Annotated in this window: 59 protein-coding genes and 2 tRNA genes (2 of these 61 running past the window's edge); 27 read left to right on the forward strand and 34 right to left on the reverse strand. The window is 63.4% G+C overall.

What is annotated here, in order from left to right:
* Positions 1-333 carry the 5' portion of a helix-turn-helix domain-containing protein gene (locus G9Q80_RS08235; RefSeq protein ID WP_043138964.1) on the reverse strand. It extends 288 nt beyond the left edge of the window, so the window shows 333 of its 621 coding nt (coding positions 1-333); the start codon lies at positions 331-333; the stop codon falls past the left edge of the window.
* A gap of 82 nt (positions 334-415) precedes the next feature.
* Here G9Q80_RS08235 and G9Q80_RS08240 point away from each other — a divergent pair, with 82 nt between their 5' ends.
* From G9Q80_RS08240 to G9Q80_RS08270, 7 genes are all read left to right on the forward strand, one after another.
* Positions 416-1,939, forward strand: a complete 1,524-nt coding sequence (locus tag G9Q80_RS08240; RefSeq protein ID WP_088713784.1) for a class I adenylate-forming enzyme family protein — start codon at positions 416-418, stop codon at positions 1,937-1,939.
* 54 nt (positions 1,940-1,993) lie between these two features.
* Entirely contained in the window at positions 1,994-2,638 is a 645-nt protein-coding gene (locus tag G9Q80_RS08245; RefSeq protein ID WP_088713783.1) for a DsbA family oxidoreductase, read from the forward strand.
* The gene (locus G9Q80_RS08250; protein WP_043138972.1) at positions 2,635-3,003 is read left to right on the forward strand and encodes a potassium channel family protein; all 369 of its coding nucleotides are present in this window, start codon (positions 2,635-2,637) and stop codon (positions 3,001-3,003) included. Before G9Q80_RS08245 ends, G9Q80_RS08250 begins: the two co-directional genes overlap by 4 nt.
* Before the next feature lie 142 nt (positions 3,004-3,145).
* Positions 3,146-4,360, forward strand: a complete 1,215-nt coding sequence (locus tag G9Q80_RS08255) for a multidrug effflux MFS transporter (protein ID WP_088713782.1) — start codon at positions 3,146-3,148, stop codon at positions 4,358-4,360.
* Between the two features lie 162 nt (positions 4,361-4,522).
* Complete coding sequence (locus G9Q80_RS08260; protein WP_043138973.1) at positions 4,523-5,737, forward strand: NADP-dependent isocitrate dehydrogenase; 1,215 nt, start codon at positions 4,523-4,525, stop codon at positions 5,735-5,737.
* A gap of 89 nt (positions 5,738-5,826) precedes the next feature.
* Positions 5,827-6,447 carry a YitT family protein gene (locus G9Q80_RS08265; protein ID WP_088713781.1) on the forward strand — a complete coding sequence of 207 codons (621 nt, stop codon included), beginning with the start codon at positions 5,827-5,829 and terminating at the stop codon, positions 6,445-6,447.
* 227 nt (positions 6,448-6,674) lie between these two features.
* The gene (locus G9Q80_RS08270) at positions 6,675-8,201 is read left to right on the forward strand and encodes a peptidoglycan-binding protein (protein ID WP_232788114.1); all 1,527 of its coding nucleotides are present in this window, start codon (positions 6,675-6,677) and stop codon (positions 8,199-8,201) included.
* A 106-nt stretch (positions 8,202-8,307) separates the two neighbouring features.
* Here G9Q80_RS08270 and G9Q80_RS08275 read toward each other — a convergent pair whose 3' ends face one another.
* The 8 genes from G9Q80_RS08275 to pdxH all read right to left on the reverse strand — a co-directional run bounded on the left by G9Q80_RS08275 (position 8,308) and on the right by pdxH (position 17,940).
* Positions 8,308-8,562 (reverse strand): hypothetical protein, encoded by a 255-nt coding sequence (locus tag G9Q80_RS08275; protein WP_043138980.1) that lies wholly within the window; start codon positions 8,560-8,562, stop codon positions 8,308-8,310.
* 474 nt (positions 8,563-9,036) lie between these two features.
* On the reverse strand, positions 9,037-9,327 hold the full coding sequence (locus G9Q80_RS08280; RefSeq protein ID WP_074620548.1) for a hypothetical protein: 291 nt from the start codon (positions 9,325-9,327) through the stop codon (positions 9,037-9,039).
* Between the two features lie 11 nt (positions 9,328-9,338).
* A complete protein-coding gene (locus G9Q80_RS08285) occupies positions 9,339-12,998 on the reverse strand; it encodes a vitamin B12-dependent ribonucleotide reductase (protein ID WP_069208341.1) in 3,660 nt (1,219 codons plus the stop codon).
* Positions 12,999-13,586: 588 nt separating this feature from the next.
* Positions 13,587-15,539: a DUF4214 domain-containing protein gene (locus tag G9Q80_RS08290; protein WP_088713780.1), complete on the reverse strand. Its 1,953-nt coding sequence runs from the start codon at positions 15,537-15,539 to the stop codon at positions 13,587-13,589.
* Positions 15,540-15,712: 173 nt separating this feature from the next.
* Positions 15,713-15,789: transfer RNA gene (locus G9Q80_RS08295), tRNA-Pro, on the reverse strand.
* 54 nt (positions 15,790-15,843) lie between these two features.
* Positions 15,844-16,668 (reverse strand): DUF192 domain-containing protein, encoded by an 825-nt coding sequence (locus tag G9Q80_RS28570; RefSeq protein WP_332835985.1) that lies wholly within the window; start codon positions 16,666-16,668, stop codon positions 15,844-15,846.
* Positions 16,644-17,192, reverse strand: coding sequence for a cold-shock protein (locus tag G9Q80_RS08305; RefSeq protein ID WP_043138989.1), 549 nt, complete (start codon positions 17,190-17,192; stop codon positions 16,644-16,646). Before G9Q80_RS08305 ends, G9Q80_RS28570 begins: the two co-directional genes overlap by 25 nt.
* 142 nt (positions 17,193-17,334) lie before the next feature.
* Positions 17,335-17,940, reverse strand: a complete 606-nt coding sequence (gene pdxH, locus G9Q80_RS08310; protein WP_069208383.1) for a pyridoxamine 5'-phosphate oxidase — start codon at positions 17,938-17,940, stop codon at positions 17,335-17,337.
* 159 nt (positions 17,941-18,099) lie between these two features.
* Here pdxH and fabI point away from each other — a divergent pair, with 159 nt between their 5' ends.
* The 7 genes from fabI to trpE all read left to right on the forward strand — a co-directional run bounded on the left by fabI (position 18,100) and on the right by trpE (position 25,632).
* Positions 18,100-18,906 (forward strand): enoyl-ACP reductase FabI, encoded by an 807-nt coding sequence (gene fabI, locus G9Q80_RS08315; protein ID WP_043138992.1) that lies wholly within the window; start codon positions 18,100-18,102, stop codon positions 18,904-18,906.
* Positions 18,907-19,034: 128 nt separating this feature from the next.
* Positions 19,035-19,637 carry a LysE family translocator gene (locus G9Q80_RS08320; protein ID WP_043138994.1) on the forward strand — a complete coding sequence of 201 codons (603 nt, stop codon included), beginning with the start codon at positions 19,035-19,037 and terminating at the stop codon, positions 19,635-19,637.
* A 34-nt stretch (positions 19,638-19,671) separates the two neighbouring features.
* Complete coding sequence (locus G9Q80_RS08325; protein ID WP_133066347.1) at positions 19,672-20,307, forward strand: C39 family peptidase; 636 nt, start codon at positions 19,672-19,674, stop codon at positions 20,305-20,307.
* Positions 20,308-20,386: 79 nt separating this feature from the next.
* Positions 20,387-20,905, forward strand: coding sequence for a xanthine phosphoribosyltransferase (gene gpt, locus G9Q80_RS08330; protein WP_043138997.1), 519 nt, complete (start codon positions 20,387-20,389; stop codon positions 20,903-20,905).
* A gap of 135 nt (positions 20,906-21,040) precedes the next feature.
* Complete coding sequence (locus G9Q80_RS08335; RefSeq protein WP_088713778.1) at positions 21,041-22,237, forward strand: aminotransferase; 1,197 nt, start codon at positions 21,041-21,043, stop codon at positions 22,235-22,237.
* A 30-nt stretch (positions 22,238-22,267) separates the two neighbouring features.
* Positions 22,268-24,112: a peptidyl-prolyl cis-trans isomerase gene (locus G9Q80_RS08340; protein ID WP_043139003.1), complete on the forward strand. Its 1,845-nt coding sequence runs from the start codon at positions 22,268-22,270 to the stop codon at positions 24,110-24,112.
* Positions 24,113-24,117: 5 nt separating this feature from the next.
* Positions 24,118-25,632, forward strand: coding sequence for an anthranilate synthase component I (gene trpE / locus G9Q80_RS08345; RefSeq protein WP_088713777.1), 1,515 nt, complete (start codon positions 24,118-24,120; stop codon positions 25,630-25,632).
* Between the two features lie 277 nt (positions 25,633-25,909).
* Here trpE and G9Q80_RS08350 read toward each other — a convergent pair whose 3' ends face one another.
* Entirely contained in the window at positions 25,910-26,314 is a 405-nt protein-coding gene (locus G9Q80_RS08350; protein ID WP_043139007.1) for a SufE family protein, read from the reverse strand.
* A gap of 127 nt (positions 26,315-26,441) precedes the next feature.
* Between G9Q80_RS08350 and G9Q80_RS08355 the strand changes: the two genes are divergently transcribed.
* Complete coding sequence (locus tag G9Q80_RS08355) at positions 26,442-26,948, forward strand: hypothetical protein (protein WP_088713776.1); 507 nt, start codon at positions 26,442-26,444, stop codon at positions 26,946-26,948.
* Between the two features lie 28 nt (positions 26,949-26,976).
* Here the strand turns inward: G9Q80_RS08355 and rnd are convergent, their stop codons facing one another.
* Positions 26,977-28,134 (reverse strand): ribonuclease D, encoded by a 1,158-nt coding sequence (gene rnd, locus G9Q80_RS08360; RefSeq protein ID WP_088713775.1) that lies wholly within the window; start codon positions 28,132-28,134, stop codon positions 26,977-26,979.
* Positions 28,135-28,386: 252 nt separating this feature from the next.
* Between rnd and G9Q80_RS08365 the strand changes: the two genes are divergently transcribed.
* Positions 28,387-28,584, forward strand: coding sequence for a hypothetical protein (locus tag G9Q80_RS08365; RefSeq protein WP_088713774.1), 198 nt, complete (start codon positions 28,387-28,389; stop codon positions 28,582-28,584).
* Between the two features lie 6 nt (positions 28,585-28,590).
* Here the strand turns inward: G9Q80_RS08365 and purN are convergent, their stop codons facing one another.
* On the reverse strand, positions 28,591-29,181 hold the full coding sequence (gene purN / locus G9Q80_RS08370) for a phosphoribosylglycinamide formyltransferase (protein WP_088713773.1): 591 nt from the start codon (positions 29,179-29,181) through the stop codon (positions 28,591-28,593).
* Positions 29,178-30,224: a phosphoribosylformylglycinamidine cyclo-ligase gene (purM, locus tag G9Q80_RS08375; protein ID WP_043139020.1), complete on the reverse strand. Its 1,047-nt coding sequence runs from the start codon at positions 30,222-30,224 to the stop codon at positions 29,178-29,180. The genes purN and purM overlap by 4 nt, the downstream gene beginning before the upstream one ends.
* Before the next feature lie 115 nt (positions 30,225-30,339).
* On the opposite strand from purM, the gene G9Q80_RS08380 reads away from it, so the two are divergent.
* A tRNA-Ile gene (locus tag G9Q80_RS08380) sits at positions 30,340-30,416 on the forward strand.
* 250 nt (positions 30,417-30,666) lie between these two features.
* Here the strand turns inward: G9Q80_RS08380 and G9Q80_RS08385 are convergent.
* A complete protein-coding gene (locus G9Q80_RS08385) occupies positions 30,667-30,873 on the reverse strand; it encodes a hypothetical protein (protein WP_133066346.1) in 207 nt (68 codons plus the stop codon).
* Positions 30,874-31,371: 498 nt separating this feature from the next.
* On the opposite strand from G9Q80_RS08385, the gene G9Q80_RS08390 reads away from it, so the two are divergent.
* Together G9Q80_RS08390 and G9Q80_RS08395 are read left to right on the forward strand one after the other, a co-directional pair.
* Positions 31,372-31,557, forward strand: a complete 186-nt coding sequence (locus tag G9Q80_RS08390) for a hypothetical protein (RefSeq protein WP_133066345.1) — start codon at positions 31,372-31,374, stop codon at positions 31,555-31,557.
* An 80-nt stretch (positions 31,558-31,637) separates the two neighbouring features.
* Entirely contained in the window at positions 31,638-31,820 is a 183-nt protein-coding gene (locus G9Q80_RS08395) for a hypothetical protein (RefSeq protein ID WP_133066344.1), read from the forward strand.
* Between the two features lie 449 nt (positions 31,821-32,269).
* Here the strand turns inward: G9Q80_RS08395 and G9Q80_RS08400 are convergent, their stop codons facing one another.
* The 9 genes from G9Q80_RS08400 to G9Q80_RS08440 all read right to left on the reverse strand — a co-directional run bounded on the left by G9Q80_RS08400 (position 32,270) and on the right by G9Q80_RS08440 (position 37,133).
* Complete coding sequence (locus G9Q80_RS08400; RefSeq protein ID WP_133066343.1) at positions 32,270-33,382, reverse strand: Hint domain-containing protein; 1,113 nt, start codon at positions 33,380-33,382, stop codon at positions 32,270-32,272.
* A 292-nt stretch (positions 33,383-33,674) separates the two neighbouring features.
* On the reverse strand, positions 33,675-33,872 hold the full coding sequence (locus G9Q80_RS08405) for a hypothetical protein (RefSeq protein WP_133066342.1): 198 nt from the start codon (positions 33,870-33,872) through the stop codon (positions 33,675-33,677).
* Positions 33,873-34,008: 136 nt separating this feature from the next.
* Entirely contained in the window at positions 34,009-34,158 is a 150-nt protein-coding gene (locus tag G9Q80_RS08410; protein ID WP_157903758.1) for a hypothetical protein, read from the reverse strand.
* 429 nt (positions 34,159-34,587) lie between these two features.
* Positions 34,588-34,926 (reverse strand): hypothetical protein, encoded by a 339-nt coding sequence (locus G9Q80_RS08415; protein ID WP_088713770.1) that lies wholly within the window; start codon positions 34,924-34,926, stop codon positions 34,588-34,590.
* Entirely contained in the window at positions 34,914-35,399 is a 486-nt protein-coding gene (locus tag G9Q80_RS08420) for an N-acetylmuramoyl-L-alanine amidase (RefSeq protein ID WP_088713769.1), read from the reverse strand. Before G9Q80_RS08420 ends, G9Q80_RS08415 begins: the two co-directional genes overlap by 13 nt.
* Positions 35,400-35,515: 116 nt before the next feature.
* A complete protein-coding gene (locus G9Q80_RS08425) occupies positions 35,516-35,881 on the reverse strand; it encodes a hypothetical protein (RefSeq protein WP_088669158.1) in 366 nt (121 codons plus the stop codon).
* Between the two features lie 13 nt (positions 35,882-35,894).
* Positions 35,895-36,206: a hypothetical protein gene (locus G9Q80_RS08430; protein WP_168246441.1), complete on the reverse strand. Its 312-nt coding sequence runs from the start codon at positions 36,204-36,206 to the stop codon at positions 35,895-35,897.
* Positions 36,203-36,526: a hypothetical protein gene (locus G9Q80_RS08435; RefSeq protein WP_168246442.1), complete on the reverse strand. Its 324-nt coding sequence runs from the start codon at positions 36,524-36,526 to the stop codon at positions 36,203-36,205. Before G9Q80_RS08435 ends, G9Q80_RS08430 begins: the two co-directional genes overlap by 4 nt.
* Before the next feature lie 10 nt (positions 36,527-36,536).
* The gene (locus tag G9Q80_RS08440; protein WP_133066386.1) at positions 36,537-37,133 is read right to left on the reverse strand and encodes a pyocin knob domain-containing protein; all 597 of its coding nucleotides are present in this window, start codon (positions 37,131-37,133) and stop codon (positions 36,537-36,539) included.
* A 108-nt stretch (positions 37,134-37,241) separates the two neighbouring features.
* Here G9Q80_RS08440 and G9Q80_RS08445 point away from each other — a divergent pair, with 108 nt between their 5' ends.
* From G9Q80_RS08445 to G9Q80_RS08470, 6 genes are all read left to right on the forward strand, one after another.
* Positions 37,242-37,430 (forward strand): hypothetical protein, encoded by a 189-nt coding sequence (locus G9Q80_RS08445; protein ID WP_088714840.1) that lies wholly within the window; start codon positions 37,242-37,244, stop codon positions 37,428-37,430.
* Entirely contained in the window at positions 37,427-38,113 is a 687-nt protein-coding gene (locus G9Q80_RS08450; protein ID WP_088714841.1) for a hypothetical protein, read from the forward strand. The genes G9Q80_RS08445 and G9Q80_RS08450 overlap by 4 nt, the downstream gene beginning before the upstream one ends.
* Positions 38,110-38,307, forward strand: coding sequence for a helix-turn-helix domain-containing protein (locus tag G9Q80_RS08455; RefSeq protein WP_088714842.1), 198 nt, complete (start codon positions 38,110-38,112; stop codon positions 38,305-38,307). The genes G9Q80_RS08450 and G9Q80_RS08455 overlap by 4 nt, the downstream gene beginning before the upstream one ends.
* A gap of 1 nt (position 38,308) precedes the next feature.
* Positions 38,309-39,406, forward strand: a complete 1,098-nt coding sequence (locus tag G9Q80_RS08460; protein ID WP_157903809.1) for a site-specific integrase — start codon at positions 38,309-38,311, stop codon at positions 39,404-39,406.
* Between the two features lie 259 nt (positions 39,407-39,665).
* Positions 39,666-41,063 carry a calcium-binding protein gene (locus G9Q80_RS08465; protein ID WP_088714844.1) on the forward strand — a complete coding sequence of 466 codons (1,398 nt, stop codon included), beginning with the start codon at positions 39,666-39,668 and terminating at the stop codon, positions 41,061-41,063.
* Positions 41,064-41,192: 129 nt separating this feature from the next.
* Complete coding sequence (locus G9Q80_RS08470) at positions 41,193-42,656, forward strand: calcium-binding protein (RefSeq protein WP_088714845.1); 1,464 nt, start codon at positions 41,193-41,195, stop codon at positions 42,654-42,656.
* 6 nt (positions 42,657-42,662) lie between these two features.
* On the opposite strand, the gene G9Q80_RS08475 is transcribed toward G9Q80_RS08470, so the two are convergent.
* The gene (locus G9Q80_RS08475) at positions 42,663-44,198 is read right to left on the reverse strand and encodes a helicase HerA-like domain-containing protein (RefSeq protein ID WP_069208352.1); all 1,536 of its coding nucleotides are present in this window, start codon (positions 44,196-44,198) and stop codon (positions 42,663-42,665) included.
* A 461-nt stretch (positions 44,199-44,659) separates the two neighbouring features.
* Between G9Q80_RS08475 and G9Q80_RS08480 the strand changes: the two genes are divergently transcribed.
* On the forward strand, positions 44,660-45,244 hold the full coding sequence (locus G9Q80_RS08480; protein WP_074620535.1) for an invasion associated locus B family protein: 585 nt from the start codon (positions 44,660-44,662) through the stop codon (positions 45,242-45,244).
* 73 nt (positions 45,245-45,317) lie between these two features.
* On the opposite strand, the gene G9Q80_RS08485 is transcribed toward G9Q80_RS08480, so the two are convergent.
* On the reverse strand, positions 45,318-46,286 hold the full coding sequence (locus G9Q80_RS08485) for a DUF808 domain-containing protein (RefSeq protein ID WP_088714846.1): 969 nt from the start codon (positions 46,284-46,286) through the stop codon (positions 45,318-45,320).
* 40 nt (positions 46,287-46,326) lie between these two features.
* Entirely contained in the window at positions 46,327-46,704 is a 378-nt protein-coding gene (locus G9Q80_RS08490; protein ID WP_088714847.1) for a DoxX family protein, read from the reverse strand.
* A gap of 179 nt (positions 46,705-46,883) precedes the next feature.
* On the opposite strand from G9Q80_RS08490, the gene gap reads away from it, so the two are divergent.
* Positions 46,884-47,888 carry a type I glyceraldehyde-3-phosphate dehydrogenase gene (gene gap / locus G9Q80_RS08495; RefSeq protein WP_069208355.1) on the forward strand — a complete coding sequence of 335 codons (1,005 nt, stop codon included), beginning with the start codon at positions 46,884-46,886 and terminating at the stop codon, positions 47,886-47,888.
* A 105-nt stretch (positions 47,889-47,993) separates the two neighbouring features.
* Here gap and G9Q80_RS08500 read toward each other — a convergent pair whose 3' ends face one another.
* From G9Q80_RS08500 to G9Q80_RS08535, 8 genes are all read right to left on the reverse strand, one after another.
* Positions 47,994-48,944 (reverse strand): leishmanolysin-related zinc metalloendopeptidase, encoded by a 951-nt coding sequence (locus G9Q80_RS08500; protein ID WP_088714848.1) that lies wholly within the window; start codon positions 48,942-48,944, stop codon positions 47,994-47,996.
* Between the two features lie 149 nt (positions 48,945-49,093).
* Entirely contained in the window at positions 49,094-49,675 is a 582-nt protein-coding gene (locus G9Q80_RS08505) for a YdeI/OmpD-associated family protein (RefSeq protein ID WP_069208356.1), read from the reverse strand.
* 8 nt (positions 49,676-49,683) lie between these two features.
* Positions 49,684-51,018, reverse strand: coding sequence for a sigma-54-dependent transcriptional regulator (locus tag G9Q80_RS08510; protein ID WP_043139039.1), 1,335 nt, complete (start codon positions 51,016-51,018; stop codon positions 49,684-49,686).
* Between the two features lie 7 nt (positions 51,019-51,025).
* Complete coding sequence (locus tag G9Q80_RS08515; RefSeq protein ID WP_168246444.1) at positions 51,026-52,786, reverse strand: sensor histidine kinase; 1,761 nt, start codon at positions 52,784-52,786, stop codon at positions 51,026-51,028.
* 37 nt (positions 52,787-52,823) lie between these two features.
* The gene (purQ, locus tag G9Q80_RS08520) at positions 52,824-53,489 is read right to left on the reverse strand and encodes a phosphoribosylformylglycinamidine synthase subunit PurQ (RefSeq protein ID WP_043139042.1); all 666 of its coding nucleotides are present in this window, start codon (positions 53,487-53,489) and stop codon (positions 52,824-52,826) included.
* A 28-nt stretch (positions 53,490-53,517) separates the two neighbouring features.
* On the reverse strand, positions 53,518-54,555 hold the full coding sequence (locus G9Q80_RS08525; protein WP_088714849.1) for a zinc-binding dehydrogenase: 1,038 nt from the start codon (positions 54,553-54,555) through the stop codon (positions 53,518-53,520).
* Positions 54,555-54,785: a phosphoribosylformylglycinamidine synthase subunit PurS gene (purS, locus tag G9Q80_RS08530; protein WP_043139176.1), complete on the reverse strand. Its 231-nt coding sequence runs from the start codon at positions 54,783-54,785 to the stop codon at positions 54,555-54,557. The genes G9Q80_RS08525 and purS overlap by 1 nt, the downstream gene beginning before the upstream one ends.
* A gap of 114 nt (positions 54,786-54,899) precedes the next feature.
* On the reverse strand, positions 54,900-55,034 hold the end of the coding sequence (locus tag G9Q80_RS08535; RefSeq protein WP_167646217.1) for a right-handed parallel beta-helix repeat-containing protein. The gene runs 3,135 nt beyond the window's last position; 135 of the gene's 3,270 nt are visible here — the last part of the coding sequence; its start codon lies off the right edge, out of view; the stop codon is at positions 54,900-54,902.

A 55,034-nucleotide genomic window follows, 5' to 3' on the forward strand; every position in this document is an offset into this window, starting at 1 on the left:
GGCTGTCGCGTGGCTCTGCCCCTCGCCCGAACGCGTCACGACCATGCGGCCATTGACCTTGTCCTGCTGCGGCGGCGTGAACAGCTGCGGCACGGTGATTTCCAGCCCCACGGCCAGCTTCTTGAGCGCGTCGTAGGTGGGCGACATCTGCCCGTTCTCGATCTTGGACAGGGTGGACCGTGCCAGTCCGGCCTGCCGCGCTGCTTGCTCCAGCGTCCAGTTCCGCTCCTTGCGCAATTCGCGCACGCGCTGGCCAAGGTCGAGCGGCTCGGCCTGGGGTGTCTCGCCACTGTCACGGGCGATGCTGATGAGGGATTTCGGATCTCGCGACATGGGGTCCTGCTATAGGCCCCGCCCCCTCCATGTGCAAGCGCCCCTCTTGCAGGTCCTCGCGCCGCGGTCTAGGCGATGAAGCATGACCCTGGATGCCTCGCTTTTCGACGAGGGGCGCTATGCCCCCTGCCCCGCACCGTTTAACCTGGCCGCGCATGTGCTGACGGCGGGAGAGACCACGCCAGACAAGATCGCCTTGTCGGTGGTCAAACCCTCGGGCGCACAGCGCTGGTCCTATGGGCGCCTGATCGCTGCCGTGCGCGGCACCGCAACCGGCCTGTTGCAGGCCGGGCTGGAACCGGGGGACATCCTGCTGATGCGGTTGGGAAACACGGTGGATTTCCCGATCGCCTACCTGGGTGCGATCGCAGCCGGCGTGGTGCCGGTGCCGACATCGTCGCAGCTGACCGCGCCGGAAGTGACCAAGATCATCGATCAACTTGCACCAAAGGCCATTCTTCGCGCCGAAAACGTCCCATGCCCGGAGACCGATCTGCCGGTTCTCGGGCCGGAGACCTACGAGGCCTGGCACGATCTGCCGCCTGCGGACTACCAGATGGGGGATCCGGACCGGTTGGCCTATATCATCTACACCTCTGGGACGTCCGGCACGCCCCGTGCCGTGGGCCATGCCCACCGCGCGATCTGGGCGCGGCAGATGATGATGGACGGCTGGTATGGCCTCCGCACCGAGGACCGGCTGCTGCACGCGGGGGCCTTCAACTGGACCTACACGCTGGGCACCGGGTTGATGGACCCCTGGACAAAGGGCGCCACGGCGCTGATCCCGGCGGCGGGCACCGATCCGGCGCAACTGGCGTTGCTGATGAAACGCTTCGAGGCGACGATTTTTGCTGCCGCGCCGGGTGTCTTTCGACAGGTCCTGAAATTTCCGGTGCCCGAGATGCCCGCCCTGCGTCACACGCTGGCCGCTGGTGAGAAACTGTCCGAGGCGCTGCGGGACCGCTGGCGCGAGGCCACGGGAACCGAGATCTACGAGGCCTACGGCATGTCGGAATGTTCCACCTTCATCTCGTCGGCACCCGGACGACCCGCCCTGCCCGGCACGCTGGGCCGGCCCCAGGTGGGCCGCCGCGTCGCGATCCTGGGCGATGACGGAGCACCGGTCCCCCTGGACAGCGAAGGCACCATCGCCATCGACCGCAACGATCCCGGCCTGATGCTGCGCTATGTCGGTGCCCCCGAGGCAACCGCCGAAAAATTCAGCGGTGACTGGTATCTGACCGGCGACCGGGGCGCGATGGACGGCGACGGGCATATCACCTACCTGGGCCGCGACGACGACATGATGAACGCGGGCGGCTATCGCGTGTCTCCGCTGGAGGTCGAGGCGGCGCTGGCCGGCCTGCCGGGGGTGATTGAACTGGCTGTCACGGATATCGCGGTCAAGGAAGACGTGCGCATCGTCGCCGCCTTCTACACCGCCGAAGCAGAGCTGGACGAAGAGGTACTGAAATCCGCAGCCTCCGAACGGCTGGCGCGCTACAAGTGCCCGCGCACCTTTGTCCGCATCGACGCGCTGCCGCGCAATCCGAACGGTAAACTGCAACGCAAGGCGCTCAAGGATCACGTTCTGAACGGCTAAGGGCAATCGCCCCCGCCGGACAACCCGTGTATGCAGGAGCCCAGGGAGGCTATCATGATCCAGCTCGACATCTTCTCCGACCCGATCTGCCCCTGGTGCTATATCGGCAAGGCCTACCTTGACCGTGCACTGGAGGCGAACCCGGACCATCCGTTCCAGGTCCGCTGGCTGCCTTTCATGCTGAACCCGGAGATGCCCGCCGCCGGCATGGACCGGCGCGCCTACCTCGAAGGCAAGTTCGGCGGACAGAAGGGCGCCGTGCAGGCCTATCTGCCGGTCGAGGAACACGCGGCCAAAGCCGGCGTGACCATGCACCTGGACCGGATCGAAAAGACGCCGAACACGATTGATGCCCATCGGCTGATCCACTGGGCGGGGATCGAGGGGCGGCAGACGCCCATCGTGGCCGGCCTGTTCCGGGCCTATTTCGTCGAGGGCCGCGACATCGGCGATGCAGAGGTGCTGGCCGACGTTGCCGACAGCCACGGCATGGACGCAAGCCTGGTCCTGCGCCTGCTGGCCTCGGAGGAGGACCGGCGCGAGATCGTGGAACGTGACGCGGCAGCGCGCGGCATGGGCATCAACTCGGTCCCGACCTTCATCGTTGCAGGCCAGCATGCGGTCCCCGGCGCGCAGCCGCCCGAGTTGTGGTCCCGGGTGATCGAGGAACTGCGCACCGGCGCCACCCCCGAAACATGACCCGGCTGCGCTTTCTGACGCTTGCGCTGACGTTGGCGGGGATCATCGCGGCCGGGACGGTATTCTTCCGCCTGGTCGAGGGTTGGTCCTGGCTCGATTCCTATTTCTTCTCGGTCGTGACGCTATCGACGGTGGGCTATGGCGAACTGGTGCCGCAGACCCCCGCGGGCAAGATCGGAACCACTGTCTTCATCCTGCTGGGACTGGGGGTCTTTGCCGTGGCCATCCAGCAGTTCGGCGTCTTTGCCATGCGCAAACGCGAGGAACACACCGAATGGCTGATCGCGCGGCTGGGCAGCGACGCGGACCCGGCCAACCGGGATGACTCGCCTGACAGCGACGAAGAGGTGTCGAGGAACCCGTAGTTTCCCGCTCCGGGTGCATGAACGGCCTCCAGTCTGTGCGTCAGCTCACCGAACTTGGTCTTTCAATCAGTGACCGTTCGGATATAGCTGGATGTCCGAGAAAGGGCGTTTTGGCCCCTTTTTCCCGTGTCCCGAGGTTTCCATGTCAAGTCTTCCCAGTAGAGGCGAGTTCATCGCCATCGTTGCGATGCTCTTTGCCAGCATTGCCTTTTCCATCGACGCCATGCTGCCCGCCTTTCCCGAGCTGACGGCCCAGTTCTCGCCCGACGATCCGAACCGGGTGCCGCTTATCGTCACGATCTTCATGCTGGGCATGGGATTGGGCACTTTCTTTACCGGGCCGCTCTCGGATGCTTTCGGGCGCAAGACCGTGGTCCTTGGGACTGCTGCGCTCTACATCCTGTCGGCCCTCGGAGCCCTGTTGGCACATAGCCTGGAAATGCTGCTGGTCGCGCGCTTCATGCAGGGCCTGGGCGCTGCCGGGCCGCGCGTTGTGGCGCTGGCCATTGTGCGTGATCTCTACTCCGGGCGGGCGATGGCGCGGATCATGTCCTTTGTCATGGTCATCTTCACCATCGTTCCGGCGCTTGCCCCGACGCTGGGGGCCGGCCTGATCTGGGTCGGCGGCTGGCACGCGGTGTTCTGGGCCTTTGCGATCTTTGCCACGCTGTCCAGCGGCTGGCTGGCACTGCGCCTGCCCGAAACGCTGGCTCCCGAGGATCGGCGCCCCTTCCGCTTTGGCGCCCTCAGCGAGGCCCTTCGTGAGATGGTGTCCCATCAGGTCGTCCGGCAGTCCATGATCGCCCAGATGCTGTGCTTTGGGGCTCTAGTGGTGATGATCTCGAACATCCAGCCGATCTACGACGCCTTCTTTGACCGGGCCGGCAGCTTTCCCCTGTGGTTCGGCGGCATCGCCATCATTTCAGCCTCGGCCAGCCTGTTGAACGCGGCGCTCGTGATGAAGGTCGGCATGCGCAAGATGGTGACGATCGTCCTGACGGTCGAGGTCATTCTGAGCGCGGCGATGACGCTGGTCCTGCTTGGCGGCGTCGAAGGGACCGCGCTCTTTGCCTGCTTCGTTCTCTGGCAGACCTCGATCTTTTTCATGGTCGGGTTGACGATGGGCAATCTCAACGCCCTGGGGATGGAACCGATGGGCCATATCGCCGGGCTGGCCGCCTCTGTCATGGGAGCCCTCGGCACGGTCGGGGCTGTCATCCTTGCGGTACCGGTCGGGCTTGCTTTTGACGGCACTCCCCTGCCGGTCGTCGCCGGCATCCTGGTCTTTCTGATCGGTGCACTCTGGATCATGTCCCGCATGGCCAGCCGTGAAGAGATGCAACAGCCGGCTGAATGAGCCCCACCACCACCTCATCGCCGCCCGATTGGGCGGCGATCCTGTTTCGTCCCAAGCTCACCTGACGAAATCCCCTATCCGTCTCCTCGGGGCATTGGTCCCCCGGGTGGTGATCGGCTAGAGAGGCAGGGAACTGCCGCCAGCCAGCATGGGAATCGTAGGATGACGAAGATCAAGGTCGACAATCCGATCGTCGAGATGGACGGGGACGAGATGACCCGCATCATGTGGGATTTCATCAAGCAGAAGCTGATCCTGCCCTACCTGGACCTCGACCTGCTGTACTACGATCTGGGGATCGAGGAACGCGACCGGACCGAGGACCAGATCACCATCGACGCCGCCGAAAAGACCAAGGAGGTCGGCGTGGCCGTCAAATGCGCCACGATCACCCCGGACGAGGCGCGCGTCGAGGAATTCGGCCTGAAAAAGATGTGGAAATCGCCCAACGGGACGATCCGAAACATCCTGGGCGGCGTGGTGTTCCGGCAGCCGATCATCTGCCGCAACGTGCCGCGCCTCGTGCCCGGCTGGACCTCTCCCATCGTGGTCGGTCGCCATGCCTTCGGCGACCAGTACAAGGCCACGGATTTCCATTTCCCCGGCGCCGGCAAGCTGACCATGAAATGGGAAGGCGCCGACGGCGAGGTGATCGAGCGCGAGGTCTACGACGCGCCGGACGCGGGCGTCTACATGGGCATGTACAACCAGGACGCCTCGATCCGCGATTTCGCCCGTGCCTCGCTGAACTACGGCCTGAACCTGGGCTGGCCGGTCTACCTGTCCACCAAGAACACCATCCTCAAGGCCTATGACGGCCGGTTCAAGGATCTCTTCCAGGAGGTCTACGAGGCCGAGTTCGAGGAAAAGTTCAAGGAAAAGGGCATCTGGTACGAACACCGCCTGATCGACGACATGGTGGCCTGTGCCTTGAAATGGAACGGGAAATTCGTCTGGGCCTGCAAGAACTACGACGGCGACGTGCAGTCGGACACCGTGGCCCAGGGCTTTGGCAGCCTTGGCATGATGACCAGCCAGCTGATGACGCCCGATGGCAAGATCGTCGAGGCAGAGGCGGCGCATGGCACCGTCACCCGCCACTACCGCCAGCACCAGGCCGGGCAGTCGACCTCGACCAACTCGATCGCCTCGATCTACGCCTGGACCGGCGGTTTGAAGCACCGCGCCAAGCTGGACCAGAACGTCGCCCTGCGTGCCTTTGCCGAAACCTTGGAGCGCGTGATCGTCGAGACCGTCGAGGCCGGACACATGACCAAGGACCTGGCGCTGCTGGTCGGTCCCGACCAGGGCTGGCTGACCACAATGGGTTTCCTCGAAAAAATCGATGAGAACCTCAACAAGGCATTGGCGGGCTGATGCCCGATTGATCAGCAAGTGCTGCGGGCGCGGGGGGATCTGCGCCCGTCAAACTTGCCAAAGGCGATGCCGGCGGGCATCGGACATGCATGACCCTTCTGTCCCAGCCCCCAGCCGACCGTCACAGCCTTTGGGAAGATGCCCTGGGGTTGGTCGTGGGCACCTGCATGATGGCGCTGGCGGTCATGTTCCTGACATCCAGCGCTCTGATCACCGGACAGATCGCGGGCCTGTCGCTGATCGTCAGCTACGCGGCAGGCTGGTCCTTTGGTGCCGTCTTCTTCGTGCTGAACCTGCCGTTCTACATTCTGGCCGTCCGGCAGATGGGGTGGCGCTTTACCCTGCGCACCTTTGCGGCCGTCGGCCTGTTGTCGCTGCAAACAGAATTTCTGCCCACTGTCCTGCGGCTGGAACCGATCCATCCGTTGGTCAGCGCCGTGCTCTTTGGCCTTCTGGCGGGACTGGGGCTGATCGTGCTGTTCCGGCACGGAGCGACGCTGGGCGGCGTGGGAATCGTGGCGCTGTGGCTGCAGGATACGCGCGGCATTCCTGCGGGAAACGTCCAACTGGGGTTTGATCTCTGTGTATTTGTCCTGGCGCTGGCGATCTTTGACTGGCTGACGGTGGCTGTGTCACTGACAGGTGCAGTGATCCTGAACCTCATGGTGACGATCAATCACCGACGCGACCGATACGTGGCCCGATCCTGACCCACGGCATCGCCGGATTCCTCGAAAATGAATTTATTTCAATCGGTTGCCTCCCGAACCTCACCCGGCACCCCCACCCGAAACCGGCCACCGGGCCACGACCGGGTGGCAAAAGGGTTGCACCGCTGCTGCACCAATCCCCGGCAAACCCATAGTCGGCTTGGAAAAAACCGCCCCGAGGGGCTATGTCTTGGTGTGCTGCCACGCGACAGGTTCCGGAGACCCTTATGAAATCTGCTCTTCTTTCCCGTTCCCTCCTGCCCGCGCTTCTTGCCTGCGCTGCCCTTGGGCCCAACGCCGGACAGGCGGGCGAAATCACCTCGCAGACCGGCACCCATTTCAATTGCGCCGCCACGCTCTCGGGTGAGATCCTGCCAGGCGACCTCGACAAGATCCGCGCGATGGACCTGCGCAGCTTCGGCAACGGAGAGCGTCCGCTCTGCCTCGACAGTTCCGGCGGGTCCTTCGGGGAAAGCCTGAAGATCGCCGATTTCCTGCATGAACGTGGCATTCCCACCGCCGTTGATGACGGGGCGGAATGTCTGAACGCCTGCGCGCTGGTCTTGCTGGGGGGCAGCCGCCTGACGCGCGACGCGGGGCCGGTGCCGAACAAGCGGATGCATCTGAACGCCACGCTGGCCTTTGGCAGCCCGGCACATGCGCTGGCGGAACAGGACTATGCGGCGCAGGACATGTCTGCGGTCTACGGCTCTGCCCTTCGCGCGGCCAGCGAACTGACCGCGCGCCTCGATCAGCTGAACATGCCCGCCGATTTCGCCGCACAGGTGCTGGCGCTGACAGACAGCGACATGCTGGTGGTCGACCGGGTCGACCAGGCCCGCGCCCTGGGCCTGCAACTCGAAGGGTTCGAAGCCCCAAGCAGCCTGAGCGACACGATGGTCACGCGCTCCTGCATTCAGACCAATCCGGATTTCGACCCCGATCGGACCAGCCCGGGGCGATCCGTCTACGACCACCGCGTGCTGCGCGAGCAGGGCGCGACGGCACATCGCAAGGCCACATACGTCGTCGAGGCAATCATTGACGGCGTGCCGTCCTGGCTGGGCTGCCAGGTCGAGCTGAACACGGCCCCGCCCGCCGAAGGGCAAACCGCCGCCGCCCTGCGCCTGCGCGCCAGCCCCGACTGGACTTCGGGCGGCAATCCGACGCTGTTCCAGGTGCACAAGGCGCTGCTGCCACAGGACTGGACTGGCGTACCCTTCCGCGATTTCTGGAAACTGATCCCCGAGAACCAGACCCTCGCCGACGCGCGCAAGATGACGGCCCCCGACGCCAGTTCCTCGATCATCGTGTCACCCGTGCGCAACCTGCCGGCAACCACGCTGGGCACCGAAGCCGCGCTTGGCCTGCTGTTCGACGACCGGCAAGAAGTTCAGAACCGCCTGACGCTGCTGGGGTTCGACACCCGTGGCGCGGACGGTATCTTTGGCCCCGGCACCCGGGACGCGTTGCGCGAATGGCAGCGCAACAACGGGCTGGAGCCGACCGGTTTCCTCGATGGTGCGCAGCTGGACATGCTGAACCGCCAGAGCGACTCGCTCTATGCTGTCTTCGCCGAAGAACAGCGCCGCGAGGAAGAAGAGCAGGAGCGCCTGCGCAACGCCCCTGCCCCGGTCTTCAACCCGCCGGCCTCGGCTGCGGCGCCCGCACCGGAACCACAGGGCCAGCGCGTGCGGGTCTGCCAGCGGACGGTCTTTGGCGAACTGGTGAACTGCCGGATCGAATTCCGCTGACCCACTGACCCACTGACCCACTGACCTGCAACGAAAAACGCGCGGCGACCAGGGGCCGCCGCGCGCCGATGTCATGCCCCGGGGACAGGGGCATGTGTCACACCGATCAGGCGTCGTCCGCCGGGATCAGCCCGTCGGCGCGGGCCGTGTCCAGCTCTTCGGCGCTCAGCAGACCATCGCCATCGGCATCCGCCTGGGTATAGTCGTCCTGCGAGACGTCCGGGTACATGACCTGCACCTCTTCCAGAGACACCATGCCGTCACCGTCGGTGTCGAGCGCCATGTCGCCCTCCATGTCCTGCGCAAAGGCGGGAAGGGTGAACAGGGCCAGGACGGCGCCGGTCAGGATCTGCGTTTTCATTGTCTTTCCTCCATGAGTGGTTGGTTGGAAGTGAGCCAAACATGGGGTGCATTTTTCGCCGCTGCGAGGGCTTGCGGTCGGGGCGCCGAAAACGCGCGGCGGACTGCCGGAAACGCTGCTTCGCACAGGCGGACCTCGGCCTGTGCGAAAGCACGGGCGGGACCCCGCAAACCGAGCCTGCCCATTCTGGCGTGACACCGCCGAGGGACACGTTTCGGGGCCATTGGCGGGAACCTGCCGCGCCGATTTCAGGGAAAAGAAAGGGGGCGTCCCTTTGGGGAAGGGACGCCCCGAGTTTCGCGTACAAGGCTCATCTGATTCACCGCCCGTGTCTTTTCTGCCTGCGGCCTTGTCAGCGTCTGGGGCCAGCGCACCGGCCCCTGGAACGGATGGCGGGACGGGACTCCCTGACCACCCTAACCACGCGGGGTCACTGGCAACGTGTCCCCGCATCACCCCCCCAGGGGTGTCTCGTCAGGCGCTCCGCCGGTCCTCGACCGGCAGGGCGCCAAGCGTCCGGAAATAGGCGATGCCCGTGGTCATGTCGAAGCGGTGGACCGTCAGGTCGAACCCGCTGCCGTCATGCGCGATGGCCCTCACGGGCGCCTCGCTGCGCATTGCCGTCCCGATGAACCGCGTCGGCATCGCAAAGGACCCGGCGCCGCGGTGATCCGGTCCGTCCGGGATCACGTTGACCGTGAGGGTCATGGGATCGCTGAGAATGCCATCCCATTCGAGCACGCAGTCCATCCGGAAGGACGCCATCGTTCTGCTCCTCAGCTACAGCCGCTCGTCGCGCCGCAGGTGTTGCACTTCATGCAGGTGCCGTTGCGCACCAGCGTGTAGTTGCCGCATTCGCCGCAGGCTTCGCCTTCGTAGCCCTGCATCTTGGCCTTGGTGACCGCCGTCATGGCCATCGCCGAGGAGGCAGAGCCGCCGGACTTCGGCCCTGCCGCCGTGGCGGGCACAAGGCTGCGCAGCACCTGGTCGGGGTCTGTGCCCGCTTCCAGCGCCACAGTCGCCTGACCGCCTTGCAGGACAATCAGTTCCTGCGGCAGACGCTTGCGCAGGTAGCCGGTCGAGCTGATCTGCTTCAGCACTTCCAGGCTGCGGCTGGCGGCGGTTTCCGACAGTTCCTTGACGTTGGACACGCCCTCTTCCTCGCCCCGGCCAAGGTCGTCAAAGCTGGCGCCCTCGGGTTTGACATGGGCCAGGTCGGTGCGGTCCAGGTAGGACACGGCCAGTTCGCGGAAGATGTAATCGAGGATCGAGGTCGCGTTCTTGATCGAGTCGTTGCCCTGCACCATGCCCGCCGGTTCGAACTTGGTGAAGGTGAAGGCGTCGACGAACTCCTCCAGCGGCACGCCGTATTGCAGGCCCACCGACACCGCGATGGCAAAGTTGTTCATCATCGCACGGAAGCCGGCGCCTTCCTTGTGCATGTCGATGAAGATCTCGCCAAGGTTGCCGTCCTCGTATTCACCGGTGCGCAGGTAGACCTTGTGCCCGCCGACGATGGCCTTTTGCGTATAGCCCTTGCGGCGTTCCGGCATCTTGGTGCGACCAGCGCGGGCCACTTCCTTGATCACGACCTTTTCGACGATCTTCTCGGCCAGGACCTGCGCCTTTTCGTGCTGCGATCCGCTTTCCAGGATCTCGGCAGCCTCGTCGTCATCCTCGACCAGCGCGGCCGCCAGCGGCTGCGACAGTTTCGAACCGTCACGGTAGAGCGCGTTGGCCTTCACCCCCAGCGACCAGCTGAGTTCATAGGCCTTCTGGCAGTCCTCGATGGTCGCATCGTTGGGCATGTTGATCGTCTTCGAGATCGCGCCCGAGATGAAGGACTGCGCCGCCGCCATCATGGTGATGTGGCTGTCGACCGAGAGGAAGCGCTTGCCCTTCTTGCCGCAGGGGTTGGCGCAGTCGAAGACCTTGAGGTGTTCCTCTTTCAGATGCGGCGCCCCTTCCAGGGTCATGGTCCCGCAAACGTGGTCGTTCGCCGCGTCGATGTCGGCCTTGGAGAAGCCCAGGTGCCGCAGCAGGTCAAAGCTGGGATCGACCAGTTTTTCCGCCGGGATGCCCAGCACGTCGCGGCAGAACTCCTCGCCCAGCGTCCACTGGTTGAAGACGAAGCGGATGTCGAAGGCCGAGGCCAGCGCACTTTCCACCTTCTCGATCTGTGCCGGGCCGAACCCGTGGCCGACCAGCGCGGTGTGGTTGATGCCGGGCGCATTTCCCAGCGTCTGGTGGCCCACAGCGTAAGAGATGATCTCTTCGATCTGGCTGGAGGTATAGCCGAGGTTGTCCAGCGCACCAGGCACCGAGCGGTTGATGATCTTGAAGTAGCCGCCACCCGCGAGCTTCTTGAACTTCACCAGGGCAAAGTCGGGTTCGATGCCGGTGGTGTCGCAGTCCATGACCAGGCCGATGGTGCCGGTCGGCGCGATGACCGAGACCTGCGCGTTCCGATAGCCGTGCTTCTCGCCAAGGCTAAAGGCCTCGTCCCAGGCCGACATGGCCAGGTGCACCAGCGCCTCGTCCGGGCAATTCACCAGGTCCAGCGGGACCGGCTTGACCGCCAGGTTGTCATAGCCTTCCGAGGCGCCGTAGGCGGCGTTGCGATGGTTCTTGATGACGCGCAGCATGTGATCGCGGTTGCGGGCATAGCCCGGGAAGGCCCCCAGCTCACCGGCGATTTCCGCCGAGGTTGCGTAGGACGTGCCGGTCATGATGGCGGTCAGCGCCCCGCAGAGCGCGCGGCCCTCGTCCGAGTCGTAGCCGTAACCCATGTTCATCAGCAGACCGCCGATGTTGGCATAGCCCAGGCCCAGCGTCCGGAAGTCATACGACAGCTGTGCGATTTCCTTGGACGGGAACTGCGCCATCAGGACGGAGATTTCCAGCGTCAGCGTCCAGAGGCGCGTCGCGTGGATATAGCTTTCGGCGTCGAAACGGCCGTCCTTGAGGAAGGTCAGCAGGTTCATCGAAGCCAGGTTGCAGGCCGTGTCGTCAAGGAACATGTACTCGGAACAGGGGTTCGAGCCACGGATCGCGCCGTCTTCGGGGCACGTGTGCCAGGCGTTGACGGTGTCGTGGAACTGGATGCCCGGATCGGCACAGGCCCAGGCCGCGTGGCCGACCTGTTCCCAGAGGTCGCGCGCCTTGACGGTCTTGGCGACCTTGCCGTCGGTGCGGCGGATCAGTTCCCAGTCGGTGTCATCCTTGACCGCCTTCAGGAAGGCATCGGTGACGCGGATCGAGTTGTTGGAATTCTGGCCCGAGACCGAGGCATAGGCTTCGGAGTCCCAATCCGTGTCATAGGTCGGGAACTCGATCGAGGCATAGCCCTGGCGTGCGTAGTCGAGCACGCGCTTGATATAGGTCTCGGGGATCATGGCGCCCTTGGCCGCACGGATGGCCGCCTTCAGGGTCTCGTTGCTCTTGGGATCATATGCGTCGGCCTCTGCCCCGTCCCACGCGCGGATCGCGTCGAAGATCCCGTTCAGCATCTTTTCGTGCATCTTCGAGCCGGCGACGATGCTCGCCACCTTCTGCTCTTCGCGCACTTTCCAGTTGATGAACTCTTCGATGTCGGGGTGATCGGCGTCGCAAATCACCATCTTCGCTGCTCGACGGGTCGTTCCGCCGGATTTGATCGAGCCCGCGGCGCGGTCACCGATCTTGAGGAACCCCATCAGGCCGGAGGACTTGCCTCCGCCTGACAGCGCCTCGCCCTCGGCACGCAGGGAGGAGAAGTTCGTGCCGGTGCCAGAACCGTACTTGAACAGGCGCGCCTCGCGCACCCACAGATCCATGATACCACCTTCGTTCACCAGGTCGTCCTGAACCGACTGGATAAAGCAGGCGTGCGGCTGCGGGTGCTCATAAGCCGATTTCGACTTCACCAGCTTGCCGGTTTTGTAATCGACGTAGAAATGGCCCTGGCTGGGACCGTCGATGCCATAGGCCCAGTGCAGGCCGGTGTTGAACCACTGCGGGCTGTTCGGCGCGGCCATCTGGGTGGCCAGCATGAAACGCATCTCGTCGAAATAGGCCTGGGCGTCTTCCTCGGTGGTAAAGTATCCACCCTTCCAGCCCCAGTAAGTCCAGGCACCGGCCAGGCGGTCAAAGACCTGGCGTGCGCTGGTTTCGCCGGTGCGGGGCGTGTCCTTGGACGCCGGGACCGAGCGCCACAGGAATTCGGGCACGCCCTCTTCGGCGACGCGCTTCAGCTCGGTCGGCACGCCGGCCTTGCGAAAGTACTTCTGGGCGATGACGTCGCTGGCCACCTGGCTCCACCCTGCGGGCACTTCCAGCTGGTCGAGCGCAAAGACGGTGGTGCCGTCAGGGTTACGGATTTCCGACTTGGTTGTGACAAAGTCGACTTCGGCGTAAGCGTCCTGACCGGCCTTGGTGAATTTGCGTTCGATTTTCATCCCAGCTGCCCTTAAAGAGTGTCCCGTTATTTTCGTGCCGGTCGGTAAGGCAAAGGACAAAAGCACCCTCCCGCGGTTGCCACGCGGGCCGAGGTCCATGCCTCGTGTGAGTGTATGTTGTGCTTGTCTGTCCCTTGCCGCCGCCCACTATATCTAGTGGCTGTCCCGACCGGCCTGCACAAAATGGCCCCGACGGACCGGAATCGTCAACGCGTTTTTTTACGATATCTACATATATTTTGTGTTGACCAAACGGCACCCCACTAGGGGCGGTATGAGGCTCCCGATTCATCCCGGATCTGTTAATAATTTCAGCTTTCGCGCAAACCTTGGAAATACAAAGAGAGACGGCGGTTTATGCACAGATGCTTGTGGATAACTTCAGGAATGGCGGCCCGAACGGTTAATCTTTGTTAACTTGCCGGAGGCTTGCCGATGTTGCTCCTCGAACACGCACAACCCTCCAATTCGGGGAAAAGCGCCCCTGCCCCACCACATCTAGTGTGGTGACCGATTCTTTGGCAGAGGGCATAAAAAAGCGCCCGGACCGCGAGCCCGGACGCTTGTGATCCTCGGATCGCGCGATGGTCAGACCATGATCATATCGCTCGAGACCTGACCCAGCTGCGTATCTTCCAGCGTGACGGTCACGTCCTGATCCATGAAGACGACGTCGTCGCCCTGCTGCATCATCTGCGCGATGGCCGCATCCGCATCGGCATAGCCGAAGGCCGTGAAGTCCAGCATGTCCCAGGATTCAAGGTCGGTCACGATATGGCTGCTGCCCGTGTCGGTGCCAAAGACGAAGGTGTCGGACAGGTAGCCACCCGACAGGGTGTTCGTGCCCCCGTTGCCGGCTATCACGTCGTTGGTGCCCTGGGCATCGATCCAGTCTTGCATGTCCGAGGCACTGCGCATCTGCATCTCGGGGCTTTCCGAGAAACCCAGCAGGACCTCGGCCCGGGACGCACCGGCATCCAGCTTGCCGACCCAATGCGCCAGGCCACCGGGATCGGCCCCGCGATCCAGCGTGTTCTGGTACATCGCGCGGACGAAATCCTCGTTCGTGCCGCCACCGAAGACGTCGTTGAACTCGGGCGAATTGGCGAAGCCGTTTGCCGCTGCACTCAGGTTGAACGATCCCGTACCGATCCCGGTCGCCCAGGATTCAAAGCCCGGACCGTCCGGGTCGCGATCGAACGCGGTGACATACAGGCGATAGATCTGGCCGGTGATCCCCTCGATGTCGCCGGTGAACATGCCATCGCCATAGATCATGTCATCGCCGCCACCGCCGCCGATGTTGTCCGCGCCCATGTTGCCGAACAACATGTCGTCGCCCCCGGCCCCACGCAGGATGTCGTCGCCGCCGTCACCATAGGCCACGTCGGCCATGATCCCGGTCTGGGCGTTGGGCAGTCCCTGGTCGCTATCCGACCAGGACCCGGTGTGGATCTCGTCGTTGCCCGCGCCACCGTGGATCGTGTCCATGCCGTCGGCCATCGCGTCAAAGGTCGAGCCGGTCGCCGCCGCGGTGCGGCTGTCATCGTCGCCGGTCAGGATCTCATCGCCGGCGCCGCCCATGATCATGTCGTTGCCGGCGCCACCCGCGATGCCGCCGTCATATTGGGCCAGTGTCAGGCCACCCGAGGCGCCTGCATCGGCGGCGTTCGGGGCGTTGACGTCCATCTGGCCCGAATCCAGCGTGTCGTTGCCGCCGTTGCCTTCGAGGATGTCGGCCCCCAGGCCACCCATCAGCGAGTCATTGTCCGCGCCGCCCGCGATCGTGTCGTCGCCCGCAAGCCCGTCGACCATGTCATCCCCGGGTCCCGCGTCGAACATGTCGGGATTCGGGGTCAGCACGACCGTGTCGCTTGCCGTCTCGCGGTGCTCTGCCAGGACGGCAAACGCCTCTTCGCGGGTGGCAACCTCGATACTTCCGGCCGCAGCGGGCAGGATGCCGATATAGCCGTTCTCACCACCTGCGACCTCACCGCCCGTGCCCGTGCCGATGCCATCGGGAATCTCGACCCCGTGCAGCACGATCTCGCGCAGTTCCAGCGGCATCAGGTCGGATGCAAAGTAGTCGGTCATCGTGACCGGGCTGAAGAAATTGCTGTTGTCGCCAAGGTCATAACTCTGGACGAACGAGATCCGCCCCGAGGCGTCGGCCATCGGCATCATGCCGTCCATCGACAGCGGCAGGATCACGTCGCCGTATTTGCTCACCCCCTCCAGAACCTCGACCATGCCGTCGCGGTCCAGGTCGTCGGCAATGGTCGGCGCCACGGAATCAATCGGCGTGCCGTTTTCGTCGAACAGACCGTGGATGTGCTGTGCGTGCGTCTGCGACGGTGTCAGCCCGGTGGCCGAGATCGCGACGTTCAGATAGGTCGAACCATCGTCGTCGGTGACCATCGCCAGCACTGCGGTGCCCTGCACACCGGAACTGTTCAGCGCGCCCAGATCAACGGTCCAGAAGGCATCTGCCTGGTCCAGAAACGTTTCGAATGAATCGTAATTAGAGGCCAAATGGGCCATGAAAACTTCCTCCTGTCGCTTGTCGCGTGCTCGTAGCCACGTCTCAGGAATCGGAAAGTTTCAAAGGGTCTCGAAAAATCAGGCCACTCCATGCCGCATGCGCTTCAGGGGCGGCGGTATGCGCTACGAAACACCTTCAAGAAGGTGTTTCTAAACAGTCTCTTGCAGGAAAATGGTCGGGGCGGCGAGATTCGAACTCACGACCTTCTGTACCCAAAACAGACGCGCTACCAGGCTGCGCTACGCCCCGACGGTCCGTGCGGTCTAGCCGCACGAGACGGGCTTGAAAAGCCCTTTTGACAGATCAGCAGGGCCAGGCGGCGCGGCGGATCGCCGGGTGGCGCATTTGCGCCCCTTCCTTGATCCCCAGCATCCGGGCATAGCCGCCGTTGATCTCGAGCACGAACTGAACCTGCTCGCCTCCGGGGATCGAGGTTTCGTCATGCGGCTTGGCATTCGCATGGACGTGGACCACCACGCCCTGGCTGTCGGCAAAGATGATGTCGAGCGGGATAAAAGTGTTCTTCATCCAGAACGCCACCGGCTGCGGCGCCGGGTAGATGAACAGCATGCCCTTGCTTGCCGGCATGGATTTGACGTTCATCAACCCCTGCGCCCGGCTGTCGGGCGTATCTGCCACGTCCACGTTGAAACGGGCCAGGGCATGACCGCCGCGCACATAAAGAGTGTCCTCGCGGCATTCTCCGACGCGGTTGTCGGGGTCGCTCACCTTGGTCGGTTCGGGCGCGGCATCGGCCAGCGGTTCGTCGCCGATCGGCAGGATCGGATTGATCAACGGCGGCTTTTCGTCAGACGGTTCCTGCGCCGGTTCGGGCTCGCGCGCCTCTTCGGCGGGGTCCGCGGGATCGGGCGTCACCCGCGCCACGGGTTCGCTTTCCTCCGGAGCATCCGGACCGGGATCCGGCACGGGGACCTCGGCCACCGGATCTGCCGGGGTCGGGCCGTCCTCGACCGGGGCGGCGTCCGGGGCCGCATCCACGGGTGCCTGGGCCGCCGGTGGCGGAGGCGCCGTTTCCTGTTCCAGAATGACAGAGCCTTCGTCCTGGCTCCAGACCGGCCACGCAACCAACGTGGCAACCAAACTCAACGCGACAAGGCGCTTTCCCATGCGTTCACTTCCATCGCCATGCGTCCGCGCTTGCCCTCGACCACGCGGATCGCAAGGGCTTCGCCCGGTTGCAGATCCGCGAGGCCCGACCGGCGCAGGACCTCGATATGAATGAACACATCTTCCGGTTTTCCGAAGACATTTGCAAACCCGAAACCCTTGGCCTTGTCGAACCACTTGACACGCGCCGGTTCCAGCGTTGCCTGGGCCATGACCTCGGGGTCGAGTTGTTCGAAGTCCGCAAGCGGCGCGCTTTCCGGGGCCTCCGGTGGTTCCACCTTCAGCACCTGCGTCGCCTGAACACCCCTGTCGGTGCGTTGGACCGTGATTTCTATGCGCGCACCATCGGCGACGGAACTCTGTCCGAAGTTCCGCAGGACATTCGCGTGCAACAAAATATCCGGACCACCCGAGTCCGAAATGACAAATCCGAAGCCTTTGACGGGATCAAACCATTTCACCCGTCCGGAGACCGCTTCGTTTTCCGTGTCCTCTCGTGTCAACGTCGTTCCCGATTGTACCATCTTATCCCCATCCGACCTCTTGAAACAAAGCCCGCGGACAGCGCAAGCCCGGGGAAATGACCTTTTTTGTGTCAGATAGGCTAACGGCGCCCCTTGAAAACCTAGTGTACAGGCCTGTTTTTCTACCTGTTTTCAGTATGCTTCACGGGTTGAGACGGTCAACAGTCCAAGGGGCGGACATATCCTTTCGCGCCCAACGAAACCTGTCGTGGAGGCGAAATGCGCCATCTGCCCAGAATTCGATCTCCACGGGCCGAATCCGGTAACCGCCCCAGAACGGCGGGCGCGGCGGGTTGGCGCCATGCCGGGCCGTGACACGGGCCACCTCGGCCATCAGCGCCGTGCGACTGTCCAGCGGGCGGCTCTGACGGCTGGCCCAGGCGCCAAGACGGCTCTTGATCGAGCGCGAGGCATAATACTCATCCGCCTGCGGCCCCTCTTCCTTTTCGACAAGGCCACGGACACGGACCTGGCGGCGCAGGGATTTCCAGTGCATGACGAAGGCCGCTTTGCCCGCCTGGTCGATCTCGCCGGCCTTGGCGCTTTCGTAGTTGGTATAGAAGACGAAGGCATCCGCCTCGATCTCCTTGAGCAGGACCATGCGCGCATTGGGCAGACCATCGGCATCGACAGTCGACAGCGCGATGGCGTTGGGATCGTTGATCTCCTTGGCCTCTGCCTCTGCCAGCCAGTTGCGCGCGATCTGAAAAGGGTCGTCGCCTGCGAAAATCCCGCTGCGGTCGCTCATCGTCATGGTCTCCTTCTGTCCGTTTCGAGCCGGACGCGCCGGGAATGTGACCTGTGTCGCGCCGGATGCAAGCCCCGTTTTGGACACACGGCAGGCTTGATGGTCCCGGACCGATCGCCTAAAGGTCGCTCCATCGACGATCTGGCGGAAAGGGCGCTCATGTCAAACCAGTTGATGGCGGGAAAACGCGGTCTGATCATGGGCCTGGCCAATGACAAATCCATTGCCTGGGGCATCGCCAAGGCCTGCGCCGACGCCGGCGCAGATCTGGCCTTTTCCTACCAGGGTGAGGCGCTGAAGAAGCGTGTCGATCCGCTGGCCGGGCAACTGGGCTCGGACATCGTTCTGCCCTGCGACGTCAGCGACGAAGCCTCGATCGACGGGCTGTTCGACGCGCTGAAAGAGCGCTGGGACGGTCTCGACTTCATCGTTCACGCGATCGGCTTTTCGGACAAGTCGGAACTGCGCGGTCGGTATGTCGACACTTCAAAAGACAACTTCACCATGACAATGGACATCTCGGTCTACAGTTTCACCAGCGTGATGCAACGGGCCGAGAAGATGATGACCAAGGGCGGCAGCGCCGTGACGCTGACCTATTACGGCGCCGAACGCATCATGCCGCATTACAATGTCATGGGCGTGGCCAAGGCCGCGCTGGAGGCGTCGGTGCGCTACCTGGCCGAGGACCTGGGCAAGGACGGCATCCGCGTCAACGCCATCAGCGCCGGGCCGATCAAGACCCTAGCCGCGAGCGGCATCGGAGATTTCCGCTACATCATGAAGTGGAACGAGTACAATTCGCCCCTGCGCCGAAACGTGACGATCCAGGACGTGGGCAATTCCGCGCTCTACCTGCTGTCCGACCTGGGCGCGGGCGTGACCGGAGAGACGCATCACGTCGACGCGGGCTATCATGTCGTCGGCATGAAGGCGGTCGACGCGCCGGACATCACCAAGGGCTGAGCGCCCTGCCCGTCTGACGGACAGGATCGCAACGAAATCCGGCCCCGGCCTTCGCACCGGGGCCTCTTCGTTTGACATCGGCACCGTGCTCTGACGTTCTGATCCCGTGCCGCGAAGGAGCCGCCACCATGACCTGGACACATCTGCTTGCCTTCAACCTGACCCTTCTGGCCGCGATGGCCGCGCCGGGGCCTGCGCTGCTTTATGCGTTGCGCCAGTCGATTGCGGGCGGGTTCCGCACAGGCTTTGCCACCGGCATTGGCCTTGGCCTGATGGCCGCTTGCTGGACCGGGGCCGCGCTGTTGGGGCTGGAGGTGATCTTTTCGCTCTTTCCCTTTGCCTATGGCGCCATGAAATTGGCGGGCGCGCTGTATCTCATGTGGATTGCCTGGGGCCTTTGGCGCGATGCGCGCAAGCCCGTGTCCGACAGCGCACGGCCCGGTGCCAATGCCTTTCTGGGCGGGTTGCTGGTGAACCTTCTGAACCCGAAATCGGTGCTTTTCGCGGCCTCCGTGCTGGTGGTGATCTTTCCCGCCGACATGGGGCTCGGGGTCAAGGCGCTGATCGTGGCCAACCATTTCCTTGTCGAAGTCACGGTCTATGGGCTGTTTGCCGCCCTCTTGTCGACCGCGCCTGCCCGCGCCGGCTACCTGCGGGCCAAGCCGGTGATCGACAGGGTCGCGGCGGCCCTGCTGGGGGCGCTGGGGCTGCGGCTCTTGCTGTCGCGGTAACGGCTGACTGGGCCGGAACAGGAGGAAACGACAGGTGGGTAAGCGCATGGTCTCACGCCGCACGACGCTTGCAATGATCGCCAGCCTTTGCGCATCCGCCGCCCGGGGCGAACTTGCCCCCCGCGAGGGCGCAATTGCCGCCGGCCGCCTGCCCCCGGCCGGCAAGGGCGCCGGGTACAGACGACTCGACGTGCCGCACATCCGGCAACCTCCCAATCTTTGCGTACCGACCTCGGCGGCCATGATCCTGGCCTATTTCGGCCAGGTCATGGATCCGCGCCGCCTCAAGGTGATGGCCGAAGGACACAAGTCTCCGTCGCAGCGCAACGCGGATTTCACCTATTGGGACGACCTGGATCATGCCTTGCGCCAACTGGGTCACCGCTGGAGCATCCGACATTATCCACGCACCGAAGCCGGGTTCCGGCGCGGCCTGCGCGATCTCAAGCGCAGCCTCGACCGGGGCCGTCCCGTCATGATCGAGATCCACCAGGATAACGGGCACACGCTGGTGGTGACGGGCTATCACGAGGCCGGCGGGATCGTCTTTCTGGCCGATCCTTTTCTGCCCACGGGAAAATCGCGCGTGCTGAGCTACGACCAACTGCGCGAGAATTGGCACGATCATCGGTTCGGATCGTCCCGCAGTGCCTTTTTTTCACGTCCGTGACGCAACGGCTTACATCTTCCCTCGTCTGCCCGGTCTTGCTATGCCCTGTTGCACCCCGGACCAATGGAGACACCGCGTCATGACCGACCGCCTACCGCATGAAAAAGGCTTTCACGTCAGCTGGGACCAGCTGCACAGGGATGCGCGGGCACTGGCCTGGCGGCTCCAGGGACAGGGGCCGGACAATGGTTACTGGAAGGCGGTTGTGGCGATCACCCGAGGCGGCATGGCGCCCGCGATGATCGTGGCGCGTGAGCTTGACATCCGCACCGTCGATACGATCAGCGTCAAGAGCTATCACTCGGGCGGCGGCAAGGCCGATCAGCGGCGCGAGGCGCAGGTTCTGAAATCCCCGGATGCGGCGCTGGTGGGTGAAGGCGAAGGCGTGTTGATCATCGACGACCTGGTCGACAGCGGCAAGACGCTGGAACTGGTGCGCAGCCTGTACCCCAAGGCGCATGTGGCAACGGTCTATGCCAAGCCGCAGGGCCGCCCGCAGGTCGATACCTTCATCACCGAGGTCAGCCAGGACACCTGGATCTTCTTCCCCTGGGACATGGCACTGCAATACGTCAAACCCTATCGCGGCGACGATTGACGGCGTGATCCAAAGGCGCGCCTGACGGCGCCCTCTCACTCTTGGGGGCAGGCCCCCAAACCCCCGGCGAGGGCGCTGCCCTCGCGCTCCCGAGGTATTTTCAAACCCAAAGAAACGATTGGTTGGAGCAAGCCGATGGTCACGCGCACTGAGGCAACCTTTTTTCCGCCCATCCCGGAGGCGCAGCGCTGGCTGAAAGGGGTGGATTTTCCGGCGGACCGGCCCCTGATCAACCTCAGCCAGGCCGCGCCGGCAGATCCGCCGCCCGCGCCAATGCGCGCAGCGATGGCAGAGATGCTGGAAGACCCGGCCAGCCACCTCTACGGTCCGGTTCTGGGCCTGCCCGCACTGCGCGAGGCGCTGGCCGCGGACTGGGCACGGCAATATGGCGGCACGGTTGAGGCGGCGCAGGTCGGCATCACGTCAGGCTGCAACCAGGCCTTTGCGGCGACCATCGCAGCCACTTGCGGCGAGGGCGACGAGGTGATCCTCCCCGTGCCGTGGTATTTCAATCACAAGATGTGGCTGGACATGAGCGGGGTGCACGCGGTGCCTCTGACCTGTGGCGAGACCCTCGTCCCCGTCCCGGAGGACGCGCGCGCACTGATCACGCCGCGTACCCGGGCCATCGTGCTTGTCAGCCCCAACAATCCCTGCGGCGTGGAATACCCGGCGGAGGTGCTGGAGGGGTTTCATGACCTCTGCGCCGAGGCCGGTATCCGGCTGATTGTCGATGAGACCTATCGCGATTTCGACTCGCGCAGCGGTGCCCCGCATGCCTTGCTGACCCGCGCGGACTGGGACCGGACACTGGTACAGCTCTACAGTTTTTCCAAGGCCTACCGGCTGACCGGCCATCGCGTCGGCACGGTCATCGGCCAGCCGGAGTTGCTGCACCAGATCGAGAAGTTCCAGGACACGGTGGCGATCTGCGCCCCCTCGCTTGGACAGCGTGCCGCGCTCTGGGGGCTGGAGAACCTGGACCAGTGGAAGGCCGAACAGCGCGAGGAGATCCTGGACCGCCGCGCCGCGATCGAGGAGCATTTTCCGCCGCTGGCCGCGCGCGGCTGGCGGCTTCTGGGCTGCGGCGCGTACTTTGCCTATATCGAACATCCCTTTGCCGAAGGGTCTGCCACGCTGGCACCCGGGCTGGTGCGCGAGGCAGGCGTGCTGATCCTGCCGGCGACGATGTTCACCCCCGAGGGCGACCCCAGCGGCGACCGGCAGTTCCGGGTTGCCTTTGCCAATACCGACCGCGCCGGGATCGCCGAGTTCGCGCGCAGGCTGGCGCAGGTCGACGGGCCTCTTGCAGCCCCCGGGGGAGCCGCATAGACAGGGGCAAACCGACAGCGGGAGGTCGAGATGGCGGACAAGAAGAGCGGCGTGGGAAAGTACCTGGTCTGGGGTCTGCTGGGGCTCTTGCTGCTGGGCCTGGGCGGTTTCGGCGCCACCAACTTCTCGGGCACAGTGCGGTCGATCGGAAAGGTTGGCGAGGCCGAGATCTCGACCAATGACTATTTCAGGTCGCTGCAGAACGAGATCCGCAACATCCAGCAGCAGAGCGGACAGGCGCTGTCCTTCCAGCAGGCGCAAAGCCTGGGCCTGACGCAGCAGGTTCTGAGCCAGCTGGTCGTCACCGCCGCGCTGGAGAACGAGGCCGACACGCTGGGCCTGTCCATCGGCGACACGCGCCTGGCCGAGGACCTGCGCCAGATCCGCGCCTTTCAGGCCGTGGACGGCAGTTTCAACCGCGAAGCCTACAAGTTGACGCTGGAAAACGCGGGCCTCAAGGAACGCGAGTTCGAGGAAAAGCTGCGCAACGAAAGCGCCAGTTCGCTGCTGCAGAGCGCCGTTCTGGCCGGCATCCGCCTGCCCGATGCCTATGTCGATACGCTGATCGGCTATACCGCCGAACGCCGCAGCATCACCTGGGCCGTCGTCGGTGAAAGCCAGCTGGACCTCGGCGTCACCACGCCGACCGAAGAGATCCTGCGCGCGCACTACGATGACAACATCGACAAGTTCACCCGCCCCGAGACCAAGCGCCTGACCTACGCCTGGGTGACGCCCGAGATGCTGGTCGACAGCGTCGAGGTGGACGAGGACAGCCTGCGCGCCGCCTATGACGAGCGCAAGGACGAGTTCGACCTGCCCGAGAGGCGTCTCGTGGAACGTCTCGTCTTCAACGACACCGCCGCCGCAGAGGCCGCCCTGGCCCGCATCACCTCGGGTGAGATCGGTTTTGGCGACCTCGTGGATGAACGTGGTCTTGCGCTGGAAGACACCGACATGGGCGATGTCACACGCGCCGACCTGCGCGACGCGGCGGACGCGGTCTTTGACGGTTCCGTCGGCCAGGTCGTCGGCCCGGCACCGACGCCTCTTGGCCCGGCCCTGTTCCGGATCAACGCCGTCCTGCCGGCGCAACTGACCTCATTCGAGGATGCCGTTCCCGGACTGCGCGGCGAACTGGCGCTGGACCGGGCCCGCCGCGTGATCGACGCGCAGGCGCAGGGCTATGACGATGAACTGGCCGCGGGCCTCACGCTCGAGGAATTGGCGGAAACCACCGATCTTGACCTGGGACAGATCGGCTGGACCGGCGACAACGACGAGGGCATCGCGGGTTACCCTGCCTTCCGCGACGCGGCAGAGGCGGTGAAGGACGGGGACTACCCGGCCATCGCCACGCTGGGAGACGGCGGTGTTTTTGCCCTGCGTCTGGACGCGATCGAGCCCCCCGCCCCCTACCCCTTCGACGAGGTGCGCGTGCGGGTCGAGGCTGACTGGCGCGAGGCGCAAAAGGCGGATGCGTTGTTGAAACAGGCCGAGGCGCTGGCGGGCCAACTGGGCGAAGGCGTCACCTTCGAAGGGCTGAACCTGACGGCCCAGACCGAAGAGGCCCTGACCCGGACCTCTTTCGGTGCGGTGCCGCGTGCAGTGCTGGAGGCTGTCTTTGACATGGAGCCGAACCAGGTCCGGGCCGTCAGCACCGGCGACTCGGCCATCGTGGTCCGGCTGGATGAGATCCTGGACGTCGACCCCGATGACGAACAGGCCAAGCAACTGGCGCAGCTGTTCCGCGACCAGGCCGCGCAGGCGGTGGCACAGGACCTGTTCCGCGCCCTCGCCTCGGACATCCAGGACCGCGCCGGCGTGGACCTGGACCAGGCGGCGATCAACGCCGTTCACGCGAACTTCCAGTAGAGACGATGGTACAGCTTATCCCTTCCTTCGACGGCTTCGCCGCTGCCTATGAGGCGGGCCGCAACCAGGTGGTCTATGCCCGCCTGGCCGCCGATCTCGACACACCGGTGTCGCTGATGCTGAAACTGACCGGCGCGGCACGCGATGCCTTCATGCTCGAATCCGTAACCGGCGGAGAGGTGCGCGGGCGCTATTCGATCATCGGGATGAAGCCGGACCTGATCTGGCAATGCCACGGGGACCAGAGCCGCCTGAACCGCATGGCGCGCTTTGATCCCGATGCCTTCGAGCCACAGCAGGACGACCCGCTAACGGCGCTGCGCGCGCTACTGGCCGAGAGTCGGATCGACCTTCCGGACGACCTGCCGCAGGCGGCGGCGGGGCTTTTCGGCTACCTGGGCTACGACATGATCCGCCTGGTCGAACACCTTCCGGATGTGAACCCAGATCCGCTGGGCCTTCCCGACGCGCTGCTGATGCGGCCCTCGGTCGTGGCCGTTCTGGACGGCGTCAAGGGCGAGGTGACGGTGGTCTCTCCTGCCTGGGTGCAGGACGGGCTGTCGGCCCGCGCCGCCTATGCGCAGGCCGCCGAACGGGTGATGGACGCGGTGCGCGACCTGGAACGTGCCCTGCCGCAGGCCAGCCGCGACCTGGGCGACGCGGCAGAGCTGGGCGAACCGGTCTCCAACTTTGCCCATGACGCCTATCTGTCAGCGGTCGAGAAGGCCAAGGAGTACATCAAGGCGGGCGACATCTTTCAGGTGGTGCCTTCGCAGCGCTGGACGCAGGATTTCCCCCTGCCGCCGTTTGCGCTTTATCGCTCGCTGAGACGTACCAACCCGTCGCCCTTCATGTTCTACTTCAACTTCGGCGGCTTCCAGGTGATCGGCGCCTCGCCCGAGATCCTCGTTCGGGTCTTCGGCAAAGAGGTCACGATCCGTCCCATCGCGGGCACCCGCCCCCGTGGCGCGACCCCGGCCGAGGACAAGGCGCTGGAGGAGGATCTGCTTGCCGACCAGAAGGAACTGGCCGAACACCTGATGCTGCTGGACCTCGGACGCAACGACACCGGCAAGGTGTCCAAGATCGGAACCGTCCGACCGACAGAGAAATTCATCATCGAACGCTACAGCCACGTCATGCACATCGTGTCCAACGTGGTCGGTGAACTCTCCGAGGACCAGGACGCTTTGTCGGCCCTGCTGGCCGGACTTCCGGCGGGCACCGTCAGCGGAGCACCGAAGGTCCGCGCGATGGAGATCATCGACGAACTGGAACCGGAAAAGCGTGGCGTCTACGGCGGTGGTGTCGGCTATTTCAGCGCCGGCGGCGACATGGACATGTGCATCGCCCTGCGCACCGCGCTGGTAAAGGACCGCAAGCTCTACATCCAGGCCGGCGGCGGCGTGGTCTATGACAGCGATCCCGAGGCAGAGTACCAGGAGACGGTGCACAAATCCAACGCGATCCGTCGTGCGGCGGCGGATGCGGCGCGTTTCACCGGAGACGGAAATAGCTGAGACCGGGCAAAGGGGGCTCTGCCCCCGGCTCCCTTCGGTCGCCTCCCCCGAGGTATTTTGCAAACCAAAGAACCTTAATCTCTTGCTAACCACTCCATCTTAAAGTGATGGAGCGGTACAGGCTGAGGAGCCGATGACCGCAAACCGAAGAAGCCCCCTGTCTATACCGGCAGGGGGTTATTCATTCGTGCGGCGAGGGAGTACGCGACTGCGCTTCTTTGGTTTGCAAAATACCTCGGGGTGAATTGGCCGAAGGCCAAGAGGGGCAGCGCCCCTTCTACCCCGCCGCCTCCTGGCGAATCCGTTCGATCATGGCACGCAGCCCATTTGAACGCTGTGCCGACAGGTGCTCGTGCAGGCCAAGGCGCCCCAGTTCCGCGCGCGCATCCACGGCCGACACATCCGACAGGGGAAGCCCGTCGTACAGCCGATGCAGCAGCGCGATCAGCCCCTTGACGATCAGCGCGTCGCTGTCGCCCTGGAACCGGAACACACCGGCATCGGGCGTCATGTGCAGCCAGACCTGGCTGGCACAACCCTCGACCTTGGTGGCCGGCACTTTCAGCGCCTCGGGCATCGGCTCCATGTCCTTCCCCATCTCGATCACCATGCGGTAGCGGTCTTCCCAATCTTCCAGGAACTCGAAATCCTCGACGACGTCTTCGAATGCTGCCTGCGCCATTCTGCCCTCCATTTGCCGCAGACCTAGGCAGAGCCGCGGCAAAGGTCCAGCCCCCAACCGGCGGGAGGTTCTTTTCAACGGCGCCGTTCTGCGCTAACCCTCCGGGAAATCTGCTTGGGGGCGTAACATGTTCAAACCGGTATCCAGCCTCGTGCTCGCGGCGATCCTGCTGACCAGCTGCGGCGCAGTGCGCGACAGCCGCCTGAACCCGGTGAACTGGTTCGGACGCAGCGAGTCGCGTCCCGTGGCCGCCGTCAACGGCGACGTGAACACCTTGATCCCGCGCGGGCGCGAGTCGATCTTCCGCCAGGAAAAGGACACCAGCTATCGCGGGACCGACATGGGCGAGATCACCGAGCTGGTGATCGAACGCCGCCCCGGTGGCGCCATCGTCCGGGCCACCACGGTCGCCGACTACCAGGGTGCCTTCGACGTCAAGCTGGTTAAGATCGACGCGGAAAGCGGCCAGGGCACCCTGACCTATGCCTTTCGCGGATTGCAGCCGCGCGCGGCCACGGGAACGGCCCAGTCGCGCACCCATACGGCGGCCATCTGGCTGACCGACAACGAGCTGCTGGACGTGCGCCTGATCCAGGTCAAGGGTCGCCATAACGTGCGCAGCGTGCGCCGCTGAACGGCGCAGCCCGGTCGCACGATGGCGGTCAGAGATCGATGACCGTGACCGCCTTGCCCTTGGCCCCCAGCGCGATCTGACCGTCACACAAACGCAACGCATCCTCACCAAAGACCTCGCGTCGCCAGCCGGTCAGCGCCGCCACGTCGCGCTGGCCTGCCGCGATGGCATCCAGGTCAGAGGCCGGCGCAATCAGCTTTGACGCGACGCCGTAGCTTTCGGTCTTGGCCTTCAACAGCACGCGCAGAAGGTCCGAGAGCGCCGGGTTCACTTGCAGTTTCTCGCGGTCGTTCACGACCTTGGGCAGGTTATCCTTGGGGCACTCCTGCCCGGCGGCAACGGCCGCAAGGATCCCGTCGGCGATCGCGCCCTTGCGCGCCTCGCGCAGCAACAGGCGCGACCGGCTGAGGTCGTTCATGTTCTGCGGCTTGGTCGAGGCAAGCTCGACCAGGGCATCGTCCTTGAACACCCGGTTGCGCGGGATGTTGCGTTCCTGTGCATGGGCCTCTCGGAAGGCCGCAAGCTCGCGCACGATCGCCAGGAAACGTGGCGAGTTCGACCGGGTCTTGACCCGTTTCCAGGCATCCTCCGGGTGCGTGACGTAGGTTTGCGGATCTGTCAGCACCGCCAGTTCCTCGGCCACCCAGCGGGCGCGCCCGGTCTCTTCCAGCTTGGCGTTCAGGAATTCGTAGATCTGGCGCAGGTGCGTGACATCCGCCAGCGCGTAGGTCTTTTGCGCATCAGTCAGCGGGCGCCGCGACCAGTCGGTAAAACGCGAACTCTTGTCGAGCTGCTGCTTGGCGATCCGCTTGACTAGCGTTTCATAGCCGACCTGCTCCCCGAAACCGCAGACCATCGCTGCAACCTGCGTGTCAAAAAGCGGTGCCGGAATCACGCCGTGATCGACGTGGAAGATCTCCAGATCCTGCCGCGCGGCGTGGAAGACCTTGACCACATCCTTGTTCCGGAACAGCGCCATCAGCGGCTCCAGCGAAAGATCCCCCTCGAGCGGATCGACCAGCACCGCATCCGCATCGTCCCGGCCCGGCAAGGCCAGCTGGATCAGGCAGAGTTTGGAGTAATAGGTGCGTTCCCGCAGGAATTCCGTATCCACGGTCACGTAGGGAACAGAGGCAGCTGCCTCGCAGAAGGCCGCCAGCTCTTCCGTCGTCGTCAAGGTTTTCATGCGGGCTCCGGCTGGATGCACGGGCCAGGAAAGGCCCGCTCCGTGAAAGGTCAGGCAAGGTCGTGGCGCCGTTGGCCCCCTTGCGTCCAGCCACCATAGAGCAATCCCCGGGGACATTCAAAGCCCGTCTGGCGCGCCGGAATTCGGATGGCAGCACATAACAAATCGTGATTCCAAACGATCCAAACATTCATTTCAAGAATGTATCTGAAGCGCCTATCTGCCTGTCATCGCACACAGGAGACCGCAGACATGACAACCCTCGACCACCACATCCACCAGGCCGCTCCCCGGTCCGCAAACGCCGAAACCTCGCGCCTGATCGCGATGATCGTCACCCTGGCCGCCCTGACCTTCATGGGGCTGGTGGCATTGACCGCGCCCGCCTCTGCCCCCGACCCGCAAGGGTGGCACGGCAATTCCGCGTCCATGCAGCGCCTCGACGGCTAGGCGCCTTTAGGGCAGATCGACGCGCGTCCGGTCCCCGGCGGCAAAGCGGCGCAAGACCGCCGGGTACAACCGGTGTTCCATCTTGAGCACCCGCGCCGCCAGCGCCTCGGCACTCTCGCCGGGCAGGATCGGCACCCGGGCCTGCCCCAGGATCGGGCCGTCGTCCAGTTCCGGCGTGACCTCGTGCACGGTACAGCCGGCCTCCGTGTCACCTGCCTCGATGGCCCGGGCGTGAGTGTTCAGCCCCCGGTATTTTGGCAAAAGCGATGGGTGGATGTTCAGCATCCGCCCTTCCCACGGCGTCACGAATCCTGCCGTCAGGACGCGCATGAACCCGGCAAGGCACAGGATGTCCGGCTCATGCGGGGCCAGTGCCTCTTGCAGCGCCTCTTCGAAGGCTGTCCGGTCGCCGCCAAAGGGACGGTGATCGACGACAGCCGTCGGCACGCCGCGCTCCGCCGCCTTCCGCAGCCCACCGGCATCTGCACGGTTGGACAAGACCAGCACCGGTCGCGCGGGATGGTCGCCGGTCATGCTGTCGACCAGCGTGACCATGTTGGACCCGCCGCCAGAGATGAAGATGGCGACCCGTTTCACCCCAGTGATCCGCTATATGTCACGCCTTCACCGGCGGTGACGCGGCCCAGCCGGTGCACTCGCTCGCCATGTTCGCTCAGCAACGCATCGACGGCATGTTCACTTTCGGGGTCGACGACCAGGATCATGCCGATGCCACAGTTGAAGGTCTTGAGCATTTCGCCCTCTTCAATGCCGCCGATGCCGCGCATCCACTTGAAGAGGTCGGGCAGATCCCATGCGTCCAGGTCGATCTCGGCGCCCAGCCCCTCGGGCAGGACGCGCGGCAGGTTCTCGGTCAGGCCGCCACCGGTGATATGGGCCAGCGCGCGCACGCCCCCGACCCCGATAGCCGCCAATGCCGGTTTGACGTAAAGCCGGGTCGGCGCCAGCAGCGCCTCACCCAGCGTCGCGTCCCCCCAGGGGCAGGCAGCGTCCCAGCCAAGGCCCGACATCTCGACCAGTTTGCGCACGAGGCTGTAGCCGTTGGAATGCACCCCGTCCGAGGCCAGGCCCAGCAGGACGTCGCCCTCTTTGACCCCTTCGGGCAGCGCCGCGCCCCGTTCCATCGCACCCACGGCAAAGCCCGCAAGGTCGAAATCGCCCGCCGGGTACATGCCCGGCATCTCGGCCGTCTCGCCCCCGATCAGGGCGCAGCCGGACCGCACGCAGCCCTCTGCGATGCCTTCGACCACCCGCGCTGCGGTTTCCGTCTCCAGCTTGCCGGTGGCGAAATAGTCGAGGAAGAAAAGCGGCTCCGCCCCCTGGCAGACCAGATCGTTCACGCACATGGCGACAAGATCGATGCCGACGCCGTCAACATGGCCGGTGTCGATCGCGATGCGCAGCTTGGTGCCGACGCCATCGGTCGCCGCCACAAGCACCGGGTCCTCGAAGCCCGCGGCCTTGAGGTCAAAGAGCGCGCCGAAGCCGCCCAGCCCGCTCATCACGCCCGGACGCGTGGTCCGTTTCGCGGCCGGCTTGATCCGTTCGACCAACGCGTTGCCCGCGTCGATATCCACGCCTGCCTGGGCATAGGTCAGCCCGTTCTTGCCATCGCTCATAGGGATCTCCTTCAGGCCCACGCCCGATTTTCGCCCGCGCTTAGCGCATCGCAAGGCGCCCTGCAACGTGGACGCTTGACGCGGCAAGGCGCCGTGGTACTGAGAACGACACGGTGGGCCTGTAGCTCAATTGGTTAGAGCAGGGCGCTCATAACGCCTTGGTTGGGGGTTCGAGTCCCTCCGGGCCTACCAGAAACCAAAATTAGTCCTTTAAATTCAATATTCATGTGGACCGAGAGCGTCTGCATCGGGTCCAAATAGTGTCAATGACTTACAAGTTAAGTGGACCCCGATTCTCATCCGATGCGAAGGCGGTGCAGGTGGACCAAAGGTAGACCTAACTAGTTTAAGCCACATGGCGGAACATTGTCGGCAGTCAGCAACACTTCCTGTGCGCTAACACCACGCACCAAGCAGATCTGTCACCGAGCTAGAAGGGCAGTCAATGATCACGGCTGAACACAACAAAATTGTCACCACGTTCCGGAAAACCGCCCTCAGGTCCACTCCGTTCCTCGATTTCCAACTTAACCAGATTTTCAGCCTCTTTCAGCGCAACCGCACTGGCTTCAAAACCATTGACCAGGGCAAATGCAGCCAGGTCCCGCAACACTTCGACCATCCATCTCGGATCAGGTTTTTCATCCATCCGCGCACCTCCAAAAAACAGTTGTTACCCGAAAAGTTGAAAAGCAGACTAACCCAACACTATGAAGGTTAATCAATGCTGGTTCGGTCACAGAAAACTTCATCCCAAGTCCACGCCGACAACGACAACTGTCCTCCGACACGATTTCGTAGAGTTCGTGCCGCGACCATGCTACTGCTCGGCTGGAGTCATCTTGTAATACTCCTGTGGGCTTCAGCCCACCTTTTGGGCTCATAAAAGAAAAGCTCTCCAGGTCGCTAAGTATGTTGAACCAAGGCTCCGAGCCTTCGATCACCGTCACTTCAAAAATTTTTTGATCAAAGCGAAGACTTCCAATTGCTGTTGAGCCACGCGATCCAAACAGACAAGTACGCAGGCCAGACTGAAGTTGGCAAGAGGATGCCGATTTCGATCCAATAGCAACCGGCGTTAACGTATCGTTAAACACAGCATGCCATTTCCTTCAAGAAAACTACCTAAAAGCATAGAGGAGCCAACATGTCCCCAGATGAAATCGCCAAACGTGCCGAGGCAACGGCCAAACGCTGCGATGAACAAGGCTTCTTCTCAACGGCTAAGGCTTTGCGCACCCTTGTATGTGAATTAGGTGAGAGCGGCTGGCTATCCAACGTCAACCACGATGCAAAACTACAACAGAACGGTGCTACTTCAAAGGAAACGTGACTCCTGTCTTAACCTCAGCTTTACCCACAGATCCTATCCGTGGTTGCGTAAATGCTGACAGGTCAACTAGGGAGACCAACATGCCCAATCTGTACGACGAAATAATGAACCTGTTGCACGAAGCGGGAGCATTTGCCGAAGTCCAGCGCCAAGAGAGATTGAACCAAGCTGTTCGTCATGCGAAGCAGACAGCAGAAACTGAATTATTTTCTGATCTCGCTCGTCAGAACACTCGATCGCGTGCGTGCTTTTTATCTCGCTAGACACTCCAAAATCGTGGACTCCGAAAACCACGTGAACCACGATCAAGTTCAGGAACATAGAAGTTCTGGACAACTTCGGCGCTACCAGCTCCAGGATGGCACGAACCCAACATGGGTCACCGGCCAAAGTAACCGTTGAGCAACATAAACCAAGCGCCACTGAATTTCGCAAGTCAGGCTAAATCGATCAAGCCTTACACAACTGCCGTTTGAGTTGCGATAGTTCAGAAACCTCGCAACAGAATAATTTCTATTGGATGAGAACATGTACCGACTAACTCGAAAAGATTTATAAGACACAGTTCCAAGCAGCCTGTCCTGACAGAGGGCGGTGACAGAAGGTAGTTATTAGCCCACGAGGCCGAAAAGTATATTCCCGGCCTCGTCGTTAGCACATTGGTTAGACAGGGAAACGCAACTAGACGGCCCCGCGAAAGATTATTTCGCCGTCAAGCCACCCCTTTTTCTGCACCGCCAAAGAATTTTTCAAGTAGTGTAATTGGCATTTGCCTGCGCGAAGAAATTCGCGGCAAAGACATCTCTGAGATCGTTCTGTCATCTCCAAAAATTTTTACATACTCTTCGTAGTTGTCAAAGACTCTACGCCCTACATAATCAATGAATGTTTCCGCAGGCGCCCCATTTGCCAGAACAACTTCATGCCCAGAGGTTTCGATATGATAGTACACCATTTCATCTGGCAATTCATTCGGGTGCGGAATTACAATGTCCACACCATTCGCCAGCACCCCGGCATTTACGGCAAAACCATCTACTACCATCGCGTGGTCCGCCGTCACGACCAGGTCAGTGTGAGGGACACCGGCGCCAATAGAACCCGCCTTGATCCGCACTGCCGTATGTCGCTCCGAGCGCCCTGAAAAAACTCGTTTGGTGGTATATGTACCGATCCACAAAACTTCTATGTTTCGACCATCTGCGGAGGAAACTACATCACCACGAGACAGTGTTTGAACCGGGACTTCACCAAACGGGGTCGAAATTAGTGTCCCGAACGCGAAACAAGCGGCGTTGTTTGGATCAGACTGTCCAGTTACAACGCTGTTATCAGTTCCAATGATAAACGGCCCAAAGCCCTGCTGGAAGGCATCGCCCTCAACAACACCCGATGTAATAAGTGACTGGATGGTGGAACCGTCAAGAGATCCGCCCTGTAGAGACACTGGCCCAGGATCGGTGTTGGTGCCAAAGGTCACAACGCTTGTAGGGGACCCACCATCATCAACGACTGCAATCAGAAAGTTCTGAGGATTCCCATCCAATAGATCACCATTGGTCACAGGAAAATTGTAGTAATCAAATCCACCCGCGCTCAAAGAAGGCAACGAAGCCGCAATACTGAGATCAATTGTGTAGGCAGCGTCGAACTGGGCAGTGTTGGCATTCTTTGAATCGTAAAACTCAATCTGCCCTGATGGCGTCTCCCCTGACGGGAACCGCACCTGAACAAAAAACTCCGGTGAACTTCCGTCTGTAATCAAATCGATCTGAGAAATCTGCCCAGCCATATCAAACCTCGCTTCGCGTAGATTGTTAACCAACCGAAGCTATGGAGCCACAAGACAGCTCCTATCAAGAGATTTTTAACGATCTCACCGAAAAGCAGGGGGACAGAACAACTTGGAGGCGACACCCACAATCAGGAAGCGATCCGGCAGCCGAGCGGGGAAACTCGGAGTTGCACGGAGATCCAGCCGCCTACGAATCACCCACGATTGATGAAATTCTCTACAAACAAGAAGATGTTTCTATTTGTAATGATTAATGCCCGTGAAATGACGGTCGCCGGAACTTTCTGAAAAATGCAGACCTTTCGCTACTACGGAATCGAACTCATGAGGACAGAAGCCAAGCCAGAAATGCCAAGACTGCCCCAAAAGCCATTGCTAGAAGAGAAAGAACAGAGCCAACTTCACGCTCATCGTTTGTCAGGTCACGCTTATCCCTGTATTCGACGTACTTCACATAAAGACCAATAAGTATCGACGAAACTGAAAAAACAGCTAGAACAATTATCGCCGCCATTTTCATTTTTCCGCCTCTTTTGCTTGGCGCCAAGAGCCTCCTGTTCTACATCAGCGAGATGTACGCGCGTACAAACAACGGACAGGCACATGACGAAAAGCAAGGATACTCGGGGCTGCGGTACCACCCACGTATTGTCTCGTCAAGACTTGCGGACTTCATTATGAGCGTCGGGAACACGCGCTTCTATTTCGCGAGAAACTTCAGATTTGGCCTTGATCAATGCTTCAGCACTAGCTGTGAAGCCATTCTCCGAAGCGAACTGACGTAAGTCGTGCAGAACATCGATCATCCATGCTACCTGGGTCATATTTTCCCTTACCGTTTGAAGTTACCCCCATTCGATGTCTGTTTTCACCGACTTTGGTTAACCTCAAGTTAACACGACTCCTGCACCGAGAATTTGTGGCAAAGGTCAAGATCATCGTAGTCTGCGACACAGCTCGATCCAAACACCGCGTAACGTGTTTTGGAACGTCTGGTCTCGTCGTCCGGAGCGAAGCTACATATCAATTTTGTTCGAGCGTCAGGCTACTGTGCGTTACAACCAGTCCCCTCCAACACGCACCGCACTCCCCGGATCCGGTCGTTCGCCAGTTCCAGAGCTTCGACGTGATCGGCCAAGACCAATCCCAGGTCGGTTAGGACCTCGACGCGGCGCGCCGGCACCTCGACCGGTGTCAGCAGATCCTCGGGCACATCCGGCACGACAAATACGGTTTCAGTCCGCGGCGGGCTGCAGGCCGTCAAGGCCAAGGCGATGCAGGTGATCGCGGAACCAGTCGGGAATCGGCTCATCGTGCACTCCGGCTATCAGGGCCTCGCGCAGGCGATCGTACCTGGCCGCGCGGGCGCGCTCTCGTTTCTGGATGTCGCGGGCAATGGCGACGGCGATCCGGTCGGCCTCTATCTTCCGTTCAAGCGCCTCGACAGAGGCGGACAGGCGGACGTTCTCACCCGCCAGCCGCCCGGTGGTCCGCATTTCCCGCACCAGCAGCCCGGCAAGCGTCAGGGCCACCCCCAGCGCCGCAATGAGCGCCCAGCGGATCACGGCAGCCAATTCCGACCGTCGACCTTGAACCCGGGGCATGCCTTGGCAGCATAATCGTTGTGACCCGTCACCCATTTCAGTTCGGTCAGTTCGGCCAGCTCGCCCAGGTACTCCTTGACCGCGTTCCGCTGCGCCTCGGTGTAGTAGTCCGCGAAGATGGCGCCGGGCCGCAGGACGTTCGGCACCGTGCGGGCGAGGATCAGGCAGATCCCGATGGTGCCCCTGTTCCGTTCGCGCACATGCGCGCCGATCTCGGTGATCGAGCGCAGGTACTTGGTGTCCCACAGCACCGTCCCATCCGTGCGGATGATCCGGTGATAGCCGATCTTGCGCCAGCGGTGCGGGTGCCCGCCGACATGCCAGCTCCAAAACTGGTCATAGATCTCTTGGTCGCTCTTGCCATCATCCCAGCCGCCAGGGGTGGCCGAGGTGTGCAGGATCGCTTCGTGCACCGGGTATCGGGCACGTCCCTGGTAGATCATCGGTCTGTCCTCCTACAGGAAAATCAGGGCCAGCAGTGCCGCGATCACGACACCCCAGGCCCAGGCGCGCAGCTCTTCGCGCGCGTGACGGTTCAGGCGGGGTTTTCGATCGGGGCTCATTTCGACTTGCCCAGGCGCGCGGCCTGCGTCTCCATCAGGGCCACCAGCATCTTGGCGATCGACATGCCCGCCAGCCCGGCGAGAAAGCCCGCAGTGGGCGCCAGCTCCGCCTCGGTGCCCTGCAGTTTCAGGCCCACCAGGCGCAGACCGGCCAGCACCACCGGGCCAAGGAATTGCGCCGCCAACGCCCCCGCCGCGACCGCCACGATGCCGTCGCGCAGCCGCCGCCGCTCCTGCATCAGCCAGCGATAGAGCCCCCCGGCTGCGCCCGCGATGACCGCGCGCCCCGTCTCGCCCGCAAGCCATGTCAGCACGGCCCCCGAGAGGATCCGCGCCTGGTCAAGTAGTGTCTGGTCCGGCATGTCGCCCCCTTCGTCAGAACTGCGCCGCAAGCTCGGCCACGCCGGCGGGCACGGCGGGCCAGAGCGGATCATCGCCCGAGGATACCGCATCACGGCCGGCCTGCTTTGTCGCCTCGATCCAGGCCTGCCCATCGGCAAAGGTGGCCTGATCGGCCGGGGTCAGAGCGCCGGCCACCATCGCGGCCAGGAGGCTGGCCTGCGTGTTCTGATCGACCACCGCGAAGATGCGGGCCTGCACCTCGGCCTTAATCGCTTTCGCGCGGCGGGCTGCGGCCTGGGCGGCCAGCTCCTCGGCCGTTACCAGTTTGGACAGGTCAACACTCATGCGCTTGCCTCCTCGGCTTCGGTCGCGTCATAGGGCGGCAGTGGCACGGTGCCATCGCTGGCGAGCTGCACCGGATCGGGAAAGAGCGTTTCCTGCGGCGCGTTGGCACCGTGCGAGAGCGCCAGCGCGAGGTGCAGCTCGCCGGCGATCCGTGTCACCGGACCGGCCAGCCAATCCGATGCCACCGCCTCGGCAGGAAGCTGCGCGCCCTCGGGCACGCCCGAGAAATCGAAGGTTTCGCCATCGATCACGAGGGTGTCGCCAAGGCGCTCGAAGGTCGGCCGCCCCTCGCGGCGCACGGGGGAAAGTGTGATCTGCATGGTTATCTCCTCAGTACCAGCGGCCAATGGCGATCAGCGAGGTCGAGATCGCGTCAAGGCGGGCTTGTGCGGTGTTCCACACCGAGAAATTGACCGATCCGACCGCGCCGGCCGTGGTGGTGGCAAAGCGCGCTTGATCCTGGTTCGGCGTTGCGCTGACCTGCGGGACGGCTGCGAAAGAGGCGGGGAAAGTCCAGGTCACCGCCCCCGCGCTAGACGAGTTGCCACGAAAATCGCAAATCTGCGTGCCGTCCGCGTAGCGGATGTAATTGCCGTTCGCGTTGCTGCCCTTTTCGAGGATCGAGCCGGTCGGGGTTCCGCCGCTCTCGCTGACCGTCTCGATCAGGTTGCTGGTCGAATAAACCTCCACCCATTCCGTCCAAGAGGTTGCCTTGCTGCGGTACTTCATGATCGGCGCCGAGGCGCTGTAGAGAATTGCCACTTGCCAGACGTAATCCGTAGCCGCCCCAATCGTCCCGCCGCCCGTCACGAGACTGAAGGCGCCACCGAGGGTGGGAAACGGGTTCGTGCCAGCCGGGGCACTCGCGTGCTGGCCACCGTAGGAATAGAAAAAACCCGACAGGTAGTGCGTGTCCAGATCGGTCACCACCGGCCCCACTCCCGTCAACGAGATTGAGGCCGCCCGTCTCCGCGCCCTGCCGGCCACCCGCGCCGCCGTGCGCCGCAAGCTGGCCCTTCTGAAAGGCGGTGCGGTATGAGCCCCGCCCTGACCGAAGGTGCAAATGCCCTCTGGTACGCCCGCGCCGTCCTGGCCGACATCGCCTCACAGGACACCGCCACCGTGATCGAGGCGTGCCGCCTGGTCGAACGTCAGGGCACCGATCCCACGGAACGCAAAGACGCCCACGCCCTGCGTGCCACACTTGAAGGAGAGGCGGCGTGACACCCCTGCGCGTCCTCATAGGCTGCGAGACCTCCGGGATCGCCCGCCGGGCCTTTGCCGCGCACGGGCATGACGTCTGGTCCTGCGACATCGAACCGGCCGAGGATGGCAGCAACAGGCACATCCGCTGCGACATCCGTGACGGCATCCTTAGAGAGAGCTGGGATCTGCTGGCGGTCATGCACCCGCCCTGCACCAGGCTCTGCCGCTCTGGCCGCCGGTGGATGAGCGGCGCAGGCAAGTGGACGCCGCCGAAACGCCTGCCCAAGGGGCGCAGCTGGGCCGACATGCGGGCCGAGTTCGAAACCGGCGTCGAGGTCTTCACCGCCTGCTGGGCCGCGCCGATCCCGCGCGTGGCCATCGAGAACCCGGAAATGAACGACCTGGCGCGCGACCGGATGCCAGCAGACCTGCCCGCGCCGCAGATGGTGCAGCCCTTCTGGTTCGGCGAACCGGCCTACAAATCCACCGGCTGGTATTTGCGCGGCCTGCCCGAGTTGGTCGAGACAGACCGCCTGCCAGAGCCGGAACGCGGCTCCGACGAATGGAAACGCTGGAACGCAGTCCACCGGATGCCACCCGGCCCCGAGCGCGCCCGCCTCCGCAGCCGGTCCTTCCCCGGCATGATGAACGCCGCCGCCGATCAATGGAGCGGCTACGCCCGGAAACAGGCTGCTGCATGACCTACCATTTCCCTCCAAGGCTGATGCAGGCCAAGGCGGCGGCGCACTACCTGGGCGTTTCGCTCAGCAAGCTGCGAACGCTTGACCTGCCCTGCAAACGCGACGGGGGGAACGTGCTGTATGATCGCGCCGACCTTGACGCTTGGGCGGATGGCCTGCCCTATGAAGGCGAAGTCGAAAACGGTGGCTGGTGAGATGCGTCTGAAATACCCGGGCCTGATCCCGCGCAGGGTCAAGTGCAAACCGACGAAATGGCGTGTCCGCGTCGAGGGCGACGTGAACCGGAAGATCACCCTGCCGGTCGGCCCGGAACACCCTGACTTTCACCACCACTACCGCGCCGCCCGTTGTGGCGAAAAACTCGCCTCACCTGACGACATAAGCCCCGACCAGGGCACGATGGGCTGGCTGATGAAACACTACCTTGACCACCTTGCGCGCCAGGTCGACGCCGGTCAGGCCTCGGCTCTGACCCTGAAAGAAAGACGCAACCTCGCCGCCTATGTGCTGGGCCAGCGTAGCGAGCAACGCCGATCGGCCGGACAAGAATACCGCTCCTTGCCCGTCACGATCCCTGCCGCCGAGCTGGAGGCCTTCAAGGATCGCATGGCTGCGACGCCCGGCAAGGCCCGCAACGTCTGGAAACTGCTGACAGCGGCCTACGACCACGGAATGACGCGCGGCCTATGCACCGTGAACCCTGCCCGCGCCGTCGCGAAACCCGTCTACAAGAGCCAGGGCGGCGCGACCCCCTGGAGCGTTCGAGACCTGGAGAAATACCGGGAGACACACCCACCGGGCAGCGCCGCGCACCTCGCGCTGACACTGTTCATGTTCACCGCCTGCAGGATTGGCGATGCGTACTGGATAGGCCGGGACCAGGAAGAGCGACATGGCGGGGCCCTTTGGCTGGCATGGCAACCGGGCAAAAAAGGATCGCGGTTCGTGCGGATCCCCGTCCTGCCCCCGTTGGAACGCGCGATCCGGGCGCAAACCGTGGTCGGCCCCGCCTACCTCCTGACCCAGCATGGCAAGCCCTTTGCCAGCCCCGAGGCGCTGCGCAACCGGATGAAGAAATGGGTGATCGAGGCCGGACTGCCGGCGGACAGATCCTCGCACGGAATCCGGAAGGCCGCGGGCCATCTGCTGGCCCTGCACGGGGCGACCCAATACGAGATCATGGCCGTCCACTGGCACGCCAACGCGGCCACATCACAGGTCTACACAGAGACCGTTGAACGCATGCGCCTGGGCGAAATGGCCGTCTCCAAATTGGCCGGCATGGACTGGTAATGTGGACCCCAGAAATCCACCAAGACCCGACAACCTGATTTAACTCATTAAATCAATACGCTAGGTAGCGCCTGCAAGTCCCTCCGGGCCTACCAATACCCCCCCGCCTTGCGAGTCGCGGACGCCTCCGCGATCCGGTCGTTCCGCATCGCCTCGGGCCGCGGGAGGATGCGGGCTGGCTCATCCCTTGTCGATTGCGGCTACACCTTGTTAGGCTCCTGCCATCTTTCCTTTTCAAAATTTCCACGGAGACGGCTCAATGGCGATCACAACACTTGCGACAATTGTTGGCACCACGCAGTCCATCGCGTCCGATGACGATCTTCTGATCCTGTCCACCGGCGGCATCGTCTTGTCGGCTGACGCTGTTTCGGCCCCATCCGGGGACGCCAAGTTGACCAACTACGGACTCATATACACGGAGGGCAACGCATTCTCCGACTCCGTCGGCGGCAGTAGCATTACCAATTTCGGGACTATGGAAACCAGCAACTTCCCGGCCGTCATCGAGGCAGGCTCATCCGTCGCCCTGACCGACCTGAGGTTGTTGAACTATGGAAACATCGTCGGAAGCGGCGCATTGTCCGATGGTCTCCTGCTGGCGTCCGGCGGTAACTTTCTCTACAATTACGGGACGATCACGTCCCGCTCCGACAATGCGATTCAGATTACGTCGGGGTTCGAAAGCGGATCGCACGCCAATTACATTTTCAACTCCGGCCTGCTTCAGTCGAATTCAGCGCCAGCCATCACCACGGGCAATGACGCCGAGACGATCCGGAACGACGGCACCATCGATGCAGTCAATGCCGAGGCGATTGTCACCACTGGCGGAGACGACAAGGTCTCCAACAGCGGCAAGATCTTCGGCCACGTATCCCTTGGCGAAGGCGCCGATCTTTACCGCGGTCTGATAGACGGGTTCGTCGATGGCCAGGTTTTTGGCTCAAACGGAAATGACACGCTGATCGGTAGCGCCGCGGACGACAACTTTGTCGGCGGCAACGACGACGACCTGATCGTGGGCCACGACGGTGATGACACGTTGGACGGGGGCACTGGCTCCGACACGATCATGGGCGGGGATGGAAACGACTCTTTGATCGGTGGAAACTCCGACGACACGATGAACGGAGGCGCCGGGTCGGATACCATGACCGGCGATACGGGCAACGACTTGCTGGTTGGCCGTGACGGGGCCGACCTTCTCGAAGGTGGATCCGAAAACGACACGATGGACGGCGGCAACGGGGACGACGTCCTGGAAGGCGACGAGGGCAACGACATCCTGCGCGGTCGCGCGGGAGAAGACGAATTGGCCGGCGGCCTTGGCCGCGATTTCCTGACCGGCGGCCAGGACGCGGATATTTTCGTGTTCCGCTCGCTGGCGGAAACGGTCGTGGGCGCGAACCGTGACCAGATCCTGGACTTTGAACAGGGCATCGACCTGATCGTCGTCGCGGGCCTGTCGCCGGGCGTCTTCGAGTTCCGCGGAACCGCAGGATTCGCGCCCTCGGGCAATCCCGAACTTCGCCTTCTGGAGACGGCGACAGGGTCGACCATCGTGCAGATCGATGCCGATGGCGACGGCACGCAGGATGCCGAGATCCGGGTGGCCGGTGTCACCGGGCTGACAGCGGATGATTTCGTGCTCTAGGGCCCCTGCCCCCGGCTTATGAAGTCCAACCACCGGATTAAAGCGACGACGGCTTGACCTGAAACAAGCCGTCCGCCCAAGCGGTTTGCTAGGCTGGCCCCGTCGGTCGCGATCTCCAGGAGTCTTCACATGGCAACGATCTTTCAAACCGGGAATGTCACTTCCACGGTCACCGTCTCCAATGGGGACCGCTACGTGGTGTCCGGATCGCAGTTCATCGCTGTGTCCGGCGGGGATGGCGTTGTCCTGGCCGGTGCGCCGACTGCACCGCAACTGGTCAACATGGGGTCCATCTCGGCCGACCAGACAGGTGTCGTGGTTCAGGCCCCCCAGGCTGTCATCACCAACTATGGAACGATGACCAGTTTCGCCCCCTACAACAACACGGTCATTCAGATGACCCAGACCCAGAACAGCCTGGTCCAGATCAACAACCACGGCACGATAAGCCTGGGCGGCAGCAGCGGCTACCTGCTCCAGATGCCGTACGAATACCGGGTTGAGGTACGGCTGCTCAATACGGGGACGCTGGACGCGGAACGGGGCAGCATTCTCGTCGGGTCCTTTGGCAGCGATGACAACACGTTCATCAATTCCGGCACGGTCCACGCCGCCCTCCTGGTGATGTCCGGCTGGGGGAACTCGAAGCTTGTGAACACCGGAGACATGGTTGTCAGGTGGCTGGACGTGCAGGCGCAAAGCGCCTTTCTGTTCGTCAATCACGGCACCCTGACGGACACCGACGGAGACGTCTATATCACCACCAGCCGCTACGAGCCGGACCAGATCGCCAACTCCGGCACGATCTTCGGGAGCATCGACCTCCTGGGGGGCGACGACCGGGTCGAGAACATCGGCAACGGCATCATACACGGCGCCGTCTACGGCAAGTCCGGCAGCGATACGCTGGTCGGCGGAGCGTTCCGCGACGAATTCTACGGCGGCACCGAAAACGATGTCCTGGTCGGACGCGGGGGTGACGACGTCCTGAACGGCGAAGGCGGCGACGACATGATCCTGGCCGGCGACGGCGACGACAGCGCCACCGGCGACATCGGCGCCGACACGATCAACGGCGGCGCGGGCAACGATACGCTGCTGGGCGGCGCGCGGGAGGACGTCCTGGTGGGTCAGGATGGCGCGGACTTGCTGGACGGCGGGACCGAGAACGACACGCTCGACGGAGGGTCCGGCAATGACACCCTGCTGGGGGGCGGTGCCAATGACGTTCTGCGCGGCCAGGACGGGCGGGATGTCTTGCAGGGCGGGAATGGACTGGACTTCCTGAGCGGCGGTCCCGATGCGGATGTCTTTGTCTTTGGCACGACGATCGAGATGGGAATCGGCGCCCTGCGCGACCAGATCCTCGACTTCGAAAAAGGGCTCGACCTGATCGACCTGTCGGCGCTCTATGCCGGACCGCTGACATTCGTGGGCACTGCGCCTTTTACGGGTGCGGGCCAGGTCCGGGTGGCCGAACAGCCGACGGGCTCGACCATCGTGCAGATCAACATGGACGCAGACATGCAGCCCGAGGCAGAGCTGCGACTCGCGGACGTGCATGGGCTGGACGCCGGGGACTTCATCCTCTGACCGGGATCACCGCCCCTTGAACAGCCCGCCAAGGACGCCGCGCACGATGCGGCGTCCCGTGGTGCCGGTCAGCTCCTTCATCACCATGTCGCCCATCGCCTGGCCAAAGCTCTTGCCCCGTCGTACCGGGCGCGAGGTCGACCGGCTGACGCGCGTGCCGGAATACCGCCGGGCCGCACGATACTCACGGGCCTCGGCATCCTCCTCCTCACGCTCTGCCATTTCGGCGGCTTTGGCGGCGGCCTCTGCACGGGCGCGCAGGATTTCATGGGCGGATTCCCGATCGACCGGCGTGTCGTATTTCCCGGCCATCTCCGACCCGGCCAGAACGGCGCGGCGTTCAGCATCGGTGATCGGGCCCAGTTGCGAGGACGGCGGGCGTATCAAAGTGCGTTGCGCAATCCCCGGCGCACCTTTCGCCTCCAGAAACGATGTTACGGCCTCTCCGACGCCGACCGTGCGGATCGCCTCTTCGATGTCGAAATCCGGGTTCTCGCGGTAGGTCTCGGCGGCCAGCCGCAGCGCCCGCTTGTCACGCGCGGTGAAGGCCCGCAGCGCGTGCTGGACCCGGTTGCCAAGCTGGCCCAGCACATCCTCTGGGATGTCGTCCGGCGACTGGGTGACGAAATAGACGCCAACCCCCTTGGACCGGATCAGGCGCGCAACCTGTTCGACTTTGTCCACCAGCGCCTTGGGCGCGTCGTCGAACAGCAGGTGCGCCTCGTCGAAGAAAAAAACCAGCCGGGGTTTCTCGGGGTCGCCCACCTCTGGCAGTTCCTCGAAGAGTTCGGACAAGAGCCACAGCAGGAAAGTCGCATAAAGGCGCGGTCGCGCCATCAGCTGATCGGCGGCCAGCACGTTGACCGTGCCGCGCCCGTCCGGCGCCACCTGCATCAGGTCGCCCAGTTCCAGCGCCGGTTCGCCGAAGAACGCCGCGCCACCCTCGTTCTCCAGCACCAGCAGCCGCCGCTGGATCGCCCCGATGGAAGCGACAGAGATATTGCCATAACGCAGCGACAGGTCCTTGCGGTTCTCCCCCAGCCAGACCAGCATCGACCGCAGGTCATCGAGATCCAGCAGCGCCAGCCCTTCCTCGTCGCTGAGGCGGAAGGCGATGTTCAGGATGCCCTCCTGCGCCTCGCTGAGATCCAGCAGGCGCGACAGCATCAGCGGCCCCATCTCCGTCACGGTCGTGCGCACCGGGTGGCCCTGCGCCCCGAAGAGATCCCAGAACCTGACCGGAAAGGCGTCATAGGCGAAGTCGTCAAAGCCCATCCTGGCGCAGCGCTCCATGAAGGCGCCGTGCAGCTTGTGGGTTTCGCTGCCCGCGACCGCCAGGCCCGACAGGTCTCCTTTCACGTCCGCGAGGAAAACCGGCACACCGGCGGCGGAAAACCCCTCGGCCAGGATCTGCAGGGTGACGGTCTTGCCGGTGCCCGTGGCGCCCGCCACCAGGCCGTGCCGGTTGGCATAACCGAGGTCCAGGACCTGCCTGACGCCATAGCCCTCGCCCGCGCCACCCACGAATACCGACTTGTTCATGCTTGATCCCCCAGCTCGCACGGCATGAACATACATCCTTAACCATTTGATGCCAGTGTGTTTCTGGTCCGGGACGACATGTCCTCTCCTGTCCCGGGCAGACTTCCTCCCTGTCAGACTGGCCGCGCCCTAGGGCGCGGCTTTTTTGTTCCTGCAAAAATGCATCTACTGACGCGAAAAGAAGGTGGAAATCACTGTTGACCAAGCGCAAGTCTTCTCGTAGCGTCACGACCAATGACAAAGTCGGCCGGTCCGACAGGGAGTGAAATGGAAAGGGGCCCACGGGCCCCTTTCCTTTTGATTGCAAGTGCCCTGCCCGGGGCTGCCCCCGAACGGGCCCTGCCCAGTGCGCGCGGCATTTCGCGCATTGCCGCGGCGGAACGGCGGATTTCTTCCCTGACAGTCGGTCCGGTGCGTGCTAATCGACAAGTCAGGCAAATGACCGGATTTTAGAGGACATCATGAAGAAACCGCTTATCCTACTGTCGTTGATCGCCTCGCTGGGCGCAGGCGCGGGTTATGCCCAATCCGCCGACGGCGGCGATCCGGCGACCCCGCCCGCTGATCCCGGCATCGACACCGGCAAACCGGCCCAGAACGTCCCCTACGTCAAGGAAGTCTACGACGACTGGACGCTGAACTGCATCAAGAACGCCCAAGACGCGGAAGTCTGCCGGATGATCCAGATGCTGGACGACGGAGAAGGCAACGAAATCGCCCAGGTCGTCATCAACCGCGTCGAGAACAGTGGCCAGATCGTTGCGGTCGGGGAAATCACCGTGCCGCTGGAAACGTCGCTGCGCCACCGGCTGCGGATCTCGGTCGATGGCCGCGAATCCAAAGAGTATGACTTCACGGTCTGCACGCGACTGGGCTGTACCGCGCAGGTCGGCTTCACCGAAGAGGTCGTCTCGCAGTTCAAGGCCGGCAAGGAAGCCGTGATCAACATCGTCCCCTATTTCTACCGCAATCAGTCGATTCCGCTGGCAACCTCGTTGAAGGGCTTTACCGCCGCCTTCGACGAGACCACGGCGATGCAGCCCTGATCCGACGACTACGGGGAAACGACAAACGGCGCGCCCTCGGGCGCGCCGTTTTTTTGTTTGCCCGGATATTCGTTCAGTGCGCCTTGGCGTCACCTTCCCCAAAGAACCGGCCCCAGATCGGCGCAACCAGCTTGGTGCCGATGGGAATCAGGATCAGCCCGGCCAGGAACCCGATCACGAAGTCGATCGCCGCCGTCACCCCCCATTCCAGCAGCGCATCGCCTTGGCCGATGGAATGCGCGATGTCGTGCACGGTCTGATAAGGCACGCCCCATCCCATTTCCTTCAGTGAATTGGTGAGGATGTGCCCGCCGACCCAGAGCATCGCCGCCGTGCCGATGATCGCCAGCGCCTTGAGCAGCCAGGGCATGAACTTGACGATGGCGCGGCCAAAGCCCCGCGTCGCGCCCAGGCGGCCCCGCTGGCTCAGCCACAGGCCCACGTCGTCCATCTTTACGATGATGGCGACCGCACCGTAGACGGCAAAGGTGATCAGCACAGCAACCACCGCCAGCGTGGCGGCCTGCATGGCAAAATTCGGCGCCTCGATGGCCGAGAGCGAGATCACCATGATCTCTGCCGACAGGATGAAATCGGTCTTGATCGCGCCCTTGACCTTGGCCTCTTCCAGATGCGTGGGATCGCCCACGTCATGACTGCCGTCAGGCCCGCCGGAATGGTCGTCGTGGGGCATCAGCACATGCACGATCTTCTCGGCCCCCTCGAAACACAGGTAGCAACCGCCCAGGATCAGCAAGGGCCAGACCAGCCAGGGCGCAAAGGCCGCCATCAACAGCGCCGCCGGCATCAGGAACACCAGCTTGTTGACCAAAGAGCCCCGCGCGATCCGCCAGATGATCGGCAATTCGCGCGCCGGTTCGAACCCCTGCACGTATTTCGGTGTCACCGCCGCGTCGTCGATGATGACGCCCGCGGTCTTGGACCCGGCTTTCATCGCCGCCGCGCCGATATCGTCGACCGAGGCCGCCGCCACCTTGGCGATCGCCGAAACGTCATCGAGAAGTGCCAGAAGTCCGCTCATACCGCGCCCCCACTCAACCTGTTCATCGCGAACCTACCCCCTAGGGCGCAAACCGCAAGCGCCACGCCCCGCCACCCTGCCCGGCCAGCACCAGGCAGCCGCCCGCAATGGCCCAGTTCTTGACGAAGATGCTCATCTGCCAGGGATCGTCCGGGATCAGGTGAAAGAAGGACGTCACCATGCAATACAGTGCCAGGGAAAGGGCCACGGGCCGCAGGGCAACCCCCAGGATCAGCGCCACCGCCGCCCCGAGATTGTAAACCATCGCGACCCAGACCAGCCCAAACGGCAGCCCCCAATTCACCAGCATCTCTCCCGCCGGGGCCGAATCGATTGCCTTTTGCACCGCCCCCGCAAGGAAAAGCGCCGCGATCAGCACGCGTCCGGCAAAGCTGGCAAGGTTGTTCCATCTCTGCACGGCCGATATCCCCTGTTGTTCCCGCCCAGGTTAACGCAAACGAGATCGGAGGGTTAGCGCCACCACGCGAATCCTTGCCACATTTACCGCTAACATGCTGTTCCTCAACGGTTAATGGACTTTGCAGATGCAGAAGGCCTCCGTATACGGAAGCCGACAGGAATTTTCAGGAGGCGAGCATGACCGTCACGATCGGGATCAACGGATTTGGCCGCATTGGCCGCTGCACTCTGGCACATATCGCGGAGTCCGCACGCAACGACGTCCAGGTCGTCAAGATCAACGCCCCCGGGCCGATCGAGACACATGCCCACCTGCTGCGCTACGACAGCATCCACGGCCGCTTTCCCGGCGACGTGACGGTCAAGGACCAGGCGCTGGACCTGGGCCGCGGCCCCATCGACGTGATGTCCTCCTATGAGATGGGTGACCTCGACTGGAGCGGCTGCGACGTCGTGCTCGAATGCACCGGCAAATTCAACGACGGCACGAAGGCCAACGCCCACCTCGACCGTGGCGCGAAATCGGTTCTGATCTCGGCGCCGGCCAAGAACGTGCAGCGCACGGTCGTCTACGGCGTAAACCATCGTGACCTCGTCAAGGGCGAGACCATGATCTCGAACGGGTCCTGCACCACCAACTGCCTCGCACCGCTGGCCAAGGTGCTGGACGAGGGCATCGGCATCGAATCCGGCATCATGACGACGATCCACAGCTACACCGGCGACCAGCCGACACTGGACCGCCGCCACGCCGACCTCTACCGCGCCCGCGCCGCGGCAATGGCGATGATCCCGACCTCGACCGGCGCCGCCAAGGCCCTGGGCGAGGTGCTGCCGAACCTCAAGGGCAAGCTCGACGGGTCCGCCGTCCGGGTGCCGACGCCCAATGTCTCGGCCGTTGACCTGACCTTCTATGCCTCGCGTGACGTGACCGTCGAAGACGTCAACGAGGTGGTGGCAGAGGCCGCCGCAGGCCGCATGGGTGCCGTGCTGTCCTACGATCCGGAACAGAAGGTTTCGATCGACTTCAACCACACCACGCATTCGTCGATCTTCGCCCCCGACCAGACCAAAGTCGTCGGCAAGCGCATGGTGCGTGTGCTGGCCTGGTACGACAACGAATGGGGCTTTTCCGCGCGCATGGCCGACGTCGCCGCCGCGATGGGCCGCCTGCTGCACTGAGACCCGGCACCGCGCTCGGCCTGAAAAAGCCCCCGGAAAGAATCGGCTTTCCGGGGGCTTTCATGTGCAGGTCATGCAGTTCATCAGCGCAGGACCGACAGCCGTTCAGGCAAACAATCCGTCGGTGAATATGGTCGTGTCGATCAGGTCGGTGGCTCCGGTCGGATCGCTGGCGTCCCAGATCGTCTCGTATCCCATATCCTCCAACGCGGCGACAGAGGTGTTGGACAGGTAGTTGGTGCCATCGATATAGCCCGTCATGATCTCATTCTCGAAGGCAAAACCATCGGTGCCGTCCTCGTTCCAGTGACCGCCCGCCGTGCCCGGCCCTCCTTCCGTCTCGATGGACAGAAGCGCGGAGGCACTGAACTCCAGGTCGAATGTCAGGTTGGCGTTGACCCCGGCGAAAGTCTGGCTGCCGTCCTGTCCGACATCGACCAGCCCCATCAGCTCCCACATGGTGCCGAATCCGATGACATGCATCATCTCGTGAAAGACGATGTCATTGAACAGACCCTGCGCATCGTAGTTTGCAGCGTCGGCGATATCGAATTCCATGATACCCATCGCGGGCAGGTAGGTCGCTGTACGGATGACGGTCGGTCCGGCCTGTCCCAACGTCAAGCCCGGACCGTCGATGTCGGTCAGCGTCGCTTCGATCACGATATCGTCGATCGTTTCGCCGCGGTACCGAACGTCCGTAATATCGCCTGTGATGATGTCCGAGATCAGTTCCGCAGCATCGATAAAGGCCTGTTGCAGCGCCTCCGTCCATGTTCCGCTGAAATAGATGGTGACATTAAAGCCCGTCCCGTCCTGAGAGCCGGAGGTGTAGCTGCCAAGGAGCGTGCCTCCGTCACCGCCATCCCCACCGTCTCCAGGCTTGTCGGGTTTCCCCCCGCCACCTCCGCCTCCGCCTCCGTTGCCACCCTTGGCAGCACCAAGGGCATCAAGAAATGTCAGGCCATTCATGCCGATCACTTCAACGGATCGACCGAAGTCGAAGGTGTCAGAGTCAAGGAAACGGCCCAGAGGGGTCGATTGATTGGAAGACATATGATGTTCCCGTTTGCCAGTTCGGTTACGGGCTAACCGGGGCCCAGACGCACCACACTCGTAAAAGTAGAGTAACGGCTATTTGAACAGGCTGCGAGACCCAATATGGAAACCGACTGTTCACTGGCGGCCTCGCATCCGCCTGCGCGTCACCTGTCGTGCATTCCCTTGCCGGCAAGGATCCGCTCTCGATGCTTCTCGATCCGGGCCGCGCGGGTGCGGGACTGTTTGGCATCCGAGAAGTGCAGGACATAGCCGCGCCGCCGTCCCGGTGTCAGCGCCTCGAAAGCCGCGCGAAACGCCTCGTCTTCCTCCAGGCGCTCGGTCAATTCCTCGGGATAGTCGAGGTCGTCCTTGGCAAAATCGACCTTGGCGCCGCTTTTCTCCACGGCGATGGCCCGCGCGACATAGTCGCGGACCTGATCGGCGCGGTCGGCCACCTCTTCTGGTGTCTGGAACCGCAGGTACTTCGACGCCCGGGATCGCGGACCGGTCAGGATCAACGCACCTTCCGGATCCGAGATCAAAGTGCCCTTGAAAAAGGCCAGCCGGCAGCCATCGGAATAGCCGCCCAGGATCGCCACGTTGGACCCGCCAAAGGTATAACAGGCCGCGCCCCATTTCAGGGTCTCGCCCAGTTCTGTCCCGGCAAGCACGGCGCGGAGCGCGGACAGAACCTCGCCCCAGGTCGCGTCGGCAAAAAAGCTGTCGAGATCCGGGGCGCGGTCCATCGCGGGCCTCAGAGGTAGTCGGCGCGGGCCAGTCCGTACTTGGCCATCTTCTCGTTCAGGGTCCGGCGCGGCAGGCACAATTCGTCCATGACCGCCGAGATCGACCCCTTGTGACGCCGCATGGTATTGTCGATCAGCATCCTTTCGAAGGCCTCGACATATTCCTTGAGCGGCTTGCCCTCGGTCGTCATGACCGGCTGCATGTCGTCATGGTCGCTCATCAAGAGCGAGGCAATGGTCCCCTGCCCCCGCCGCGATTGCAGCACCGCGCGTTCTGCCAGGTTGATCAGCTGGCGCACATTGCCCGGCCAGGGCGCCTGCAACAGCTGGGCGGCCTCCTGTGCCGACACCTTGGGGGCGTCGCACCCATATTCCTCTGCATAGCTTTCGGACAGGCGGGTGAAGAGCGTCAGGATATCTTCGCCCCGCGCGCGCAGCGGTGGCACGGTGATCTTGAGCGCTGCCAGCCGGTAATAGAGGTCCGCACGCAGCGCCTGCTCGCAGGTGCGCCCCTCTTCCTGCAGGTTGGAAATGGCAACGATGCGGGTTTCGGGCGGCGTGCCCTCGTCGTTGATCGCGTTCAGCAGGCGCGCCTGGGCCGCGTCCGACAGGACCTCGATGTCTTCCAGCACCAGCGTACCGCCGCGCGCCTCTTCCATGGCAGGCAGGCGTGTATCCTCGGGCTGCATCGGGCCGAACAGGCGCCGGGTCAGGGCGTCCTCGTCCATCGCGGCACAGCGCACCAGGGTGAATTTCTTGCCGGCGCGGGCGCCGACCGCGTGCAGCGCATGGGCCACCAGCGTCTTGCCGGTGCCGGTCTCGCCTTCGATCAGGACGTGGCCGTCGGCCTGGCCCAGGTCCAGGATGTCTTCGCGCAGGCGTTCCATCGCGGGGCTGGCGCCGATCAGCTTGGACATGATCTGGCTGCCGTCTGCCAGTTCCCGGCGCAGCGCGCGCGTGTCCAGCGTCAGGCGGCGGGCATTGGTGGCCTTTTTGGCCAGTTCCGACATGCGGTCCGGGTTGAAAGGTTTTTCAAGGAAATCGAAGGCCCCGATGCGCATCGCCTCGACCGCCATCGGCACGTCGCCGTGACCGGTGATCATGATGACCGGCAGCGCGCTGTCCGTGCCCATCAACTTCTTGAGAAACTGGATCCCGTCCATGCCCGGCATCTTGATGTCGGAAATCACGATGCCCGGAAAATCCGCGTTGAGCCGCCCCAGCGCCTCTTCGGCACTGGCAAAGGTTTCGGTGTCGTAACCGGACAGGGCCAGCCATTGGCTGATCGACTGGCGCATGTCCTGTTCGTCATCCACGATGGCGATTTTCATTGCGTTGGCCATTGGCAGTTTACTCCGCTGCTTCTGTGGATTCGTTCAAAACGGGCAGTTGCATCTCGAAGACGGCACCGCCGTCCTCTCCGTTGCGGGCGGTCAGACGCCCGCCCAGTTCCGAGACGATGCCCGAGGAAATCGCCAGACCGAGGCCCACGCCATCGCCCGGCTGCTTGGTTGTGTAGAAGGGCTCGAAGAGCGCATCGAGGTCCTCGATCCCGGTTCCGTTGTCGCGCACCGTCAGTGTCGCGGTTTCGCCCGCAGCCAGGATGATGTCCACCTGCGGGTCATCAACGGACTTGGTGGCGTCCAGAGCGTTCCGCAAGAGGTTGACCAGAACCTGCTCGATCCGCATCCGGTCCCCCATGACGCGCACGGGCGCTTCCGGCAGGATCTTGGTGATCTTCACGCGGCGCGATTTCAGCTGCGGTTCCATCATCGCCAGGGACGAGGCCAGCGCCTCTCCCATGTCGACGGGGCTGAGCTGTTCCTGGCCTTTCCGCGCAAAACTCTTGAGCTGGCGGGTGATCGCCCCCATGCGTTCGATCAGGTCGTCGATACGGTGAAAGGCGCTCAACGCCTCGTCCGGGCGGTTTCGGCGCAGCAGAAGGCGCGCGCCGGCCAGGTAGGTCTTCATCGCGGCTAGCGGCTGGTTCAACTCGTGGCTGACGGCAGCGGACATTTCGCCCAGGGCCGCCAGTTTCGAGGACTGGGCCAGAGATTGCTCCGCAACGGCAAGGTTTTTCTGTACCCGCTCACGTTCGGCAATTTCCCGGCTGAGGCGGGCGTTCAGGGCGCGCAGTTCGGTCGCGTCGCGCTGGAACAGCGCCATCCGGATCGCGGTCTTGCGCGACAAGGCGTAGAAAACCAGCGCCGCCAACAGCGCGAACCCCATGATTTCCAGCGCCAGCAAGGCGTTTACACGCTCGCGCACGCTGGCATAGGTGGTGAAGGTCACAAGCGTCCAGCCCCGGAACGGGATGCGCCCGTCGATCCGCATCACCGCCTCGCCGCGCAGGTAGGCGTCGGCCTGCTGCGCGGTCCAGTCGGCGGTGGCCCGGATGGCGCGTTCGATCGCGCCCTCGGCAGGCTGGCGCTGCAATGCATCCGTCGGCGTCAGCCCGCGCCAGCGCGGTTCCGTCGCAAGGATGATCAGCCCCTCGGAGTTGGTCACCATGACAGCATCGGTGATCCCGGCCCAGGCACGCTCGAACTTGGCCAGGTCGACCTCGACCATGATGACACCGACCGTCTCACCGCCGCTTTCCATGCGCCGGGCGTAGGTAAAGCTGAAGTTGCCCGTCTCTTGCGGGAGCGCGGTAAAGACCGTGGTGTTCGAGCGCAGCGCATCGACGAAATAGGCCGCCTCGCGGTGCGACTCGGCCAGGCGGTTGCGGTCTGTCGCGGCCACGGTGCGCCCGTCGCGGTCCAGCAGCATCAGCGAGGCGGCGCCGATCTCGTCCACGAAGGAAATCAACCGCTGCGAGCTTTGCCGGTAGTCCTGCGCGTTCAGCGCGGCGATCAGTGCCGGGTCACGGGCCAGGAGTTGCGGCACGATGGCATTGCGGCGCAGTTCCGAAATCAGGTTGCCCGAATAGAGCGCAAGGCGCAGTTCGGCCCGGTTGCGCACGGACTCGGTAAAGCGGTCGGTCAGCAGCCAGTTCGTGACCCAGACCGTTCCCACGGCCGCCAGCAACAGCAGGACAAGCGCAATGCGCGCACGGCCCGAGAACGGGCCGGCGCGACGCAGTCCGGTTCTGGTGCCATTCGATGCCATGCCGCCCAGAATAGGCTGCGCGGGCCGCACCCTCAAGTCAGGCGGCGGTCAGGGCCCCTGCCAGATGGGCGAAAAGGCGCGCACCATCCTCGTTGCCATGCGCCGCGTCGCTTGCGCGTTCGGGGTGCGGCATCATGCCCAGCACCCGCCGGTTGGCCGACAGCACACCCGCGATATCCCGCGCCGACCCGTTCGGGTTGTCGGTATACCGAAAGGCAACGCGGTCATCCGCTTCCAGCATGTCAAGCGTCGCCTCGTCGGCGAAATAATTGCCGTCATGATGCGCGATGGGCAGCGCGATCTCGGTGCCACGGCCATAGCCCTCGGTAAAGATGCTGGCGCCCTCGGCGCGCAGGCCGACGGTCCGGCAGATGTATTTCAGGCCCGCATTGCGCAGAAGCGCCCCCGGCAGCAGGCCGGTTTCCGTCAGCACCTGGAAGCCATTGCAGATCCCAAGAGCGTATCCGCCCCGGTCCGCGTGAGCCTTTACCGCGTTCACGATGGGCGCATTGGCCGCGATGGCCCCGCAGCGCAGGTAATCACCAAAGGAGAACCCGCCGGGGATGCCAACCAGGTCGATACCTGCCGGCAGTTCGGTGTCCTTGTGCCAGACCATCTGCACCTGCAGGCCCGCCTTCTCGAAGGCAACGGCAAGATCACGGTCGCAGTTGGACCCGGGGAAGACGATGACGGCAGCTTTCATCAGCACGCTCCTTGTCAGGCGGTGAGTGTCAGGCGGTGAAATCGGTGACGACGGCCACGCCCGGCGGCGTCGGCCCGTTGAAGGCAGCAAGTTCGTCCGAGACCTGGCCCAGGCCGATCTCGCGTCCGATCATCGGCGCCATGTCGACGGCACCGGACTGGATCAGGCTGAACAGTTGTTCGTAACGCCAGGGCGGCATTCCGCGCGACCCGTAAACGGCGAGATTCTTCATGAAGATGCCGTTCATGTCGATCTCCATCGTCGCCGTGTGGCCGATGGGCATTCCGACTTGAACATGGCGCCCCAGGGGTCGCAGGCACTTGATCGAGGCATTGGTCGTGGCCGCGATGCCCACCGCCTCGATCGAGACATGGGCGCCGCCGCCGGTCAGTTCCTTGATGGCCCGGTGCGCCTTGCCGTCAGAGGCATCGACAACCGCGTCAGCCCCATGTGCCAGCGCGTGGTCCAGCTTTTCGCGCACCACGTCCACGGCGATCACCCGCGCACCCATCGCCTTGCCGATCAGCAAAGCCGCCAGCCCGATGCCCCCGGTTCCTTGAATCGCCAGCCATTCGCCCGGCTGTAGCGCCGCGCGGTCGGTCAGCGCGTGCCAAGAGGTCATCACGCGACAGCCCAGCCCGGCGGCGGTGCGCGGTGTCATGAACTCGGGCAGGCGCGACAGGTTGAAATCGCGCGGCACGGCGACGTATTCGGCAAAGGCCCCGTCAGAACCGATGCCCGGATAAACCATGTCGTTGCAAGTATGCTGCGCCCCGGCCCGGCAGTCGTTGCAGGTGCCGCACCCCAGAAGGAAAGGCGCGACAAGGACGTCGCCCACCGCGAATTGCGCGCGCGGGCCGGCCTCGACCACTTCACCGCAGAATTCATGCCCGCCGATGGCGCCCGGTTTCACGCGCGGGTGCTCGCCCATCCAGCCATGCCAGTCCGAGCGGCAGACACCGCAGGCCAGGACCTTGAGCACGACGCCGTCCTCGGGACAGGAGGGATCGGGTCGGGTCTCGATACTCAGCGGCGCCTGGTACTCGCTCAGGACGGCCGCGCGCATCACAGGACCTCGATGCGGTAGCTTTCGATCACGGTATTGGCGAGCAGCTTTTCGCACATCTCACCCACGGTCGCTTCGGAGGTGCCATCGGCGAGATCCATCTCAATCACCTTGCCCTGGCGCACCGATCCGACCCCGTCAAAGCCGAGGGCGCCAAGCGCATGGCGCACCGCCTCACCCTGCGGATCCAGAACACCGTCCTTGAGCATCACATGCACGCGCACTTTCATGATCATCCCCTTGCTTGTCTTGTTGGGCAGGAACCGCATCACGCGCGGGAATGCAAGGGCAAAGAAAAACGCCGCCCCCGAAGGGGCGGCGCCGTGACAGTCCGTGAGGACCGCTTATTCCTTGTTACCGCGGCGGATGACGTTGCCCGCGTCCGCCTCGATCCGGAAGGCCCCGGCGGTGTTGCCGGTCAGATCGTTGTTCTCGTAGGTGCCGCCACCGCCTTCGCGGACACGGATCGCCTCGTAGAC

The organism is Mameliella sp. LZ-28, assembly GCF_012274245.1.
Classification (GTDB): domain Bacteria; phylum Pseudomonadota; class Alphaproteobacteria; order Rhodobacterales; family Rhodobacteraceae; genus Antarctobacter; species Antarctobacter albus.

What these genes read in the sequence shown, in the direction of transcription:
- G9Q80_RS08240 (WP_088713784.1), top strand. Translation starts at nt 416, where the DNA reads ATGACCCTGGATGCCTCGCTTTTCGACGAGGGGCGCTATGCCCCCTGC.
- G9Q80_RS08245 (WP_088713783.1), top strand. Translation starts at nt 1,994, where the DNA reads ATGATCCAGCTCGACATCTTCTCCGACCCGATCTGCCCCTGGTGCTAT.
- G9Q80_RS08250 (WP_043138972.1), top strand. Translation starts at nt 2,635, where the DNA reads ATGACCCGGCTGCGCTTTCTGACGCTTGCGCTGACGTTGGCGGGGATC.
- G9Q80_RS08255 (WP_088713782.1), top strand. Translation starts at nt 3,146, where the DNA reads ATGTCAAGTCTTCCCAGTAGAGGCGAGTTCATCGCCATCGTTGCGATG.
- G9Q80_RS08260 (WP_043138973.1), top strand. Translation starts at nt 4,523, where the DNA reads ATGACGAAGATCAAGGTCGACAATCCGATCGTCGAGATGGACGGGGAC.
- G9Q80_RS08265 (WP_088713781.1), top strand. Translation starts at nt 5,827, where the DNA reads ATGACCCTTCTGTCCCAGCCCCCAGCCGACCGTCACAGCCTTTGGGAA.
- G9Q80_RS08270 (WP_232788114.1), top strand. Translation starts at nt 6,675, where the DNA reads ATGAAATCTGCTCTTCTTTCCCGTTCCCTCCTGCCCGCGCTTCTTGCC.
- G9Q80_RS08275 (WP_043138980.1), bottom strand. Translation starts at nt 8,562, where the DNA reads ATGAAAACGCAGATCCTGACCGGCGCCGTCCTGGCCCTGTTCACCCTT.
- G9Q80_RS08280 (WP_074620548.1), bottom strand. Translation starts at nt 9,327, where the DNA reads ATGGCGTCCTTCCGGATGGACTGCGTGCTCGAATGGGATGGCATTCTC.
- G9Q80_RS08285 (WP_069208341.1), bottom strand. Translation starts at nt 12,998, where the DNA reads ATGAAAATCGAACGCAAATTCACCAAGGCCGGTCAGGACGCTTACGCC.
- G9Q80_RS08290 (WP_088713780.1), bottom strand. Translation starts at nt 15,539, where the DNA reads ATGGCCCATTTGGCCTCTAATTACGATTCATTCGAAACGTTTCTGGAC.
- G9Q80_RS28570 (WP_332835985.1), bottom strand. Translation starts at nt 16,668, where the DNA reads ATGGGAAAGCGCCTTGTCGCGTTGAGTTTGGTTGCCACGTTGGTTGCG.
- G9Q80_RS08305 (WP_043138989.1), bottom strand. Translation starts at nt 17,192, where the DNA reads ATGGTACAATCGGGAACGACGTTGACACGAGAGGACACGGAAAACGAA.
- pdxH (WP_069208383.1), bottom strand. Translation starts at nt 17,940, where the DNA reads ATGAGCGACCGCAGCGGGATTTTCGCAGGCGACGACCCTTTTCAGATC.
- fabI (WP_043138992.1), top strand. Translation starts at nt 18,100, where the DNA reads ATGTCAAACCAGTTGATGGCGGGAAAACGCGGTCTGATCATGGGCCTG.
- G9Q80_RS08320 (WP_043138994.1), top strand. Translation starts at nt 19,035, where the DNA reads ATGACCTGGACACATCTGCTTGCCTTCAACCTGACCCTTCTGGCCGCG.
- gpt (WP_043138997.1), top strand. Translation starts at nt 20,387, where the DNA reads ATGACCGACCGCCTACCGCATGAAAAAGGCTTTCACGTCAGCTGGGAC.
- G9Q80_RS08335 (WP_088713778.1), top strand. Translation starts at nt 21,041, where the DNA reads ATGGTCACGCGCACTGAGGCAACCTTTTTTCCGCCCATCCCGGAGGCG.
- G9Q80_RS08340 (WP_043139003.1), top strand. Translation starts at nt 22,268, where the DNA reads ATGGCGGACAAGAAGAGCGGCGTGGGAAAGTACCTGGTCTGGGGTCTG.
- trpE (WP_088713777.1), top strand. Translation starts at nt 24,118, where the DNA reads ATGGTACAGCTTATCCCTTCCTTCGACGGCTTCGCCGCTGCCTATGAG.
- G9Q80_RS08350 (WP_043139007.1), bottom strand. Translation starts at nt 26,314, where the DNA reads ATGGCGCAGGCAGCATTCGAAGACGTCGTCGAGGATTTCGAGTTCCTG.
- G9Q80_RS08355 (WP_088713776.1), top strand. Translation starts at nt 26,442, where the DNA reads ATGTTCAAACCGGTATCCAGCCTCGTGCTCGCGGCGATCCTGCTGACC.
- rnd (WP_088713775.1), bottom strand. Translation starts at nt 28,134, where the DNA reads ATGAAAACCTTGACGACGACGGAAGAGCTGGCGGCCTTCTGCGAGGCA.
- G9Q80_RS08365 (WP_088713774.1), top strand. Translation starts at nt 28,387, where the DNA reads ATGACAACCCTCGACCACCACATCCACCAGGCCGCTCCCCGGTCCGCA.
- purM (WP_043139020.1), bottom strand. Translation starts at nt 30,224, where the DNA reads ATGAGCGATGGCAAGAACGGGCTGACCTATGCCCAGGCAGGCGTGGAT.
- G9Q80_RS08385 (WP_133066346.1), bottom strand. Translation starts at nt 30,873, where the DNA reads ATGGATGAAAAACCTGATCCGAGATGGATGGTCGAAGTGTTGCGGGAC.
- G9Q80_RS08390 (WP_133066345.1), top strand. Translation starts at nt 31,372, where the DNA reads ATGTCCCCAGATGAAATCGCCAAACGTGCCGAGGCAACGGCCAAACGC.
- G9Q80_RS08395 (WP_133066344.1), top strand. Translation starts at nt 31,638, where the DNA reads ATGCCCAATCTGTACGACGAAATAATGAACCTGTTGCACGAAGCGGGA.
- G9Q80_RS08405 (WP_133066342.1), bottom strand. Translation starts at nt 33,872, where the DNA reads ATGAAAATGGCGGCGATAATTGTTCTAGCTGTTTTTTCAGTTTCGTCG.
- G9Q80_RS08410 (WP_157903758.1), bottom strand. Translation starts at nt 34,158, where the DNA reads ATGATCGATGTTCTGCACGACTTACGTCAGTTCGCTTCGGAGAATGGC.
- G9Q80_RS08420 (WP_088713769.1), bottom strand. Translation starts at nt 35,399, where the DNA reads ATGATCTACCAGGGACGTGCCCGATACCCGGTGCACGAAGCGATCCTG.
- G9Q80_RS08425 (WP_088669158.1), bottom strand. Translation starts at nt 35,881, where the DNA reads ATGCCGGACCAGACACTACTTGACCAGGCGCGGATCCTCTCGGGGGCC.
- G9Q80_RS08430 (WP_168246441.1), bottom strand. Translation starts at nt 36,206, where the DNA reads ATGAGTGTTGACCTGTCCAAACTGGTAACGGCCGAGGAGCTGGCCGCC.
- G9Q80_RS08435 (WP_168246442.1), bottom strand. Translation starts at nt 36,526, where the DNA reads ATGCAGATCACACTTTCCCCCGTGCGCCGCGAGGGGCGGCCGACCTTC.
- G9Q80_RS08445 (WP_088714840.1), top strand. Translation starts at nt 37,242, where the DNA reads ATGAGCCCCGCCCTGACCGAAGGTGCAAATGCCCTCTGGTACGCCCGC.
- G9Q80_RS08455 (WP_088714842.1), top strand. Translation starts at nt 38,110, where the DNA reads ATGACCTACCATTTCCCTCCAAGGCTGATGCAGGCCAAGGCGGCGGCG.
- G9Q80_RS08460 (WP_157903809.1), top strand. Translation starts at nt 38,309, where the DNA reads ATGCGTCTGAAATACCCGGGCCTGATCCCGCGCAGGGTCAAGTGCAAA.
- G9Q80_RS08465 (WP_088714844.1), top strand. Translation starts at nt 39,666, where the DNA reads ATGGCGATCACAACACTTGCGACAATTGTTGGCACCACGCAGTCCATC.
- G9Q80_RS08470 (WP_088714845.1), top strand. Translation starts at nt 41,193, where the DNA reads ATGGCAACGATCTTTCAAACCGGGAATGTCACTTCCACGGTCACCGTC.
- G9Q80_RS08475 (WP_069208352.1), bottom strand. Translation starts at nt 44,198, where the DNA reads ATGAACAAGTCGGTATTCGTGGGTGGCGCGGGCGAGGGCTATGGCGTC.
- G9Q80_RS08480 (WP_074620535.1), top strand. Translation starts at nt 44,660, where the DNA reads ATGAAGAAACCGCTTATCCTACTGTCGTTGATCGCCTCGCTGGGCGCA.
- G9Q80_RS08485 (WP_088714846.1), bottom strand. Translation starts at nt 46,286, where the DNA reads ATGAGCGGACTTCTGGCACTTCTCGATGACGTTTCGGCGATCGCCAAG.
- gap (WP_069208355.1), top strand. Translation starts at nt 46,884, where the DNA reads ATGACCGTCACGATCGGGATCAACGGATTTGGCCGCATTGGCCGCTGC.
- G9Q80_RS08500 (WP_088714848.1), bottom strand. Translation starts at nt 48,944, where the DNA reads ATGTCTTCCAATCAATCGACCCCTCTGGGCCGTTTCCTTGACTCTGAC.
- G9Q80_RS08505 (WP_069208356.1), bottom strand. Translation starts at nt 49,675, where the DNA reads ATGGACCGCGCCCCGGATCTCGACAGCTTTTTTGCCGACGCGACCTGG.
- G9Q80_RS08510 (WP_043139039.1), bottom strand. Translation starts at nt 51,018, where the DNA reads ATGGCCAACGCAATGAAAATCGCCATCGTGGATGACGAACAGGACATG.
- G9Q80_RS08515 (WP_168246444.1), bottom strand. Translation starts at nt 52,786, where the DNA reads ATGGCATCGAATGGCACCAGAACCGGACTGCGTCGCGCCGGCCCGTTC.
- purQ (WP_043139042.1), bottom strand. Translation starts at nt 53,489, where the DNA reads ATGAAAGCTGCCGTCATCGTCTTCCCCGGGTCCAACTGCGACCGTGAT.
- G9Q80_RS08525 (WP_088714849.1), bottom strand. Translation starts at nt 54,555, where the DNA reads ATGCGCGCGGCCGTCCTGAGCGAGTACCAGGCGCCGCTGAGTATCGAG.
- purS (WP_043139176.1), bottom strand. Translation starts at nt 54,785, where the DNA reads ATGAAAGTGCGCGTGCATGTGATGCTCAAGGACGGTGTTCTGGATCCG.